This is a genomic window from Mycobacterium sp. RTGN4 (assembly GCF_033804635.1).
Taxonomy (GTDB): domain Bacteria; phylum Actinomycetota; class Actinomycetes; order Mycobacteriales; family Mycobacteriaceae; genus Mycobacterium.
On record NZ_JAPZLB010000004.1, the window covers coordinates 398,992 to 456,662 of the forward strand.

The 57,671-nt window shown below is 64.9% G+C and carries 49 protein-coding genes and 1 pseudogene (2 of these 50 only partly in view); 25 read left to right on the forward strand and 25 right to left on the reverse strand.

Going from position 1 to position 57,671, the window contains the following annotated elements; all coding sequences use genetic code 11:
* Nucleotides 1-175, reverse strand: partial view of a hypothetical protein gene (locus SLQ30_RS11760; RefSeq protein WP_319446438.1) — the 5' end (the start) only. 1,583 nt of this gene lie to the left of the window's left edge; 175 of the gene's 1,758 nt are visible here — the first part of the coding sequence; the start codon lies at nt 173-175; the stop codon falls past the left edge of the window.
* A gap of 300 nt (nt 176-475) precedes the next feature.
* Between SLQ30_RS11760 and SLQ30_RS11765 the strand changes: the two genes are divergently transcribed.
* The 8 genes from SLQ30_RS11765 (at nt 476) to SLQ30_RS11800 (ending at nt 11,803) form a co-directional block, all read left to right on the forward strand.
* On the forward strand, nt 476-967 hold the full coding sequence (locus SLQ30_RS11765) for a hypothetical protein (RefSeq protein ID WP_413468012.1): 492 nt from the start codon (nt 476-478) through the stop codon (nt 965-967).
* Nucleotides 968-1,064: 97 nt separating this feature from the next.
* Nucleotides 1,065-2,588, forward strand: coding sequence for an ABC transporter substrate-binding protein (locus SLQ30_RS11770; RefSeq protein ID WP_319446440.1), 1,524 nt, complete (start codon nt 1,065-1,067; stop codon nt 2,586-2,588).
* A 2-nt stretch (nt 2,589-2,590) separates the two neighbouring features.
* Complete coding sequence (locus SLQ30_RS11775) at nt 2,591-3,559, forward strand: ABC transporter permease (RefSeq protein ID WP_319446519.1); 969 nt, start codon at nt 2,591-2,593, stop codon at nt 3,557-3,559.
* Complete coding sequence (locus SLQ30_RS11780) at nt 3,556-4,428, forward strand: ABC transporter permease (RefSeq protein WP_319446441.1); 873 nt, start codon at nt 3,556-3,558, stop codon at nt 4,426-4,428. The genes SLQ30_RS11775 and SLQ30_RS11780 overlap by 4 nt, the downstream gene beginning before the upstream one ends.
* Nucleotides 4,425-6,044 (forward strand): ABC transporter ATP-binding protein, encoded by a 1,620-nt coding sequence (locus SLQ30_RS11785; RefSeq protein WP_319446442.1) that lies wholly within the window; start codon nt 4,425-4,427, stop codon nt 6,042-6,044. The genes SLQ30_RS11780 and SLQ30_RS11785 overlap by 4 nt, the downstream gene beginning before the upstream one ends.
* 177 nt (nt 6,045-6,221) lie before the next feature.
* Nucleotides 6,222-6,950 carry a PAQR family membrane homeostasis protein TrhA gene (gene trhA / locus SLQ30_RS11790; RefSeq protein ID WP_319446443.1) on the forward strand — a complete coding sequence of 243 codons (729 nt, stop codon included), beginning with the start codon at nt 6,222-6,224 and terminating at the stop codon, nt 6,948-6,950.
* A gap of 69 nt (nt 6,951-7,019) precedes the next feature.
* Nucleotides 7,020-8,771: a DUF885 domain-containing protein gene (locus tag SLQ30_RS11795; protein WP_319446444.1), complete on the forward strand. Its 1,752-nt coding sequence runs from the start codon at nt 7,020-7,022 to the stop codon at nt 8,769-8,771.
* 122 nt (nt 8,772-8,893) lie between these two features.
* On the forward strand, nt 8,894-11,803 hold the full coding sequence (locus SLQ30_RS11800) for an RND family transporter (RefSeq protein ID WP_413467999.1): 2,910 nt from the start codon (nt 8,894-8,896) through the stop codon (nt 11,801-11,803).
* 67 nt (nt 11,804-11,870) lie between these two features.
* Here the strand turns inward: SLQ30_RS11800 and SLQ30_RS11805 are convergent, their stop codons facing one another.
* From SLQ30_RS11805 to SLQ30_RS11815, 3 genes are read right to left on the reverse strand one after another with little or no spacing between them, the layout of a single operon-like run.
* On the reverse strand, nt 11,871-13,412 hold the full coding sequence (locus tag SLQ30_RS11805) for an FAD-binding protein (RefSeq protein ID WP_319446445.1): 1,542 nt from the start codon (nt 13,410-13,412) through the stop codon (nt 11,871-11,873).
* Nucleotides 13,409-14,269, reverse strand: a complete 861-nt coding sequence (locus SLQ30_RS11810; protein WP_319446446.1) for an SDR family oxidoreductase — start codon at nt 14,267-14,269, stop codon at nt 13,409-13,411. The genes SLQ30_RS11805 and SLQ30_RS11810 overlap by 4 nt, the downstream gene beginning before the upstream one ends.
* A 29-nt stretch (nt 14,270-14,298) precedes the next feature.
* On the reverse strand, nt 14,299-14,505 hold the full coding sequence (locus tag SLQ30_RS11815) for a hypothetical protein (RefSeq protein ID WP_319446447.1): 207 nt from the start codon (nt 14,503-14,505) through the stop codon (nt 14,299-14,301).
* A gap of 90 nt (nt 14,506-14,595) precedes the next feature.
* Between SLQ30_RS11815 and SLQ30_RS11820 the strand changes: the two genes are divergently transcribed.
* The gene (locus SLQ30_RS11820; protein ID WP_319446448.1) at nt 14,596-15,246 is read left to right on the forward strand and encodes a hypothetical protein; all 651 of its coding nucleotides are present in this window, start codon (nt 14,596-14,598) and stop codon (nt 15,244-15,246) included.
* 3 nt (nt 15,247-15,249) lie between these two features.
* Here SLQ30_RS11820 and SLQ30_RS11825 read toward each other — a convergent pair whose 3' ends face one another.
* Both SLQ30_RS11825 and SLQ30_RS11830 read right to left on the reverse strand, forming a co-directional pair.
* Complete coding sequence (locus SLQ30_RS11825) at nt 15,250-15,519, reverse strand: hypothetical protein (RefSeq protein ID WP_319446449.1); 270 nt, start codon at nt 15,517-15,519, stop codon at nt 15,250-15,252.
* Between the two features lie 57 nt (nt 15,520-15,576).
* The gene (locus tag SLQ30_RS11830) at nt 15,577-16,197 is read right to left on the reverse strand and encodes an FMN-binding negative transcriptional regulator (protein ID WP_319446450.1); all 621 of its coding nucleotides are present in this window, start codon (nt 16,195-16,197) and stop codon (nt 15,577-15,579) included.
* A 180-nt stretch (nt 16,198-16,377) separates the two neighbouring features.
* On the opposite strand from SLQ30_RS11830, the gene SLQ30_RS11835 reads away from it, so the two are divergent.
* Entirely contained in the window at nt 16,378-16,548 is a 171-nt protein-coding gene (locus SLQ30_RS11835) for a hypothetical protein (protein ID WP_319446451.1), read from the forward strand.
* A gap of 58 nt (nt 16,549-16,606) precedes the next feature.
* Here the strand turns inward: SLQ30_RS11835 and SLQ30_RS11840 are convergent, their stop codons facing one another.
* The 4 genes and pseudogenes from SLQ30_RS11840 to SLQ30_RS11855 all read right to left on the reverse strand — a co-directional run bounded on the left by SLQ30_RS11840 (nt 16,607) and on the right by SLQ30_RS11855 (nt 21,578).
* Nucleotides 16,607-17,434, reverse strand: coding sequence for an SAM-dependent methyltransferase (locus SLQ30_RS11840; RefSeq protein ID WP_319446452.1), 828 nt, complete (start codon nt 17,432-17,434; stop codon nt 16,607-16,609).
* A gap of 43 nt (nt 17,435-17,477) precedes the next feature.
* Entirely contained in the window at nt 17,478-18,290 is an 813-nt protein-coding gene (locus tag SLQ30_RS11845) for a helix-turn-helix transcriptional regulator (protein WP_319446453.1), read from the reverse strand.
* Nucleotides 18,291-18,299: 9 nt separating this feature from the next.
* Nucleotides 18,300-19,769 (reverse strand): annotated as a pseudogene (locus SLQ30_RS11850) (APC family permease).
* A gap of 183 nt (nt 19,770-19,952) precedes the next feature.
* The gene (locus SLQ30_RS11855) at nt 19,953-21,578 is read right to left on the reverse strand and encodes a serine/threonine-protein kinase (protein ID WP_413468013.1); all 1,626 of its coding nucleotides are present in this window, start codon (nt 21,576-21,578) and stop codon (nt 19,953-19,955) included.
* Between the two features lie 140 nt (nt 21,579-21,718).
* On the opposite strand from SLQ30_RS11855, the gene SLQ30_RS11860 reads away from it, so the two are divergent.
* Nucleotides 21,719-22,681, forward strand: a complete 963-nt coding sequence (locus tag SLQ30_RS11860) for a transglycosylase SLT domain-containing protein (RefSeq protein WP_319446455.1) — start codon at nt 21,719-21,721, stop codon at nt 22,679-22,681.
* Nucleotides 22,682-22,776: 95 nt separating this feature from the next.
* Nucleotides 22,777-23,046, forward strand: a complete 270-nt coding sequence (locus tag SLQ30_RS11865; protein ID WP_319446456.1) for a hypothetical protein — start codon at nt 22,777-22,779, stop codon at nt 23,044-23,046.
* Nucleotides 23,047-23,055: 9 nt separating this feature from the next.
* Here SLQ30_RS11865 and SLQ30_RS11870 read toward each other — a convergent pair whose 3' ends face one another.
* Together SLQ30_RS11870 and SLQ30_RS11875 are read right to left on the reverse strand one after the other, a co-directional pair.
* The gene (locus SLQ30_RS11870; protein ID WP_319446457.1) at nt 23,056-24,351 is read right to left on the reverse strand and encodes a PE-PPE domain-containing protein; all 1,296 of its coding nucleotides are present in this window, start codon (nt 24,349-24,351) and stop codon (nt 23,056-23,058) included.
* A 398-nt stretch (nt 24,352-24,749) separates the two neighbouring features.
* A complete protein-coding gene (locus SLQ30_RS11875; RefSeq protein WP_319446458.1) occupies nt 24,750-25,463 on the reverse strand; it encodes a cysteine hydrolase in 714 nt (237 codons plus the stop codon).
* Between the two features lie 106 nt (nt 25,464-25,569).
* Between SLQ30_RS11875 and SLQ30_RS11880 the strand changes: the two genes are divergently transcribed.
* The 7 genes from SLQ30_RS11880 to SLQ30_RS11910 all read left to right on the forward strand — a co-directional run bounded on the left by SLQ30_RS11880 (nt 25,570) and on the right by SLQ30_RS11910 (nt 35,137).
* Nucleotides 25,570-26,007 (forward strand): MarR family winged helix-turn-helix transcriptional regulator, encoded by a 438-nt coding sequence (locus SLQ30_RS11880; protein WP_319446459.1) that lies wholly within the window; start codon nt 25,570-25,572, stop codon nt 26,005-26,007.
* On the forward strand, nt 26,007-27,509 hold the full coding sequence (locus SLQ30_RS11885) for an MFS transporter (protein WP_319446460.1): 1,503 nt from the start codon (nt 26,007-26,009) through the stop codon (nt 27,507-27,509). The genes SLQ30_RS11880 and SLQ30_RS11885 overlap by 1 nt, the downstream gene beginning before the upstream one ends.
* Before the next feature lie 272 nt (nt 27,510-27,781).
* Nucleotides 27,782-29,197 (forward strand): APC family permease, encoded by a 1,416-nt coding sequence (locus tag SLQ30_RS11890; RefSeq protein ID WP_319446461.1) that lies wholly within the window; start codon nt 27,782-27,784, stop codon nt 29,195-29,197.
* Complete coding sequence (locus tag SLQ30_RS11895; protein WP_319446462.1) at nt 29,194-30,042, forward strand: universal stress protein; 849 nt, start codon at nt 29,194-29,196, stop codon at nt 30,040-30,042. Before SLQ30_RS11890 ends, SLQ30_RS11895 begins: the two co-directional genes overlap by 4 nt.
* Before the next feature lie 250 nt (nt 30,043-30,292).
* Nucleotides 30,293-32,314 (forward strand): hypothetical protein, encoded by a 2,022-nt coding sequence (locus SLQ30_RS11900; protein ID WP_319446463.1) that lies wholly within the window; start codon nt 30,293-30,295, stop codon nt 32,312-32,314.
* A gap of 159 nt (nt 32,315-32,473) precedes the next feature.
* On the forward strand, nt 32,474-33,811 hold the full coding sequence (locus SLQ30_RS11905; protein WP_319446464.1) for a cytochrome P450: 1,338 nt from the start codon (nt 32,474-32,476) through the stop codon (nt 33,809-33,811).
* Nucleotides 33,812-33,817: 6 nt separating this feature from the next.
* Nucleotides 33,818-35,137, forward strand: coding sequence for an acyltransferase (locus SLQ30_RS11910; RefSeq protein WP_319446465.1), 1,320 nt, complete (start codon nt 33,818-33,820; stop codon nt 35,135-35,137).
* Here the strand turns inward: SLQ30_RS11910 and SLQ30_RS11915 are convergent.
* The 6 genes from SLQ30_RS11915 to SLQ30_RS11940 all read right to left on the reverse strand — a co-directional run bounded on the left by SLQ30_RS11915 (nt 35,134) and on the right by SLQ30_RS11940 (nt 41,419).
* Nucleotides 35,134-37,692: an ABC transporter permease gene (locus SLQ30_RS11915; protein ID WP_319446466.1), complete on the reverse strand. Its 2,559-nt coding sequence runs from the start codon at nt 37,690-37,692 to the stop codon at nt 35,134-35,136. The genes SLQ30_RS11910 and SLQ30_RS11915 overlap by 4 nt on opposite strands.
* Nucleotides 37,692-38,513: an ABC transporter ATP-binding protein gene (locus SLQ30_RS11920; RefSeq protein ID WP_319446467.1), complete on the reverse strand. Its 822-nt coding sequence runs from the start codon at nt 38,511-38,513 to the stop codon at nt 37,692-37,694. The genes SLQ30_RS11915 and SLQ30_RS11920 overlap by 1 nt, the downstream gene beginning before the upstream one ends.
* A gap of 97 nt (nt 38,514-38,610) precedes the next feature.
* On the reverse strand, nt 38,611-39,411 hold the full coding sequence (locus SLQ30_RS11925) for a mycofactocin-coupled SDR family oxidoreductase (RefSeq protein ID WP_319446468.1): 801 nt from the start codon (nt 39,409-39,411) through the stop codon (nt 38,611-38,613).
* A gap of 4 nt (nt 39,412-39,415) precedes the next feature.
* Nucleotides 39,416-40,222, reverse strand: a complete 807-nt coding sequence (locus tag SLQ30_RS11930) for a crotonase/enoyl-CoA hydratase family protein (RefSeq protein ID WP_319446469.1) — start codon at nt 40,220-40,222, stop codon at nt 39,416-39,418.
* A 125-nt stretch (nt 40,223-40,347) separates the two neighbouring features.
* Entirely contained in the window at nt 40,348-40,779 is a 432-nt protein-coding gene (locus SLQ30_RS11935) for a nuclear transport factor 2 family protein (RefSeq protein ID WP_319446470.1), read from the reverse strand.
* Complete coding sequence (locus SLQ30_RS11940) at nt 40,772-41,419, reverse strand: DsbA family protein (protein ID WP_319446521.1); 648 nt, start codon at nt 41,417-41,419, stop codon at nt 40,772-40,774. Before SLQ30_RS11940 ends, SLQ30_RS11935 begins: the two co-directional genes overlap by 8 nt.
* A 79-nt stretch (nt 41,420-41,498) precedes the next feature.
* On the opposite strand from SLQ30_RS11940, the gene SLQ30_RS11945 reads away from it, so the two are divergent.
* The gene (locus SLQ30_RS11945) at nt 41,499-41,957 is read left to right on the forward strand and encodes a cupin domain-containing protein (RefSeq protein ID WP_319446471.1); all 459 of its coding nucleotides are present in this window, start codon (nt 41,499-41,501) and stop codon (nt 41,955-41,957) included.
* Nucleotides 41,958-41,964: 7 nt separating this feature from the next.
* Here SLQ30_RS11945 and SLQ30_RS11950 read toward each other — a convergent pair whose 3' ends face one another.
* From SLQ30_RS11950 to SLQ30_RS11965, 4 genes are all read right to left on the reverse strand, one after another.
* Nucleotides 41,965-43,389: a short-chain fatty acid transporter gene (locus tag SLQ30_RS11950; protein WP_319446472.1), complete on the reverse strand. Its 1,425-nt coding sequence runs from the start codon at nt 43,387-43,389 to the stop codon at nt 41,965-41,967.
* A gap of 155 nt (nt 43,390-43,544) precedes the next feature.
* On the reverse strand, nt 43,545-43,880 hold the full coding sequence (locus SLQ30_RS11955) for a DUF6054 family protein (protein ID WP_319446473.1): 336 nt from the start codon (nt 43,878-43,880) through the stop codon (nt 43,545-43,547).
* A 338-nt stretch (nt 43,881-44,218) separates the two neighbouring features.
* Nucleotides 44,219-45,238: a zinc-dependent alcohol dehydrogenase family protein gene (locus SLQ30_RS11960; RefSeq protein ID WP_319446474.1), complete on the reverse strand. Its 1,020-nt coding sequence runs from the start codon at nt 45,236-45,238 to the stop codon at nt 44,219-44,221.
* Between the two features lie 261 nt (nt 45,239-45,499).
* Nucleotides 45,500-45,964, reverse strand: a complete 465-nt coding sequence (locus SLQ30_RS11965; RefSeq protein ID WP_319446475.1) for a hypothetical protein — start codon at nt 45,962-45,964, stop codon at nt 45,500-45,502.
* A gap of 178 nt (nt 45,965-46,142) precedes the next feature.
* On the opposite strand from SLQ30_RS11965, the gene SLQ30_RS11970 reads away from it, so the two are divergent.
* Together SLQ30_RS11970 and SLQ30_RS11975 are read left to right on the forward strand one after the other, a co-directional pair.
* The gene (locus SLQ30_RS11970) at nt 46,143-46,979 is read left to right on the forward strand and encodes a helix-turn-helix transcriptional regulator (RefSeq protein ID WP_319446476.1); all 837 of its coding nucleotides are present in this window, start codon (nt 46,143-46,145) and stop codon (nt 46,977-46,979) included.
* 247 nt (nt 46,980-47,226) lie between these two features.
* Nucleotides 47,227-48,195 (forward strand): zinc-dependent alcohol dehydrogenase family protein, encoded by a 969-nt coding sequence (locus tag SLQ30_RS11975; protein ID WP_319446477.1) that lies wholly within the window; start codon nt 47,227-47,229, stop codon nt 48,193-48,195.
* A gap of 192 nt (nt 48,196-48,387) precedes the next feature.
* On the opposite strand, the gene SLQ30_RS11980 is transcribed toward SLQ30_RS11975, so the two are convergent.
* From SLQ30_RS11980 to SLQ30_RS11990, 3 genes are all read right to left on the reverse strand, one after another.
* Entirely contained in the window at nt 48,388-49,794 is a 1,407-nt protein-coding gene (locus SLQ30_RS11980; protein WP_319446478.1) for an FAD-binding oxidoreductase, read from the reverse strand.
* Nucleotides 49,791-51,263, reverse strand: a complete 1,473-nt coding sequence (locus SLQ30_RS11985) for an APC family permease (RefSeq protein WP_319446479.1) — start codon at nt 51,261-51,263, stop codon at nt 49,791-49,793. Before SLQ30_RS11985 ends, SLQ30_RS11980 begins: the two co-directional genes overlap by 4 nt.
* Nucleotides 51,264-51,628: 365 nt before the next feature.
* Nucleotides 51,629-52,690 (reverse strand): lipoprotein signal peptide, encoded by a 1,062-nt coding sequence (locus tag SLQ30_RS11990; protein ID WP_319446480.1) that lies wholly within the window; start codon nt 52,688-52,690, stop codon nt 51,629-51,631.
* 531 nt (nt 52,691-53,221) lie between these two features.
* Between SLQ30_RS11990 and pknB the strand changes: the two genes are divergently transcribed.
* From pknB to SLQ30_RS12005, 3 genes are all read left to right on the forward strand, one after another.
* Nucleotides 53,222-55,054: a Stk1 family PASTA domain-containing Ser/Thr kinase gene (pknB, locus tag SLQ30_RS11995; protein WP_319446481.1), complete on the forward strand. Its 1,833-nt coding sequence runs from the start codon at nt 53,222-53,224 to the stop codon at nt 55,052-55,054.
* Nucleotides 55,055-55,869: 815 nt separating this feature from the next.
* Nucleotides 55,870-56,400 (forward strand): hypothetical protein, encoded by a 531-nt coding sequence (locus SLQ30_RS12000; RefSeq protein WP_319446482.1) that lies wholly within the window; start codon nt 55,870-55,872, stop codon nt 56,398-56,400.
* 419 nt (nt 56,401-56,819) lie between these two features.
* Nucleotides 56,820-57,671, forward strand: the 5' portion of a protein-coding gene (locus SLQ30_RS12005) for an autoinducer 2 ABC transporter substrate-binding protein (RefSeq protein WP_319446483.1). The gene runs 156 nt beyond the window's last position; only the first 852 of its 1,008 coding nucleotides appear in the window; the start codon lies at nt 56,820-56,822; its stop codon lies beyond the right edge, outside the window.

Consider the following 57,671-nt stretch of genomic DNA (forward strand, 5'->3'; position numbering starts at 1 on the left):
CCTCTGCCGGTGCCGCGGGGGCCACCACCACAGGCGTCGGAGGCACCACCGGATCGGCCGGTTTGGCGCCGGCAGGAGCCAGTCCGACCGTGAGCGCGGTCAGCGAGCTCACGACCCCCGCTGCCACCACGGCCGCGGCCGCTCTCCGGGGGTTGTTCTTACGCGGTGCACCCATCGTGCATCGACTCCTTCGATCTCTAGGAGCGTGGCGTGTGCTGCCACTGCTGCCGAGCGGAGTCCGCTCCCCCGACGCTGATCCGGGACCAGCTAGTAGTACTTCGCCTTGGTTCGTTTGCTTCTGTACCTTCATCGTCGGCCCACGAAAAGCGTTACAGCGCCCGAAAACATTGACGCGGCCGTCAGCCGAATGGTCACCGGTACACCGAATTCGACAGAGGCGCGCTTAGACTTCACCCGCCAGTTCGATTGGATACGGGTCGAGGAGGGGCGAGTGTCGCGTCACCTTCCGGCCGTCATGATCCTGCTCCTCGTGCTCGCGGGCTGCGGCCAGCAGGCGGCTCCCGAAGCCTCGCCGTCGGCCAGTTCCACGTCGACGGAATCGGCCACCCCAACCCCAAATCCGCCTTCACCCGTCGCCGCACCCCCAACGCAGGGTCCCCGTACCGAGAAGTGGGTGGATCTGCAGGTCGGCGATTGCGTCGCCGAGGTGCCTGCGGTCGACCTCGGCGCGGTGACGGTCGACCTGGTGGACTGCGCCATGCCGCACCGGGCGGAGGTCTATCTGCTCGCGCCGATTGCCGTGAACGCGGCGGTCACCGACGTCGCCAACCACGTGTGCACCGCCGGGGTGGCGGCCTATACGGGACAACCCGCAAGCGCCTTCGCCGTGACGTACCTCATCGATTCGCGGCAGGACCGAACCTCCGACAATCCGCTCCCGAGCACCGTCATCTGCCTGATCCAAGGGGTCGACGAGCGACCCGTGACCGGGTCCGCGCACAAGTAGCCGACGAATGCCAGGTGTGCGGACGGCACACAGGGGGTATGCGACGGCGACGCTGACGCGGGGTCAGTGCGTGCCGCCGACAACGGAGTGATGCAACATGCGACGAGCAGCGGCCGCCATCGCCGCCGTGGTCGCACTGCTGACGGCTATGTCGTGCGCGCCGGCGCATCGGGTGGACCTCGGCGGTTCTGCGGGCAACCTCGTCGCGGCGATCGCAGGCGAACCGGACCAGCTCGATCCCCAGAAGACCAGCGCGTACTTTTCGTTCGAGGTGTTGGAGAACGTCTTCGACACGCTGGTCGAGCCCGACGAGAACTTGGAAATGCGTCCAGCACTCGCCGAGTCGTGGCAGGTATCCCCGGATCAACTCGAGTGGACGTTCCACCTCCGCCGCGGGGTGACATTCCACGACGGATCACCCTTCACCGCTTCCGACGTCGTGTACTCCTATCGCCGCATCATCGACGAGAAGCTCACCAACGCAGACAAATTCAGCGCCATCACCGACATCCGGGCACCCGACCCGGACACCGTCGTCATCCGGGTCAAGCAGCCGACCCCCAATCTGCTGACCAACCTCGGCGGCTTCAAGGGCATGGCAATCGTCCAGCGCGGCAACGTCGAAAGCGGCCAGATCTCCACGCATCCCGTTGGCACGGGTCCATTCTCGTTCGTATCCCAGCGCAGCGGCGACTCGATCACGCTCAAGGCCAACCCCGCGTACTGGGGTGGCGCCCCGAAGGTGCCGGGAGTGACGTTCCAGTTCATCGCCGAACCGTCGACCGCGCTGTCGGCGTTGCAGGCCGGTGAAATCGACTGGACCGACTCCATTCCCCCGCAACGCGTCGCGCAGCTGAAGAACGACGATTCCATTCACCTGGCCGTGACACCGAGCAACGACTACTGGTACCTCGCGCTCAACGAGGCCAAGCCCCCGTGGAATGACGTGCGGGTGCGCCAAGCCATCGCGTACGCCATCGACCGCGACGCCATCGTCCAGGCCACCAGCTACGGCACCGCCGTCGCCAACCAACTCGCCATCCCGACCGGGAACCCCTGGTACACCCGTTACGACGCCTACCGCTACGACATCGACACGGCCAAACGCCGACTCGCCGAGGCTGGGGCCAGGCCCACCACCATGGACATGCTGGTCACCAGCGAGTACCCCGAGACGGTCACCGCGGCTCAGGTGATCGCCGACAACCTTGCGCCCCTTGGCATCACGGTCAAGATTCGCACCGTCGACATGGCCACCTGGCTCGACGAGCAGAACAGCGGCCACTTCGACATGCTCATGATGGGCTGGCTCGGCAACATCGACCCCGATGACTTCTACTACGCCCAGCACCACACCGGAGGCTCGAGCAACGCGCAGAAGTACTCCAACCCCGAGGTCGACCACCTGCTGGAGGCCGGAAGGGTCGAAACCGACCAGCGCGCACGTCACGACGACTACGCCAAGGCGGCCACGCTGATCGCCGATCAGGTCAGCTACCTCTTCCTCTACAACCCCTCGGTAGTCCAGGGGTGGACCCCTGCACTCACCGGCTACCAGGCCCGCCGCGACGGCGCGATCAGGTTCCGCACTGCCAGCCTGGGCGGAGCGGAACGCCAATGAGCATGCCCGCGTTCATGACTCATCCGCTGACCCGCTTCCTGGCCCGGCGGGTCGGCTATTCGCTGGTCGTACTGATCGGGGTGCTGGTTGCGGTGTTCGCGCTGGTACATCTGGTGCCCGGCGATCCGGTCCGCATCGCGCTGGGCACCCGATACAACCCCCAGGCCTACGACGCGCTGCGGTCCGCGAGTGGCCTCGACCGGCCGATCGTCGCGCAGTTCTTCGGCTACGTCGCATCGGCAGCGCGCGGCGATCTCGGCGTCAGCTTCCGCAACGGTGATCCCGTCGCTCAGATTCTGATCGAACGGCTGCCCGCGACGGCGTCCCTGGCCCTGGTGGGCATCGCGATCGCCCTGCTGATAGCGCTGCCCGCGGGAATCTGGTCGGCGCTGCGCGAAGGTCGGATCAGCGACGTAATCGTCCGCGTGACAAGCCAGTTCGGGGTGGCGATACCCGACTTCTGGATGGGCATCCTGCTCATCGCGTTGTTCGCCACGACATTGGGCTGGCTGCCCACCTCGGGCTACCGGCCGTTGCTCTCCGATCCCGCGGGCTGGCTCTCGCACATCGTGCTGCCCGGACTCACCGTCGGGTTGGTGGCGGGCGCCATCCTCACCCGCTATGTTCGTTCGGCGGTACTCGACGTCGCCGCAATGGGTTACGTGCGCACCGCACGATCGAAGGGGCTCTCGCCCGCCGTCGTCACCTTCCGCCACACCGTCCGCAACGCGCTGGTCCCGATCCTGACCATCACGGGAATCCAACTCGCCACCATTCTCGGCGGCGTGATCGTCGTCGAAGTGGTGTTCGCGTGGCCCGGCCTTGGCCGCCTGGTCTACAACGCGGTGGCTGCCAGGGACTACCCGGTCATCCAGGGCGCGGTGCTGCTGATTGCGGTGCTGTTCCTGCTGATCAACCTGATCGTGGACCTGCTGTACGCGGTGATCGATCCGAGGATCCGGCTGTCATGACCACCAGCGAAACGCGGGTCCGCTCTTGGCGATTGCTGCTCGGCAATCCGGTCACGGCGATCAGCGCCGCGGTGCTGGCCGCGGTCGCCGTCATTGCGGTGGCAGCGAATTGGCTGGTGCCCGATGGCATCAATGACGTCGACGTGCCGAGCGCGTTGCAGGGTCCCAGCGGCGCGCACTGGTTCGGCACCGATGAACTCGGCCGCGACGTGCTGTCTCGGGTGTTGGTCGCCGTGCAGGCGTCGTTGGAAGTTGCCGTCGTCAGCGTGGCCTTCGCCCTGGTGGTCGGTGTGACGATCGGTGTCGTCGCCGGATACCGCGGTGGCTGGGTCGACACGGTGTTCATGCGCGTCGTCGACGTCATGTTCGCGTTCCCCGTGCTGCTGCTCGCGTTGGCGATCGTGGCGATCCTCGGGCCGGGCGTGACCACCACCATGCTCGCCATCGGCGTGGTCTACACGCCGATATTCGCGCGCGTGGCGCGGGCCAGCACGCTGTCGGTCCGCGTGGAGCCCTACGTCGCGGTGTCCCGCACGATGGGCACGGGGCACGGGTACATCCTGGCCCGTCACGTGCTGCCCAACATCGCCGGGCCGTTGATCGTGCAGACCTCACTGTCGCTGGCCTTCGCCCTGCTGTCCGAAGCGGCACTGTCGTTCCTGGGCTTGGGAATTCAGCCTCCGCGACCGTCGCTCGGCCGGATGATCTTCGATGCTCAGGGGTTCGTCACGCTCGCCTGGTGGATGGCGGTGTTTCCCGGCGCGGCGATCTTCGTGATCGTGCTGGCGTTCAACCTCTTCGGCGACGGGTTGCGGGACGTGCTTGACCCCAAGCAGCGCACCATGGCCGAAGCCAGGAGGACGCAGTGACGGATCCCGTACTCGCCGTCTCCGACCTTGGCGTCCGGATCGGATCACGCGACATCGTGCGCGGGGTTTCCCTGAGCGTCGAGCGCGAGCAGACCCTCGGCATCGTCGGCGAATCCGGATCCGGCAAGTCGATGACGGTGCTCGGCGCCACCGGACTGCTCGACGCGCCCGGTGCCGTCGTCACCGGTTCCAGCACCCTTGCCGGAGCGGGAGCTGCTGGCCCGACGGAACTCGTCGGCGCAACCCCGCGCACCCTTCGCGGTGTGCACGGTGGCCGCATCGGCTTCGTGTTCCAGGATCCGGGCACGTCGCTCAATCCGCTGCTGACGCTGGAGCGGCAGCTCACTGAATCCCTTGAGGCGCACCGCCGGCTCACGCGTCGCGACGCCCGGGGGCGGGCGCTGGACCTCCTCGATGCCGTTGGCCTGTCGGACCCCGAAACTCGGCTCCGCTCCTACCCCCATCAACTCTCGGGTGGCCAGCGCCAGCGGGTGATGGTGGCGATCGCGCTGGCCTGCGACCCCGAATTGCTGGTCGCCGACGAGCCGACCACGTCCCTAGACGTCACCACGCAGGCCCAGATCATCGACCTCGTGCGTACCCTGCAGCGCGACTTCGGCACCGCGGTGATCTGGATCAGCCACGACCTCGGCGTCATCGGCCAGGTCGCGGACGACGTCACCGTGCTGCGCGAGGGAACCGTGGTCGAGCAGGCCCCGATCCTCGACGTATTCGACCATCCGCGAGCGGATTACACCCGGGAGCTGCTGGCCGCGCGGCCGCTCGTCGGGGTCGCGGGGCCGCCTGCTCCTCCCGAGGATGCGCCCGTGCTGCTGACCGTCGACGGCCTCGACGTCAGTTTCCCGGTCGTCGCACCGAGTGGCCGGACCGTCGTCCACGCCGTCAAGGAGGTGTCCTTCCGCATCCGCCGCGGCACCACCCTGGGCTTGGTCGGCGAGTCCGGCTCTGGCAAGTCGACGGTGGCGGCCGCACTGACCGGGTTGGTCACGCCGGATGCGGGCCGGGTGACGCTCGACGGCACCGACGTCCTTGGGGTCCGAGGCCGGGCCGCGAAGGCGTTGCGGCGCCGCATCGGCCTGGTGTTCCAGGATCCGTTCTCGTCCCTGGACCCCCGCATCCCGGCGGGATCGGCAATCGGCGAACCGCTGATCGTGCATCGGTTGGCCGGGGGCAGGGCGGGGCGCCGGGCACGCATCGCCGAACTGCTGCAATTGGTCGGACTTTCGGACGACTTCGCATCGCGCTACCCACACGAACTGTCCGGCGGCCAACGACAGCGGGTGGCCATCGCGCGGGCGTTGGCGATCGAACCCGAATTGCTGATCCTCGACGAGTCCACTGCGTCGCTCGACGTATCCGTGCAGGCGCGGGTGCTCGACCTGCTGGCGGACTTGCAGCGCGACCTCGGACTGACCTACCTCTTCATTGGTCACGACCTGGCGGTCATACAACGGATGAGCCATGACGTGCTGGTCGTGAAGTCGGGCGAGGCAGTCGAATACCGTCCGGCTGCCGAGCTGTTCGCATCACCTCGGGACGAGTACACCAGGACGCTGCTCGCCGCGGTGCCACCTGCGCAACCACGCGTTCACTGAAGCTGTGACCGGGCCGAAGAACCGCAGGCCAAGGTCACGATTACGCCGCGGTAGCGGTTTTCTGGCATGTCGACGGGCGTCGCGTTCGGCGCGGGAGCGCTAGGGTGCGGTATCCGCATGCCCACGGTTGAGCCTCCAGACCGGCCGCGCGATCGCTCCCTCAGCGATAAGCGCCCCATGGCCGACGCCAAGACAGATGTCTGGTTGCCCGACGCTAGCTTCGACGACGACCTCCCTCAGGTGCTGGTCGACACCGTCACGGAGTTCCTGGGGGCACCTCGGGCACGCGGCTGGATTCACGTCTGTCTGACGGCACTGTTCGTCTTTGCCGGCGCCGCCCTCGTGCCCGTCGCGTGGATCGCCACGTCGCCGAAGGCCGGCTGGGCGACACTGATCTACTCCGCCACCATCGTCGCGATGTTCAGCGTCAGCGCCGTCTATCACCGCGTGCAGTGGCGTTCCCGTACGACCGAGCAATGGATGAAGCGGGCCGACCACTCGATGATCTTCGTGTTCATCGCAGGCAGCTACACCCCGTTCGCGCTCTTGGCGATGCCGGACTCCACCGGTCGGTTGGTGCTCCTGATCGTCTATGCCGGAGCGGCGGCGGGGGTCGCGCTCAAGATGCTGTGGCCGTCGGCCCCGAGGGCGGTCGGCGTGCCGCTGTATCTCCTGCTCGGATATGTGGCGATAGGGTTTGCCCCCACACTGCTCAACGGAGCGGGCGTCGCGGCCGTCGCCATGCTCATCGCCGGTGCGGTGCTGTACAACGTCGGCGCAATCCTCTACGGGTTCCGCTGGCCGAATCCCTGGCCGCGGACGTTCGGCTATCACGAGTTCTTCCATGCCTTTACCGCCGCCGCAGCGATCTGCCACTACATCGCGATCTGGCTGGTCATCGCGTAACCGCGCTGTTGTTTCGCCGCACTGCGTGATTCGCCGCACCCTGTCGCGGCGTTGATCTACGTTGGCCAGATGAAGCGCACGGCCCTAGCTTTGGCGACCGCGATGACGTTGCTTGCGACGCTCATCGGAGGTTGTAGTCGGCCAAGCGCGCCGACAGCCTCTGAACCCGGTGCCGGTGACGCGGCGTTCCGGCAACTCGCAGGGGAGATTCTCGGCGAGTACTACCAACGAAACCCGACCACGGCGACCGACCTCGGCATCCACACCTACGACGACAAGCTCGAGGACTACTCGGCCGCCGCGGTGCAAGCGAACGTCGCGGCCGCCAAGGGCTTCCGCACCCGACTCGACGCAATCGACCCGGCACGACTCACCCCCGATGCGAAGCTCGACCGCGAGTTCCTCCAGCACATCATGGACGGCTCCGTGTTGCGTGACGACGTCGTACGCGGATGGACCAAGGACCCGGATCTCTACAGCAGCGGAATCACCAATACCGCCTACGTGATGATCAAGCGCAACTTCGCGCCGCCAGAGCAACGGCTCAAGTCGCTTGTCGCGCGCCTGAAGTCGATGCCGAACGTCTTGGCCGATGCGCGCAGGAACCTCGTCGACCCACCCAAGGTCTACACCGAGATCGCCATCGAGCAGGTCGACGGCAACCGCGATTTCTTCACCACATCGGTTGCCGAGGCGTTCCGCGAAGTGACCGACGCCGCCCTTCTCGCCGACTTCCGAACGGCCAACGCGGCAGTCGTCGCGGCCCTCGACGAGTACAAGCGGTGGCTGCAGAACGACCTGCTTCCGAAGTCGAACGGCTCGTTCGCGTACGGCGCGGACACCTACCAAAAGGTGCTTGCCGCCGACGAATTGGTGACCACCCCGCTTCCGGAACTGTTGGCGATCGCCCAAGCGGACCTCGAGCGCAATCGGCGGGCGTTCGTCGAGACCGCGCGCAAGGTCGACCCGTCGAAATCGCCGGAGCAGGTGATGGCCGACATGGCGAAGGATCATCCGCCAGCCGATCAACTCCTGTCCAAGACGCAGGGCGAGCTCGATGCGCTGGCGGTGTTCATCAAGGACCGGCGAATCGTCACCGTTCCGCCGGCTCCACCTGCTCGGGTAAAGGAGACCCCACCGTTCTTGGCGGCGACGACATCGGCGTCGATGGACATCCCAGGTCCCTTCGAAAAGGTGGCTACCGAGGCGTACTTCAACATGACGCTGCCCGACCCGAGTTGGCCGAAGGAGGAGCAGGACGACTTCATGACCCAGTGGTACTTTCCCGCCATCTCCAACGTGTCGGTGCATGAAGTGTGGCCGGGCCACTACCTACAGTTCCTGTACGCCAAGGACTATCCATCCGACGTGCGCAAGGTCTTCGGCGCCGCAAGCAATTCCGAAGGCTGGGCACACTATTCCGAACAGATGATGATCGACGAGGGCTTTCACTCCGATGATCCGCGCTATCGGTTGGCGCAACTCCAGGACGCCCTGCTCCGCGACGTCCGTTTCGTCGTCGGCATCAAGATGCATACGCAAGGCATGACGGTGGCGCAGGCCAAGGACATGTTCGCGCACGACAGCTACCAGCCCGACGCCGTTGCGGAGTCGGAGGCCAAGCGCGGGACGGCCGACGCCACCTACGGCTACTACACGATGGGCAAGCTGATGATCTTGAAGCTGCGGGATGACTACAGAAGCAAGGTCGGCGACGCGTACACGCTGGAGGGCTTCCACGACGCGTTCGTCAAGATGGGGCCACTGCCGCTTCCGCTCATCCGCAAGGCCATGCTCGGAGCCACCGGCAACCTTTTCTAGGTGCCCGAGCGGGCGCTGACGGCGCGAGGGACGGGCCCGTTCAGCGGTACGCTCTGGTAAGAATATGAGCCGGACTAAGAATTGAGCCGGACACAGCGACGCAGGGAGGAGCTCGGTCGAAGGTGCCCGACCCGCACGTTGCTCCGACCACTGACCCCGAGGCCGCCGCCAGCCCGGCCAAGCACACCGGCTTGGCCAAGTGGATACGTCGGTTGGCGATCCCGATCATTCTCGGCTGGCTCGCCGTCGTCGTCGTCCTGAACGTCACGGTGCCGCAACTGCAGGTCGTCGGCCAGATGCGTTCGGTATCGATGAGCCCCGACGAGGCGCCTTCGGTGATCGCGATGAAGCGCGTCGGCACGGACTTCCAAGAGTTCAAGTCCGACAGCGCGGTGATGATCGTGCTGGAGGGCGAGCAGCGCCTCGGCCCAGATGCGCACCGCTACTACAACGAACTGATCGCCAAACTCGAAGCCGACACCAAGTACGTCGAGCACGTGCAGGACTTCTGGGGCGACCCGCTCACCGAGGCCGGTGCGCAGAGCGACGACGGCAAGGCCGCATACGTTCAGGTCTACCTCGCGGGCAATCAGGGTGAGGCCCTGGCCAACGAATCGGTCGAGGCGGTGCAAAAGGTCGTCAAGGGCCTCAGTCCGCCGCCTCGCATCAAGGTCTTCGTGACCGGAGGTTCCGCGCTGGCCGCCGATCAGCAACAGGCCGGCGACCGAAGCGTGCAGATCATCGAGTTCGCCACGATGGCCGTGATCATCTCCATGCTGCTGTTCGTCTATCGCTCCATCATCACGGTGCTGCTCACGCTGTTCATGGTCGTCATCGGGCTGTCGGCTGCCCGCGGCGTGGTGGCGTTCCTCGGATACCACGAACTGATCGGCCTTTCGACGTTCGCCACCCAGTTGTTGGTGACGCTCGGGATAGCGGCCGCCACCGACTATGCGATCTTCCTCATCGGGCGCTACCAGGAGGCACGCACGCTCGGCGAGGACCGGGAGACGGCCTACTACACGATGTTTCGCGGCACCGCGCACGTGGTGCTCGGCTCGGGCATGACGATCGCGGGCGCGACGTTCTGCCTGTCCTTCGCCCGGCTCCCCTATTTCCAGACGCTCGGGGTGCCGCTCTCGGTCGGCATGGCCGTGACGGTGTTCGTCGCGCTGACCCTGGGGCCCGCGCTGATCACCGTCGTCACCCGTTTCGGCAAGATTTTGGAACCCAGGCGCGCCATGCGCATTCGCGGGTGGCGCAAGATCGGCGCCGGGATCGTGCGGTGGCCCGGTCCGGTGCTGTTGGCGACCATTGCCGTCGCGCTGATCGGGCTGCTGACGCTGCCGGGCTACAAGCCCAACTACAACGACCGCAACTACCTGCCACAGGACCTACCCGCCCAACAGGGCTTCGCGGCGGCCGAACGGCACTTCTCAGCGGCACGGCTCAACCCCGAACTGCTGCTCATCGAAAGCGACCACGACCTACGCAATTCGGCCGACTTCTTGGTGATCGACAAGATCGCCAAGGCCGTCTTCGCGGTGCCCGGCATCGGAAGCGTTCAGGCGATCACCCGCCCGAACGGCAAGCCGATCAAGTTCAGCACCATCCCCGCTCAGATGAGCCTCGGCAACACCAGCCAGGACCTGAACCGCAAGTACAACGAAAACATGATGGCCGACATGCTCAAGCAGGCCGACGACATGCAGACCACCATCGACACGATGACGAAGATGTCGGCGTTGATGGGCCAGATGACGGCCACCACCCACTCGATGGTTGCCAAGTTCAAGGACACCGTCGTCGACATCGCCGTATTACGGGACAACATCGCCGATTTCGACGACTTCCTCCGGCCGTTGCGTAACTACCTGTACTGGGAGCCGCACTGCTACGACATTCCGGTGTGTTGGTCGATCCGTTCGGTGTTCGACACGCTCGACGGTGTCGACACCACCACTGACGACGTTCAAGAGCTGCTCCCGGACCTGCTGCAACTCGATGCCTTGCTTCCGCAGTTGCAGGAGCTACTGCCGCCGCAGATCGAGACGATGAAGTCGATGAAGCAGATGATGCTCACGCAGTACGCCACGCAGAAGGGGCAGCAGGATCAGCAGGCCGCGGCGTCGGAGAACTCCAGCGCCATGGGTGACGCGTTCAACGACTCCATGAACGGCGACACGTTCTACCTGCCGCCCGAGATCTTCGAGAATGCCGACTTCAAACGTGGCATGAAGAGCTTCATCTCACCGGACGGTCATGCGGTCCGGTTCATCATCAGCCATGAGGGCGATCCGCTCTCCGCAGACGGCATCAACCGTATCGACGCCATCAAGCAGGCCGCCGCCCAAGCCGTAAAGGGCACGCCCCTAGAGGGATCCACGATCTACGTCGGCGGAACCGCGTCCGTCTACAAAGACATGGAGGACGGCAACAACTACGACCTGATCATCGCCGGCATCTCCGCGCTGACGCTCATCTTCATCATCATGCTGCTGATCACCCGCAGCGTCGTCGCGGCAGCCGTCATCGTGGGCACCGTCGTGTTGTCACTCGGCGCGTCCTTCGGGCTGTCGGTGCTGGTGTGGCAACACATCCTCGGCATCCCCGTTCACTTCATGGTGATGGCCATGGCCGTCATCATCCTGTTGGCCGTCGGCGCGGACTACAACCTGCTGTTGGTGGCACGTCTCAAGGAGGAGCTTCCGGCGGGCGTCAACACCGCCATCATCCGGGCGATGGGCGGCACCGGGTCGGTGGTGACCGCCGCAGGTCTGGTGTTCGCGTTCACGATGATGGCGATGGTGGTCAGCGAGATGACCGTGGTCGCTCAGATCGGCAGCACCATCGGGCTCGGACTGCTGTTCGACACGTTGGTCATTCGCGCTTTCATGACGCCATCGATCGCGGCGTTGCTGGGCCGTTGGTTCTGGTGGCCGCAGGTGGTCCGCACCCGCCCGGTGCCCGTTCCGTGGCCGGCCGCTGCTCCTCACGCTCCTGCTGAGCGATCGACTAGCGCCCCTTCCTAGTTCGCGAGTCCTACACCAGAGCTGTGAAGCGAGCCGCCAAGCGACCATGGTGTAGATCTCGCGAAGCTCAGCGGACCGATCGCGCCATGTGCAGGGCGGCCGCGTGGCTGAACAGCAACGAGGCCCCGATCGGATTCCCGCCGCCTGGATAGGTCGTGCCGGACACGGCCGCCATGGTGTTACCCGCGGCGTAGAGCCCGGGGATCGGCGTCGCGGCAGCGTCGAGCACGCGACCGTCGACGTCGGTGCGCAGGCCGCCCTTGGTGCCGAGGTCCGAAACCCCAAAGGCCGCTGCGCGATACGGCGGGGTGTCGATCGGCACCAGCGGCGAGGCTCCGCCTGCGAATGCGCGGTCGAAGGGCTCGGCCCCGCGACCGAAGTCCTCGTCCCGGCCCCGCTCGGCAAGCTCGTTGAATCGGCGCACGGTGTCCTCGAGGTTGTCGGCGGGCACGCCGATCCGTTGTGCGAGGTCGGCCAACGTTTCGGCCTCCTGCCACAATTCGGCGGCCCGATACTCGCTGGTCGGTGAGAACGAGACGTTGGTCGCCATGACGGGTGGCTGCTCACCGGCCCTACTGTCGTAGACCATCCAGAACGGCGACCCGACCGTCCCTTCGTCCATGGCGCGAAGGATGTCGCGGCCCGCCCTGTCGTAGGCGGCCGATTCGTTGACGAACCGCTGGCCGTTCCGGTCCACGAAGATGCCGCCGGTGAAGCACAGCGCGAAGGCGGCCCGGCCATCGGGATGGATCAGTCCCGGCGACCACCAGGCCTGGTCCATCAGATCGGTGCTCGCTCCCGCCGCCATACCCGCGCGATGTGCAAGCCCCATACTGCCTGGTGCCCCCATGGTGTCGGATGCCGTTCCAGGAACACCGTATTCGGCTCTCATCTCGACATTCTGTTCGAAGCCACCCGCGGCCAGTAGGACTCCGTGCCGCGCCCGAATCACCCGCCGCTCACCGTCGTGTTCCACCACGCCGCCGATGACGCGGCCGTCGGCGACGATCAATTCGACGAGCCTGGTGTTCAGGTAAGCCGCGACGGCGGGATTGTCGGCCATCGCGGCGAGGAACCGGCCGACGAGCGCCCGTCCGCCGGTGAGCAAGTCCGGCTTCGGCGCGCCGAGCCGTTCGTGGTCCAGCGGTCCGCGAATCAAGCCCTGAAATCGTCCGAGTCGACTGTCCGGCAATGCCTTCGAGACGATGTGGCGCATGCCGTCGGATCGTGCGCCTGGGGCCGCGCCGTAGTAGTCCGGCCACGGCAGAATCTTGAAGGCAAAGCGCTCGTCACGTTCCACGTATTCGATGAACGCCGCGCCGCCGCGCACGTACGCCTCTTGGAGCTCGACCGGGGTGCGGTCGCCCACCACGGCGTGGAAGTACTCCCACGCCGTCTCGATGGTGTCGTCGCAACCTGCACGGACGAGTACCGGGTTGCACGGGAACCACATTCCGCCACCACCGGAGTATGCGGTGGTGCCGCCGAACTGGTCGGTGGCCTCCACCAGCGCAACCGAAAGTCCTTCGCGCGCAGCGGTGTAAGCGCCCGCCACTCCCCCGCCCGACCCGACGACCAGGACGTCGACCGTCTCGTCGAGCGACTTCACAGGTGCCTCGAGCGGTTGACGAACCGCTCCTCGCGCGGCGAGAAGAGCCACCCGCCACCGGCTTTCGTACCACCGTCGACCGGGATGTTGTGGCCCGTGACGAACGCGGACTGGTCGGAGGCGAGGAACAGCGCGACCCGCGCTTGGTCCTCGGGCCAGCCGACTCGCCCCACCGGCGCCCAGGACGCCCACAAGTCGGCGACGTCCTCATAGCCGGTCAGGTAGTCGACCTGCGGGGTCTGAGCCAGGTCGGTGCCGATGCCGTTGACGCGGATCCCGTGGCGGCCAAGGTCAACGGCGAGGCACGTGGTGAAGTGCGCGGCGGCCGCCTTCATGGCGCCGTACACCGGATCCTTCGGATATCCACGCATACCCTCCACCGAGTGCACGGTGACGATGTTGCCACGCCCCGCATCGATCATCGACGGCACGAACGCTCTGGTGACCGCGAAGACGTGCCGAAGGTTGACGTCGTACATCTGCTGCCACGAATCCGGCGTGGACTGATCGAACGGCACCAGCGGCCGGTAGTCGCCGACGTTGTTCACCAGCACGTCGACCCGGCCGTGTTCGCTGAGCACCACATCGGCAAGTCGGGCCACGTCGTCGTCGACGGTGACGTCGACGACGTGACTGCGGATGGCTCCGCCCGCGTCGGTCACCTCGTCGCGGATTCGATTCGCACGATCCGGATCGACCTCGGCGACCTCGACGAGCGCTCCGTGCCTGGCGAATAGCCGCGCGATGCCTGCGCCGATGCCGTCGCCACCCCCGGTGACGACTGCCACCCTGCCGTCGAGTAGCCGATTCCAGTCGTCGATGCGTGGGACTGACGGTCCGGCTACGTCACCAGTCATAGCGTCGGACCCTACGCGCTCGGCGAGGCTCAACGCGTGAGTTCGGCGACGATGGTTGCCGACCAACCGTCCACGCCCGACATCTGCGATCCGAACCGGTCTCGGCCCCACGTCGAGCCGATTGCGTTGAGCTCCAAACGGTTCCAGTCGGTGTCGCGGGCGCGCTCACGGGCCGCTTGAGGTACGCACCACAAGCGTTGCCAACTCTTTCCGGCGAACTCGCCGACCCTGCCCATGTGTGAATTGAATTCCTCCGACCTCGATCACCGCAACCGATTTTCGGTCGGGATGCGGACATGTCGGTGCCCGTCCCTAACCTCGTGCGCATGAGAAGCAGCGATGAGGTGCCGACCGCAAACATCGTTCCCACCTCCGCGGCACTCACCCAGATGCTGAACGAAAAACCGGCCTGCTGGCGGTTTGCGGCCTTCGCGTCGGTGTTGTTTCAACGGTGGGCCGCCGTCGAGGAGCGTCGGGTCAGAGTGGTGCTCGGATGCCGTGCGGACCCGAGCCAGCGGCTTGGCACCCACCGCCAGGTCGCACTGGTCGTCCTCGAATACCTTCGGGCAGGCGATAACCTCGTCAAGGAAGTCGACGTCTTCATGCGAGCTCCGACGTTCATGGGAGTCTTCGGCGACCCATCCGACGAGAGCACCGCCGACGCCGACGGCATCGTGCGCGTAGCACATCGGCTCATGGACTTCTACGAGCGGCTGCTCGAACTCGCCGAGCAGTGCCGAGACTGTTCCGTCCCGACCCGATACGCCGAACTGCTTCGCGAATGCGCACAGCTAATGAACGTGCCGCTCCGGGATTTCGGCGACTTCATCGACGGCGTGTTGGTGCGCTTCGAGGAACTCCGAGCCAACGTGGCCCGTGGCCTCGACGACGTTTGGCTGGAACCCGTACCGCTCCGCACCACCACCGACGATCACCTGATCTGGTCGATATTGGACCGACTGAACGAAATCGACTGACCGTCAGATACAGGGCGGGTCAACCCCGAGCCCGTGACCGCCGATCGGCGGACAAACCTCGACCCCCGGCGTCCAGGCGGGTACCCCGTAGTCGCGGGACACCCCGGGAGGCGGCTCGGGCAGCGGCGCGTGCGGATCGACGACACAACCGTAATACGTGGTCTCAGAGCATGGTTCGGCGGAGGCGGTGCTGCCGTAGGCCATGGCGCTCACGGCCAATCCGGCGGCCAGCACCCCCAGGACGAACACGTTGCCGCGCAACAGCACACTCACCCACGTCCTCCTTCGACGAACTCCGGCGAGTGTAGGCCTACGCGCTGGGTGTTCGAGCTATCGCCGCTCGGGCCGATGAGCCTCCACGGCAGCCGCGCCACGTTCGTCGCCGTCGGATCGCAACCCCGCGATGACGCCGTCGATGTCAGCCTCGGGTCGGTTCTGGCTGAGTTTGAACTTGGCGTCGATTCGCCGTATCGCCAGCTCGACGCCAACGATCGCACGCAGCTGTCCCGCGATGAAGCGCTCAGGGGCATCGTCGACCGACCAAGGAACCGGCCGGCGCCGCTCGTGGTGATCGGTCAGCCGCCGGACCAGGTCGGCAAGCCAGTCGGTGTCGTCGTGGATCGTCACGGTGCCGTGAACGTGCACGACCGCGTAGTTCCAGGTCGGAACCACTCGCCCGTGCTCCGCCTTGGAGGCGTACCACGTCGGCGTGATGTAAGAGTCCGGGCCACGCGCGATCACCAGGGCCTCCGCGCCCTGGATGTGACGCCAATGATCGTTGTTGCGCGCGAAATGGCCTTGCAGCACGCCGCGGTCGCGGTCGTACAGGAAGGGCAGCATCGTGGCCTGCAGACCGTCCGGACCTGCGGTGATCAGATCCGCGGCGCCGTGCTGAGCCAGCATTTCGTGCACGGCCTCGTCGTCGGGCGCAAAGTGGGTGGGGATGTACATCAAAACAATCGTCCTTCCCTGCGCTGAGTCGCATTCCACCGCCGTCGCGCCGTGGTGACACAGCACACCCAGGTGCGCGTTCGGGTTTGTCCCTCCATGAAACTGTGCCATTGTTTTGGATTCGTCGCGTTTGAGCTCCAGACCTTGGCTCTGCCTGACCAAGCCGAAGGAGGCCCAACCATGGGTGGACGACATCGCCGACCAGACGAGCCCGACAAGCCCGACTGGGAACAGGCCGCCGCCGCGCACCTGCAGCACCCCCGGGCAGTCGGCGTCTGCAGTTGCCACTGCAACCCCTGCGGTGGCGGCGAGCACTGCCACCACGGCGACACGGGCTGCAACGTCGGGTAGCCGCTACTCGTCTCAACGGCCGGCGGTAGCGGAGGCGGGCGGTTGCGTGAACCGGAAGCTAGCCCTTGATCCCCTCGACGAAGTATCCGCGGGCAACGTCGGGGACCTCGAGCGGCACGGCCGGACCGGGCCAGCGGCCCCATCGATTGCCGACTTCTGCGACGTCGGTCACCGACGCGGACCAACCCAGCCGCTCTACGAGTTCGGCAGGCCGGTCGGTTCCGAAGGTCCACGGTGCGCCGAGGTCGGCCATGTAGGTCAGCACGGGGCTCAGGTAGCTCGCACCGAGCAGCAGCCTTCCGACTACGTCGTAGCACACCGTCGAACCCGATGACGACAGCGCATCGATGCGCTCGAACAACAGGTTCACGGCCTCGGCGTCGAGGTACTGAAGCAACCCCTCGATCAGCCATACGGTTCGCGAGTCAGCCGAAAAGCCTTCGGCAAGAAGATGTGTCGGCCAGTCGTCGGCCAGGTCTACGCCGATCGGAACTCGTCTGCAGGACGTGGCCCGTCCTGCGAGCACGTGCTCCTTCGCTGCGATCACGTTCGTTTGGTCGACTTCGTACACCGTGGTACCCGGCCGCCAGGAAAGGCGATGGGCGCGCGCGTCCCGCCCGGCCGCCACGATGACGAACTGCGTCGCCGGGGTGGCTTGTGCTCGCATCAGGGCGTCGTCCCAGAACCTCGTGCGGATCTCGATGATGTCCGGAGCGGCCGAACCCGTTGCCGTGAGGTAATCGCCAAGGAGGCGTTGCCCTTCCGGACCCGCGAGTTCGTCGGCGAACGGATCGGTGAAGAGCGCGTCCTCCCGGCGAGTCTCGGCGGCTCGCATCGCCGCCACCAAGAGCCCTGTCGACGCTACTGCGTGTTTCGTGGTGTTCATGGACTCAGCATGCCGAGCGCGGCAGGGCCGGGATTGGATATTTTTACCCGGCGATCGGAACATGGCTGGGCAACCGGATTCGCCGTTGCGCGTACTGCGACGGCGTCATCGCGGTGAACGACCGGAATTCGCGGACGAAGTGGGCCTGGTCGAAATAGCCAACATCTGCCGCGATTTCAGCGCCGCGAGCATCGCCGGCCCGCAGGCGACGCAACGCAGCCTGAAATCGCCGGACCCGCGCATAGGCCTTCGGCGTCAACCCGACCTCGGTGCGGAAGCGCGCGATCAGTCGTTTCGGTGACAGGCCGGTGAGCGCACCGACATCGGCGATCCTGAGTTCCGGTGAGCGCTCGACCGCGTCCAACGCCGTCGCGACGTCGGCGTACCGCGCCGACGGTCGCGCACGTGCCACCAGGAACTGCTCGAGCAGCGCGAATCGCCCTGCCGCACCTGGCGTCTCGATCAATTGCTCGTGAAGCCGCCGCCCGTCGGCTCCCCATACCTCGTCGACACCGAGGAAGTCACTTTCCAAGTCCTGCAACGGCATCGGCAAAAATGGTGCGGCGCCGCCTGGCAGGAAATGGATGGCAAGCGTGGTTGCGTGCGGGTCGACGTCGCATACGTAGGAGCTGACGTGAGGGCCCATGACGACTGCCGGAGGCACGGGAAGCGGGGTGTGACCATCAGCGGCGTAGACCTCGAGACGCTGCCGTGGGCTGAGGTCGAAGATCACGGTCGCGGCCCCTCGCGGCAGGGCGCGGTCTCGCAGCGGCCGGCCTGGTCCGTCCGAATGCCCGAAGTACTCGACGTGCGCAGCCAGCGGCCGGCCTGGACGGTGGAGTCGAGGAACGACCATGTGTGCAGCTTAGCCGTGTGAAGGCGGTGCCTGCGCGGGCTCGGTGTCCAGAACCGAACGGTCGAAGATCCACATCTTCGCGAAGTACACGCCGCCTGCGAGGACCAGGCCGACGACGATCAGGTTGGGCACCAACGCATCGCCAGGCGTCACGAGGACGAACAGCGCGAACGCAATCCATATCAGCGCGGCGATCGCCACCGGCAGTTCGAATCGTCCGAGGCTGAATCCACCCTCCTTGTGTTCCAGTCGTTTCCGCACGGCGAGGTACAGGATCACGGTCGAGCCATAGATGATGGCGGGCAGAATCGTCGATCCGATGATGAGCTGCAGCAGGGCCGCTCCTGGCAGCGCCAGCATCAGTACGGCGCCTACCACCAGGATCAAAATCGTTGCGGGCACTGGTGTCTGGGTGCGTGGGTTGACTCGCCGCATCAGTGCGTGCGCGGGGAAACGTGAATCGCGCGCCATCGCGAAGACCTGACGCGAGCACGCAGTCATCACGACCATCCCTGCGCCGAACATTGCGAAGGAGATGCCGGTGAGCAGCAGCCGCTCCGGCACCGGACCCAGCTGATCGCGGATGATCGATGCGACCGGCGAGCCGCTGGCGGTGATGCCGGGAATGTCCCTGATCGCAACGGTGAGCGTAATCAGGAAGATCAGCCCAAGCACTCCGGCTGCCACGACCGAGGACACGATCGCGCGCGGCACGCTGCGGAATGGATCCTTGGCCTCCTCAGCAAGATTCGCCGCGGAGTCGAATCCGACGAGCGTGGTCAGGCCCATCACCATCCCGGCCATCAACCCACCGCCGATGGCAAGGTAACTGGGATCGCCTGCGGTGACTCCGCGCGAAGTCAGATTCCCGACGGTTCCACTGTCCCTAACCATCAAGGCGATCACTAGCGCGATCACCAGCACGACGACGATCACGAGTTCGATCCCGACCGCAGCCGACGTCATCCACCCGAGCAGGCGCGTCGAGGCGATCACGAGCACCGCCTGAACGAGCAACACGACTACCGTGATCAGCCGCGCTGAGTGCTCGCTTTCCTGCATGCCAAGCAACGGCATGAGCGCTTGGCTCGCCAACGCGTTGTCGAGTGCCACCAAGCCGATCGCCAGGTATCAGAAGGTCAGCCACCCGAACAGCCAGCCGATCTTTGGACTGGCCAACAGCGAGGCCCACTGGTAGGACGACCCGCTCAGCGCGATCCGGGCAGCAAACTGCGCTACCACCAGCGCCACCAAGGTCTGCCCTATCGCTGCGAGCACCCACAGCCAAACCCCCACGGGCCCCGCACTCAGCAGGAGTTCGTCGTACGTGGCGAAGATGCCGACCGCCACTGAGATGAACGCGAACGAGACCGCGAACACCTGAAAGGAGCCGAGCGTTCGTTTCAGCTCCGGCTCGTGGCCAGCGACCCGAGCGTCCTCATCCGCGGGCTGTGCGGGCACCATGCTGTCTGCTGCCATGTGCAGCCCTTTCGTTGCGAGGTGTGCGAACCATAGACCCCACCCACGACAGCCGAGCAGCAAATCATCGAATCCGACAATAATCGTCGCGCCGTTCGCAGCTTGTCGAAGGTCAGCGCGGAATTTGACCCTGCTCCGAATGCCGGGGCATCCGCGACCAGCCAACCGTCAGCACGATCGCCTCTACGGCGGATGAATCTGCTTGACGCTGCCATCCGCGTTGACTTCCATGAAGCCGGTACCGGGCGCGGTGGAATGAATCGCCAATTCGAGGCCGCCGCCCTCTGCCCCTTCGATGATCATGTAGGCCGACGTGCCTTCAGGCGCACCCATCGGTTGGGCCGAACCCGCCAGGGTCGCCGTCACGGCGGCCACGTTGATGGCGCTGAGATCGGCGAGAATGTCGAACGGAGTGGTCGACAGCGCGGGGGCCCAAGACTTCCAGTCGCCGTCGCGGTACATGTAGCTCTGCTTGACGTGACTGTTCTTGGCGTCGGCACGATCGGTGATCGCGTAATCGGGGTAGACGACCAGCCGGTAGCCCATCGTGTCCCCGAACTTGGTTCGCATGCTGTCCAGCAGGCCGGTCAGCCCGTCGGAGGTCTGAATTTGGGTCGGCCCCTGCGGGGCGGAGGCCGTCGGAGCCGTGGCGGACGAACTGCCCGGCGCAGACGAAATGGTCACCGACGCACGCGAACTCGAGCTCGGTGCGGACGGGCGGCCTTGGGGGCTAGTGGTCGCGGTGTCGCCTTGCCTACCTAGCACGACGACCGCGGCGATGACGACGACAACGACGACGGCCAGTAGCGCGGCCGGGATCAAGATGGCCGGACCCTGCCACCACGGGCGCCCGGGCTGCGGTGGTTGGGCGTCCATCATCGGCATCGGGATCGGAGGCCACGGCGCGAGTTCGTCAGCCCCGCGGCCTTGCGTGGCAATGCGGGTCGACGGCGCATTCGGAGACGTACCCGGATACGAGAACGGCGGGTGCGCAGGCCAATTCGGCGCAGAGGGTGCCCAGTTCATTGGTGGAGGGGGCTGGTCGTGTGGGCTCGGCGCGCCGAGCGCGGCGCGGGCCGCAGCTGCCAGCTCCTTGGTCGAGGCGTAGCGGTCAGCGGGGCTCTTGGCCATGCCGGTCGCGACGACCTGGTCCATCTGTGGCGACACCCCGGGCACCATGGTCGATGGACGCGGTGGCGGCAAGGTGAGATGCCCGGTGATCTGGCGTTCGGCACTGTCGCCGGGGAATGGCTGGGTCCCCGTCAGACACTCGCACAAGACGCACGTCAGGGCGTAAACGTCAGCGCGAGTGCCGACCTGGTCGGTGGTGAATCGCTCGGGCGCCATGTACGCCAACGTGCCGATCGTCGTACCCGTGCTTGTCAGCTTGGTAGCGTCGGCCGCTCGCGCAATGCCGAAGTCGATGAGGTAGGCGAAGTCGTCCTCGGTGACCAGGATGTTGGACGGCTTGACGTCGCGGTGCACCAACCCAACGCGGTGGGCTGCATTGAGGGCAGCGGCGATCTGTTCGGTGATCACGACGGCCCGTGAAGGCGCGAGCGGGCCGTTGACGAGCAGCTCGTCGATTGTCTTGCCGTCGATCAGCCGCATCGTCACGTAGAGCCGGCCGTCGATCTCGCCGAAGTCGTGGATCGGGACGACGTGAGGCTCGTCCAGCCCGGCGGCCATCTGTGCCTCGCGCCGGAACCGCACCTGGTACTGCTCGTCGTCGGCGAGGTTTGCGGGTAGCACCTTCAACGCGACCACCCGGTTCATGGAGGTGTCGTAGGCCTTCCACACTTCGCCCATGCCGCCGCGGCCCAGCAGCGATACCAGCCGATACCGGCCGAACGGTGTCCCCTCCACCGGCTAACCATAAGAGGCACTCGCGTTGCCTGCCAGCAGATTGGGTCTGCGCCACACGGGACGTCGACGCATAGGCTCTGATAATGCGCCGCAACCGGATAGTCGCCGTTCGGCGAACCGATCTGCTGTTGCTCACCGCGTGCGTCTTCGCACTCGTCGGTTGTTCGGAGTCACCGCCTCCGCGAATCACTCCCCCGGCGGCCGCCCCCGGGCCGTCCCACGTGACTGTGTTGGACGATCCGACGGTCGCCGCCCCAGGGAATGCTCCCACCGGTGCGCAGCCCCAGCTGGCATCGGACCCAGCACAATTGGCCGACGACCTCGTCGCCGACGAGCACGCTGTGCGCGACCCCTCGACGGCGGGGCCGGCGTTGGTGACGGCAGCGCGCCGGCAGCAGGCCGCCTACCGTTCTATCGGGCACCACCCCGAGTGGGATGCGATCACCCGACCTCGCATCCCGCAAGACCTTCTCGAGGCCTACGACCGCAATGTCGACGCCCGTCGGCAGCTCACCGCGATGGCACACCGCAAGGACACGTTGCCCGCTTGGCGCATCGACGCTCCGGCCCCGGCCGAGGAACTGCTGGGTTACTACCGCGAGGCCGAGTCGGCGACCGGGGTCGGATGGAACTACCTGGCCGCGATCAACCTGATCGAGACTCGCTTCGGGAGCGTCAACGGGGTGAGCACCGCGGGAGCGCAAGGCCCCATGCAGTTCCTGCCGTCGACGTTCGCCGGCTACGCCGAGGGTGGCGACATCCACTCGCCGCACGACAGCATCATGGCCGCCGGCCGCTACCTGGCCGCGAACGGCTTCGTCGACGATCATGACCACGCGATCTACCGGTACAACAACGCCAACGAATACGTGCAAGCGGTCAACGACTACGCGGCGATACTCGCGGCCGATCCCGCCGCGTTCGCCGGCTATTACCGGTGGGATGTCTACTACTACACGACCGCCGGTGACGTCCTGCTGCCGATCGGTTACGTCGCGGCGTCGCCGATACCCGTCGCCGACTATTTGGCTTCTCACCCTCAGTAGCTACCGTGGTCGATGTGTCACGGATGCGCCCCGTCGCAATACTCGCTTGCGTGGTCTGTGGGTGCGCCGCGTTTGGGCTGGCTTTCGTGACTTGGATGGACTTGTCCATGAACGGCTTTCCCGACGGGCACGTCACCGACTACGGGAAAGCGATCGACACGCCGCTCACAATTCTCGCGTGGGTGGAGACAGGTTTCGGGTTCCTGTTTCTGGTGCTCGCGTTCCTGCAGAACGGCACGCGAGCGCGCACTTTCGGAACGCTCGTCGCCGTGCTTACGTTCGTCCTCATCGCAATCGGCGCGAAGTTCGGCGTCCCTTGGTATTTCGGGACGCATCTCGGTCTCGACAACGGATTCGGCGGATAGCCGTCGCTGTCAGGACTCGCCCGATGAGTCCTTGTCCGCCTTCGCGGGTTTGGCCTTGGGCGCCAGGTTCTTCGCAATGGACTTCAGCGCCGACTGGATCGACTTGACCGGATTGCCGTTGCCGGCCTTCGTGTTCGGCTTGGTCACGCTGTTCGAAACCGTTGAGACGGTATTCCGCGGCTTCGGCGGATTCAGCTTCGGCAACTCAAGTTTCGGCACGTCGAGCTTGGGCAGGTCCAACTTTGGCGCCTTGAGCTTCGGCGTGTTGAGTTCGGCTGGGGTTGAAATCGGCGCCCGGCGGGCGTCGGCGATTGTCGGGGTGCTCTGACCCAAGCCGGCTTGGACGCCCTGCCCGGTCGCCTCGGCAAACCCGGTCGCGACCGTCACCGGATTGAGGTTTGGCACCAGGCCGGCCGGGGTTGGAGTGCTGTAATCGGCTCTGTCATAACCGAGTTCGACGAGGTAGCGCAGTGGAGGGTCGAGCGCGTCCAGCACGGGCTTGGGCACGATACCGTTGAACGGCATCAGGATTGGCAGCTGATCGGTTTTGATCAGGTAGTACGTGGTGTCGCCGTGCACCTGGTAGTACATGGTGTTGCCGTGAGTGGTGTCGACACCGTCGAGCGCATCGGAGCCAAGGTCCTGGGTGCTGCCGTGCAGATAGTAGATACCCGCAATCGCGTTGGCGTCGGCCAGCACATTGAGCGGATAGGCCGGAAAGTCCGACCACCCGTCGTACTGGCGGGAGATGTCGACCGTCTTACCGCTGGTATCCGTCGGGTTGGGGTTGACGGGCGTCGCGCCGTTGAACGAAATATCGAGGATCGGCACGTTCAGCCCGTTGAAGCGTTCGAGCAAACCGCCGTTGGGCCGATTGGGATTCTCGACGAGCACGTAGTCGACGCCGCTGTCCGGATGAGCGCGCTTGTACTCCGTCGCAACGACGGCACCCTGCGAGTACCCGATGATGGTGTCCCCTGAGCCTGGCTGATCGGCCGTCAGTGCCGCCAAGCCCGCGGCCACTGAGTCGTTCCACTTCGGGTCACTCAGGCCACCAGTGGAGAACGGCCAGATGGAGGCCGGATAAGGCACCTCCTGGTACTCCCCTTCGGTGTGGGGTTGACCTGCCGCTGTGGAAATTGCTAGCGCAAAGTCTTCGGACTGCGCGGGAGTGCGGACGGTGCCGATCTTCGTGCCGGGTAGGTAGTACACCTCCGCCATTAGCTGCGGGCTGGCCGCGATCGTCGGTGTCAGACCCACGACTGCCGCGCCCGCCGCAGCGACCACCCCCACCGCACCGGCCATTGGCGCTGCCTTCTTGACCTGTACAGCACGATGCCTGCCACCGGATTTCCCCACCGATACTCCCCTTCAGGATTTGCACGTCCCGATCCGCGGCGAATACTACGGCACGAGTTTGCTATCTGCGTGGTGGTTCGTTCATCGCGCCCGCTCGCCGGGCCGACGTACGGGAATGCCCTTTGCTTAGCCTGTCGCGGCCGGCCCGCCAACCAAGCAGGTGTACGGGCCGACCGTTGAGTTGGCGCGCCGCGGCTAGCACTCGCCATCGAGGGCTTCGAGCACCCCTCCGGTGCACCCGGTCCCCTTTCTCTGGTCGCAGCCCGGGGCGGGCCACGGATACAGGTAAGGGCCCGCACCACGCGCATCGGGGACAGTTTTTTGCGGACTTTTTTCGTCGGGTGCTAATGGGCGAGCGCGGCCACATACCTGTCGGAGTCGGTCACATCAGCCTGGGGTGGGAACACCTTCTCCAGCAACAGCCGATTGATCTCGGGGTCCGGGTCGGTCACGCAGTCCGATAGCACGATGACTCGGTAGTCGAGATCAGCGGCGACCCGCACCGTCGACAACACCACGCCGCTGGTCGCGATGCCGGCCAACACCAGTGTGTTGATATTTCTCGCGCGCAGCACCTGTTCGAGTGAGTCCGTGCTGAACGCGCCGATCCTGTGCTTGACGATCACGTGTTCGGTCCCGACCGGCGCGATGCGTGGATCGAGTTGGGTGTCGGGGTCACCTCGGATCATCTTTCCGCTTCCCACCGCTGGGGCGAATTCCTTGTTGTTTGGCGACACATCGGGGTAGCCGGGCGCGAACTCCGTCATCACGAAGCCGACCATGACCCCTGCGTTGCGGCTGGCCCGCTCCGCTGCCGCGATCCGCGCCGCCAACGCGTTCCCCGCAGAGCCGGTCTGCGACGTCAAGCCTCGTTGCATGTCCATCACCAACAGCGCGGTATGAGCCGGATCGACCGCCTGGAGCCGGGACGGACCGGTGGTGTTCGTGACCGTAGCAGCCGGATTCGGGGCGGGCGCCGTGCGAGCGCATGCGGCAACAGTCAGAACAATCAGCAGATTGATCAGGACCAGTCGCGACGCAGTCTTCGCCGATGCCATGGTGATCACCTCATTCTCTCCGTCACCGACGGTCTCGGGTGCATCGCGACAGCCGTCACCACCGCGGTGATTGACAATCTAGATTGCGCAATCTAGATTGTCAATCATGAGTGGTGAGCCGGATATCGATGCGTTGGCTGCGGTTGTGTACCAGGCGTTCTCGCTTATTTCGCGGCGCGCCAAGCAAATGCAGACTTCAGGTGAATTGACTTTGCCGGAACGGGTAGCGCTGGCAAGGTTGGACCGAGGTGGTCCGTCCTCAGCGGCGGACATGTCGCGGGTCGAGCAGATCAGCCCGCAGGCGATGAGGGTCACGCTCGGGTCCCTGGAGTCGCAGGGCTTGGTGCAGCGGGAGCTCGATCCGACAGACGGCAGGCGGCAGGTGATGTCGTTGACCCCCGCAGGCGTCGAGCACGTGCGGCACGACCGCGACGCGCGTGCCCGACGATTCGCCACGGTCCTCGCCGAGGAGTTCAGCACCGCCGAGTTGCGGACCCTGACTCAGGCGGCGCCGCTGATCGAACGGTTGGGTGCGCGTTTCTGATGCGAGCCACTGAAACGCGTCGCGGCGCCGAACCGGCCACCGCCTTCGGCTGGCGGTTCAGTGCGCCGCTGTTCGTGAGCGCGACCCTAAACCCCATCAACAGCTCGCTCATGGCGACCGCAATCGTGCCGATCGCTGCCGCGGTTGGTGTTTCGGTCGGGCGTACCGCAGTGCTCATCTCGGCGCTCTACCTGGCGACGGCGATTGCCCAACCGACTGCGGGCAAGTTGGCCGAAGTCTTCGGGGCGCGTCGGATCCTCCTGACGGGGATTGCGGGCGTGGTCCTCGGCGGTCTCATCGGCGGCGTCGGTACTAGCCTGGCCGTGCTCGTGGTCGCGCGGGTGCTGATCGGTGTCGGAACCTCGTGCGCCTATCCCTCGGCAATGCTGCTCATCCGCCGTCGCGCCACCGAGGCTGGTCTGGAAGCGCCACCTGGACGCATCCTGGGCGGTTTGGTGATCGCCGGGACGGTGACCGCGGCGGCGGGGTTGCCCATCGGTGGTGCACTCGTCGACGCGTGGGGTTGGCGGACCACCTTCTTGATCAACATTCCGGTCGCCGTGGTGGCCCTGGTCTTGACGCTGGCGTGGGTACCCGCCGACCCAAAGGCGGTAGAAAACAGGATGTTTCGGCGCACGCTATCCGAACTCGACGTGGTCGGCATCGTCGGTTTCGGCGGCGCACTGGCCGCCCTGCTGGTGTTCTTGCTGTCATTGCCGCACCCGGCGTGGATCGTGTTGGTCCTCGCGGTCGGGCTTGGGGTCGGCCTGATGTGGTGGGAATTGCACGCCCGCACTCCCTTCATCGATGTGCGCATGCTGATCACCCATGCCGCGCTGATCCGCACCTACGTGCGCTTCGCCGTGACAACGATGTGCATGTACACCGTGCTCTATGGCGTGACTCAATGGTTGCAGGCCGGACAGGGCCTTTCCGCCAGGACCGCGGGTTTGCTCCTGCTGCCGATGACCGGGTTGGCCGCACTCATCGCGCAACCCGTTGCCACCCGCAACCTGGTGCGCGCGCCGCTGATCGCCGCTGGAGTCTCGTGCCTGGTCGGATCGATCGGGGTGCTGCTGATTCACTCCGGCACCCCGGTTGTCTGGATCGTGGGCGTCACCCTCGTCTTCGGGATCACGCTCGGCACCACGGCGACGGCGAACCAGACCGCGCTGTACAACCAAGTTCCGGCCGAGCAGATCGCCACGGCGTCGGGCCTACTGAGATCGTGCGGCTACCTCGGGTCGATCGCGTCATCGGCGGTGATCTCGCTGGTGTTCCACACCTCGGTCGACGATCACGGCCTGCACGTGATCGGTTGGATCCTGGTCGGCGTCAGCGCAATCGGTGTGATCGCTCTGGCTCTCGACCCGATCGTCGCGCCGCAGCGCCTACTGCGGCGCCGCAGGACTTCGCGTGCTGGGCACACCGCACCTACGCACGACATCGCCGAACCCCAGGATCCGTGTGCCAGTACTGAAACGATGAGGAGACAGAGTTAATCATCGACGTATTCACTGAGCCATACAGCGATCCCGCGGCCTTCATGGAGCGGTATACCGAGATGGGCGTCGATGTGGTCAATCTCGGCGTGTTCCCCGGCATCGCGGATCCAGTCGGATAGGTTGCCCTGCCCGGCGATGCGATCATGTGACCACGCTCGTCAATTTGCCACGGCGGCCGTCGTCCGACGGATAACGTAAGCGTCCGGGTCACGACGCCGCATGCTGTGCACCCAGTGACTCGAACGAATGGTCGGCTGAAAGGCACTCGCGTGCAACAGACCTCAACATCCACCACGCCACATCTCGGGCGTTCGCTAGGACTGTGGGCGATCGTCGGCCTCGGCCTCGGCTACATGACCCCGATGACCGTGTTCGACACGTTCGGCATCGTGTCGGACGAGACGGACGCCGTCGTCCCGCTCGCCTACATCGTGGCCTTGGTCGCCATGGTGTTCACCGCGATCAGCTACGGCCGGATGACGCGCGTCTTTCCCTCTGCAGGATCGGCGTACACCTACGCCTCGGAGGTCATCCACCCCAACATCGGATTCCTCGTCGGCTGGTCGTCGCTGCTCGACTATCTGCTACTACCGATGGTCAACGCCGTCATCGGCCGGATCTACTTCGAGTCGTTCTTCCCCGACGCCCCGTCGTGGATATTCGTCCTCATCTACGTCGCCATCGTCACCGCACTCAACGCCTGGAGCATCAAGGGCACGTCGAACATCAACGGCGTACTCGTCGTCTTCCAGGTTGTGCTCATCGGCGTGTTCATCGTGCTCGCCTACAACTCGATACGCAACGGCCTGGGCCAGGGCACCATATTCACGCTCGAACCGCTGTATCACGCGGGCGTCGACATGGGCGCCGTCATCGCCGGTGCCACGGTGGTGTGCTTCTCGTTCATCGGCTTCGACGCGATCACGATGTACAGCGAGGAGGCGAAGACGCCGAGCACGGTGCCGAAGGCCATCGTCCTCGCGTTGCTGATCGGCGGCGCCATCTTCTTCCTCGGCGCATGGTTCGCCCAGGCCGCCTTCCCCACACTCGACGGCTTCGAGGTCACCGACGACACACTGCCCGAACTCGCGCTGAAGGTGGGCGGCGAGTTCTTCAAGATTCTGTTCGTGTCAGCCGCCCTCGCCGCCATGTTCGCGTCGAGCCTGTCCTCGCACGCGAGCGTCTCTCGCATGATCTACGTCATGGCCCGCAATGGCACGGGCCGGATTCCGCGGTACTTGTCCTACATCCACCCGAAGTTCCTGACGCCGCTGCACGCCGTGCTCATCGTCGGCGCGGTGTCCCTGCTCGCCTTCAAGTTCACGCTCGAATTCGTCTCGGCGATGATCAACTTCGGCGCCCTCATCGCGTTCACCGTCGTCAACCTGACCGTGCTTCTCTACTACGCCGTCCGCTTGAAGAAGCGAAAGACGCCCAAGGAGATCCTCACCAACATCGTGCTGCCGGTAATCGGCATGATTCTGACGGCGATCTTGTGGATCAACCTGCACTTCGACGCCCTGCTCTACGGCGCGATCTGGTTCGTCGTCGGGCTGATACTGCTCGTCTATGTCACGCGCGGGTTGCGCAAGCCGCTGACGATGAAGATCGAAGAGGAGACCCTCGCCGAGGAGGGCACGCCCATCCCCCACGTCGAGCACGGCAAGGCAGGTGAGTCCAAGTGAAGCTGGTCGTCGGCTATCTCGCCACGCCGGGTGGTTCGGACGCCGTTGCACTCGGCGTTCGGCTCGCCAGAACTCTCGGCGCGGAGCTGGAACTGCGGTTGGTCCTTGCCCCAGATGACGTGACCACCCCTCGGGTGACGTCCGGCAAGTTTCACGATGTGCTCGCCGAGCAGGGTTCGGAGTGGCTCGACGAGGCGATGCGCCTGGTGCCCGACGACGTCACCGCTCAAGGGGGGGTCCTCGTCGACGATTCGGTCGCCGGCGCACTCAGTGCGGAAGCACTTCGGCTCGAGGCCGAGGCCATCGTGGTCGGTGGGTCAGGCGGCGGGCTCATCGGAAGCTTGTCGCTCGGCTCGCTCGTCGACGACCTGCTGCATTTCGCGCCGGTTCCGGTCGCAGTTGCTCCGCGAGGCACCCGAGATTCCGACGTGGAACGCGTCCGAACCGTCACGTGCGCCATCGGTGACCGCCCGGGCGCGGCCCGGCTGCTCGACACCGCGGTGCGGGCGAGCAAGGCGACTGGGGCGCCACTCCGGTTGGTTTCGCTCGTCGCGCTCGACAAGCACGGTGAACAGGGTGTCGCGGCGGCCCGCGAACATGCCTACGCCACACTCGAATCCGTGAAGGCGGCACTTCCCGAAGGTTCTGAAGTCACGGCCGTCGTCGCCGACGGCGCCACGGTTGAAGAAGCCGTGGAAGGGCTCGACTGGGAGGACGGCGATCTCCTGATGCTCGGCTCCAGCCGACTCGCGCCGCCCCGCCGCCTCTTCATCGGCTCTACTGCCGCCAGGATCCTCCGATTCCTGGAAATCCCGATCGTCGTGACTCCGGGCGAGGAGGAGTAGTCGCACGTCCGGCGACTCTGGTCGCGGCCCTGACGGACGCTTCCTGTGCGTCCTTTTGCAAGGGCTGTGAGTTGATGAGAATTCCGCCGGGAATGTGGCGCCCATGGCGGATCTGCGTAGAGTTTAGTTGTGCTTATTAGTCGTGGTAGGCGTGCAGATCGGCTGGCACCAACAGGCACCAAAACATCCGAAATCGCGGAGTCCGGGGCGATGCGACCACGGCCATCCGGCCGTCGTTGAGGAGGTCGGCATGACGACGCTCAGCCCCCCGCCCGTCCACGAGAATGTTCTGCAGTCGGCCGAGCCCACGTCGCGGTGGCGCAGGCTCGTGCCTCGGACGCGCAAGGGCAAGACGGCCGTTGCCGGCGGATTGGTCGTGTTACTCGTCGCGGGCTTAGTTGGCGCAACGTACGAGACCTCACCCGGAGGCACCCTGTGGGGTGTCGAGAAGGCAGTGTTTCCCGAGCACGCGCAAGACGTTGCCCTGACCGCCGTCGTCAACGATCTGAAGAACGCACAGGATGTCCTCGGCAGCGGACAGCAGCCCACACCCGATCAGCTGACCGACGCCCGCACGTCGCTCAATCAGGCCAAACAGGACTTGGACTACCTGTCACCATCAACTGAGCGGACAAGTCTGCAAAACCTCTATTTGCAACTGACACAACAACTTCTGCAGTACACGCCCGATTCGGTGCAACAACTGCCCGCCCTGCCCGCACCACAGGCCGCCGATCCGGGCAACCGGCCGCAGCCGCCCGACGACGTCGCAGACACTAGCGCGACTGCGCCAACCTGGGGATACGCGGATCCGTCCGACGACGTCGGCTCACCGCCGCCCGATGTTCCGGCCGACCCTGCGGCCGACTGGCCGCAGCCCTACGATCCTCCGCTCACACCGAACCTCGACGACCTGGGTTACTACGACCCGTCGTGGGGACAGCTCTACGGCTACGACCCAACCGACTGGTACAACTACGATCTCAGCGGCTACAACCAGTACGGATTCGACTTCCTGGGATTCAATCGGTGGGGGTACGACCGCTGGGGCTACGACCGGTGGGGCTATGACCACTGGGGTTACAACTGGGCGGGTTGCAACTGGGCGGGCTACGACCGCAACGGCTGGGACCGCGACGGCCGCAACGACTGGGGCCAACGCCGCGACCACCCCGGTGACCCACGCAATCAGGACTGGTATAACCGCCACCACCCATACGAGCAGTACTACCAGTGGAAGTTCCAGAACAACGACCCGGTGTACCACCGCACGCAGTGGGACCAGACCCACGGATTCCACCCGAACCTGTACCAAAACTGGAACATGAACCGGGATTGGCACAATCCGCGCAACCGCGACTGGGCACCGCTGGCCGGCACCCAGTCAGTCACCACCGTCAACCTCCACGCCTCGTCGCCGGTGGTAAGCCTGAATGCCTCACTGGCGCAGTTCATCTCCAACGACAACACGACAAGCGCCTCCGGGCCACTGATCAAGGACCTCGCGCACAAATCCGCCCGTGACTTCACCAAGGAGCTCGCCCCGCGGACCAGCGCCCCCGTCTGGTCGCCGCTGCCACCGTCGGCGCTTGGGCCGCGACCCGCCAACACGCGCACAGACAACCACCAAAAGTCTTTTGCGCCACCGGCATTGACGGCACCCGCACCGACTACGCCGCCGTCGAAGGTGTCACCCGGGTTTACCGCACCCAAGCTTTCACCGGTGCCCGCCTACACACCGCCCACGGTCGCCCACTCGCGGGGAAAGCCGGAGCAGATTCCGGGCAACAATGCGCCGGGAAGTGGTCCCAATCCTTCGTCGGGGCAGATTGCGGTCCCGCCGAGGGCCGGCTCGCCGGACCCTGCGGTGGCGCCGCCAGCCGCACCGAAGCCAGTGACCCCACCCAACCCTGAGGCGGCTCCTCCGCGCGACGACTCCGCGCCTCACCAAGACAATCCCGTCCCTCAGGCGCCGGCATCGGAACCGCGAACGCGCCCAGCACCGCCGATTCAGCAAGAGCCACCGCAGCAGCGGCCCGCACCTGAAGCACCGGCGGAGCGCGCTCCCGATCCGAAGCCCCAGGCTCCCGCTCCTGAGGCCCCGGTTCGGCAGGCGCCCGCCCGGCATGCGCCGCCTGCCCAGGCACCCGCGCGGCAGGCGCCCGTCCGACAGGCACCGCCCGCACACCAGGCTCCAGCGCCACGACCTGCTCCAGCGCCACGTCAGGCGCCCGCACCAAGGGCACCTAAGTGCCCACTACCGATGTGTTGAACTCCGGCGTAAGGGCCCATCTCGTGGGATCGGCGCGCCCCGCCACGCCTAAGTAACTCCGCGCCGAAACGCTCCAGATTGCAGTAGCGCGCTACCGAGCTCGTCCCATCGCCCGCGAGCGACGATTCCGGAAGCACGTCACTGATGATTGGGGACCGCATGACCGATTCGGCCACGGCCAATCCGTGCGAAATGTCGATCCCGATCACGTTGTCTCCGCCCTCGGTGCGCTCCCCCAAGCTTGTGCAGGGCATTCGATTCGCCTTCTTCCGTCGCAAGGCGATGCTGAATTGGATCAGTCGGCACGGACACGTCTTCGAGATCGATGTCCCCTTCTTTGGCCGATCCGTGGTGGTCTCCGACCCGGCGCTGGTGAAGACGGTGTGTACCGCGACTGCCGAGCAGCTGGTCAACGTGCAGCCTAACCTCAGCAATTGGTTCGGGCCTGGATCGATGTTCGGGCTCGATGACAGTCGACATCGCGATCGGCGCCGGCTACTCGCGCCGCCATTTCACGGGCAGAGCCTCAAGAACTACGAGCAGACCATCGTCGACGAGACACTGCGTGAAAGTGCGAGTTGGCCTGAGCACGAGGAGTTCCGGATCCTCGAACCGATGAGTCGGATCACCTTGAACGTGATGCTGCAGGTCCTCTTCGGCCCCAACGGGGCCGAGCTTGAGGAACTACGCGCGCTCATCCCGCCCTACATGAAACTCGGGCAGGTCTTGGCATTCGTACCTTCGCCACCATTCCGAACCGGACGCCACAGCCCGTGGGGCAGGCTTGACGAATTGCGCCAGGCGTTCGACCGCGTCGTGCGTACGTTGATCGAAAAGGCCTATGCCGAACCAAATCTCGATGAGCGGACCGACGTCTTGGCCTGCATGCTGCGCAGCAGGCGCGCCGACGGAACCGGCATGCTGCGCCAGGACATCCATGACGAACTGTTGACACTCACCTGCGCGGGCCACGAAACCACAGCGACCGCACTGGCTTGGGCGTTTGAGCGGCTGCGACGCCACCCGGACGTGCTAGCCGAACTGGTCCGAGAGGTCGACGAGGGCGGCGGCGACTTCCGTCGGGCCACGATCTTCGAGGTGCTTCGAGTACGCACCGTCATCGACGTGATCGGCCGCCGGGTCAGGGCGCCCCATTTCGATCTCGACGAATGGCGGATTCCGCAGCATCGCACGGTGCTCGTACGCGTTACCGATCTGCACGAGAATCCGGAAATATTAGCTCACCCCGAACGATTCGATCCGAATCGCTTCCGGGGCACCGGACCGGCAGCACCGGCATGGCTGGCGTTCGGTGGCGGAACGCGGCGTTGCCTCGGCGGCGACTTCGCGATCGCCGAAATGGACATCGTGCTGCGGACGGTGCTGCAGAACTTCCGGATCCAGACCGATGCCACCGCCGACGAAAAGTCGCATTTCCGAGGAGTCGCCCACACCCCGAAACTCGGCGGCCGCGTAGTGCTGAATCGCCGAACGTAGCCTGCCATGTCGACCCAGATGATCAGTCCGTCGCATGCACGAAAGCTCGAAATCCGGTGCAACGTCGGCGACGCCATGGTGGCGAACTTGGCGGTCCACATCGTCTTCTTCTTCGAGCGGAAGCTCGACACGAGCGCGCTCGCCCGTGCACTCGCGGACGCGCTCACCACTTTTCCGATATTCGCGGGGCGAGCGGTCCTCGCCGGCGGCTCGATGCGAATCCGTTGCGAGGGAGGGGGTGTGCCCTTCACGTCGGTGTCGTCGGATCGCACGCTCGACGATGCGATCCTTTCGGCGTCGGACGACACTGGGCTGTGGCTCATCGACGCGGTGAACGGCGCCACGGCCCGATGGGGATGGGGGCCGCTGTGCAAGGTACGGCTCACGCATCTTGCCGACGACGCAACCGCAATCGGCTTCTCTTGGCACCACGTGATCGGCGACATGCAGACGGCGATGCACTTCATGAACGCATGGGCCGCCGCCGCTGCGGACAAGCCAGTCGCTGAGCCATTGATCGTCGAAGACCGCGCTGCCTACCTCGACGAGCACCTCCCTGCCGACGGCGCTCGGGAACCCGGGGTGCGCTGCCTCGGAATCGCCGAACTTGCCCGCAGCGCGCTGTACCTGGCAAAGGATGCGCGGAGGCAGCGCACCCTCAGCCTGTACTTCGGTGACGACGAAATCGCCCGGATGCGCGAGTCCTTCGGTAGTCCGATGCGCTTGTCGGCGAATGACGTTGTGTGCGCTCATGTTTCCGAAGCACTCATGAACGCGGACCCCTCGGGTGATCGTCGCACGCTGGCGATCGCCGTGAACGCGCGCAACCGTTGTGGCCTCGATCCCATGATTGTCGGCAATGTCATCACCACGCTGAACCTCGAGCTCAGAAGGGGAGCGTCGGCCCGTGCGATTGCCGAATGCATCCGTCACCACGTGGACCACTTCAGCGACGAACACTGCGACATGCGCGTCAACCAACAGTTCCTGGACGCTGGCGGCGCATGGCGGGCCGCTCGCTGCGTATCCACTGCCTTCAATCCTGTCCGGTGGAACGCGCTCGTCTCGAACTGGAGCGGGTTCGGCGTCTATCGCATCCACTTCGAAGGCACCTACCCGTGCTACGTCACGCCATTGATGAAATTGCCCGTTGCTGGACTCGGCGCCCTGATGGACGGAGCGGACGGCCGCGGACTGGTCTTTCTGATGTCATTGCCGCCCAGGGAGTTCGAGGTGATGTCCGGCTCCGCGATCAAGGCACACGTGCACCGGTTCCGGTGTCCGGACGACGACATTCCGCGAGTGCACCGCGAGGTTCACGGCTAGTTGGTTCGCAGCACCTCGACGGTCTCCAGCCGCCGCGCATGAATCACCGGATACACCGCCGCCGCAAGGACGAAGACGAACACGGCTGCCACTCCGGCTCGCAGCGACTCCTGCAACACACCCCACTGGATCTTGATGCCGTAGTACACCGGTGAGCCCAGCGACCAGAGATACGTGAGGCCCATACCCCCGAGCACGGCGACGCTGGCGACGAGCACGCCGAGCAGGACGGCATTGGCGATGATCACGGCCTGTTCTTGCCCGGCAGTTACCCCGATCGCCCGCAATGCGGCTCGCTCACGCTTGCGCTGCATGAGTCCCAGCACGAACACGTTCAACACGCTGATGCCGGCGGCGGCCATCACGATGTACCCCGCGATCGTGAATGGTTCCAGGAATCGCGTGATCCCACTTGTCGCCTCCACACGCCACTGTTCGTTGTCGTACACCGCCAGCCCGGCCCCAAGATTCACGAAGTCGTCACGGTGGGCAGCGGCATCTGTGGGCGAGGAAAAGTCCACGGCGACCTGGTCGCGTACGGCCGCCCAATCGTTGCGTGCCAACCGCTCCGAGACAAGGACGACGTCGCCGACGGCGGTGTCATCGATCATCCGTGGACGAAAGATTCCCGCCACTCGGTAATGCTTGGGGCCTTCGACGGTAGGCAACTCGACGGTGTCGCCGGGTCCGACGCCGAGCCGGCTAGCGGCAATCTCGCTCAGGCCGAGCTCCCCTTCCCCCAAGCCCTTCCAGAAGCTGTCGTGCGCGCCGGTCGGTTCATAGAGGCCTTGGCTGTACCAGTCGCCCGGCGTCACGCCGACGACTAGTCGTGACAAGGTGCCCGACGAGATCGTCGATCGCCACCGCGACGACACGTTCCGCCCGTCAGCGGTACCCGCGACCAAGTCGAACGCGGAGTCGGAAATCCGGCCGTCCCGCTGATCGAGCACCGACTGAGCGGCGATCAGCAAGGCGTCGGGCAGTCGCTCGGCCTTCTGCGCGGCAACCTGGTCGGTGCCGAGCAGTTGCATGCTTTGCGAGCCGATCGCGAAGCTGGTGCCCTCGGCGAGTAGCGCGGCAGAAATGGCGAATAGCAGTGTGTAGCGCCGGAAATCGGCGCCCAGCAGACGCCCGACGGCGGGACGCGCGATCGTCATCAGTTTGATCAACAACGCGGCGCCACGCGGGGCGATCCACACCGTCACCAACACCACCCCACACAACCCCACGGTCATTCCGTTGATGCCCATGCTCAGCGGCAGCGACCCGCGCTCGAAGATCTTCAACAACACGAGAGCGGCGGCCAACAGGACCGTCCCCACGACCAGCGGCCACATCGGAATCCTTCTGGCCCGCTGCATTCCGCCGACACTGGCCATTGACGCCAAGGGCCCTTCGCGAAACAACCTGACGGCAGGTCCGACCATCGCGAGGATTCCGCAGACGATTCCCGCGGCGGCTCCGATCACGATCAAGTCCGGTGTGAAGTGCGCTGCGATGGTGCCGCCGGATCCGGCGAGCATGGATTGCCCGAATCGGTTCACGAGATAGGTCCCAAGTAGGAATCCGCCTGGCACCCCGAGCAGTCCGCCGAACACACCGACAATGGCTCCCTCGCAGAGCATTCCGCCCAACAGCCCGATGGGTTTGGCGCCGATCGCTCCGATGGTCCCCATCACGGCCCGCCGGTCCTCGACGGCCAGCAGGATGGTGTTCACGGCGATGAGGAGCCCGATCAGAACACCCGCCAACGCGGTCAGGTCGAAGCTTTGGGTGGCGTTCTCGAACACGGCCGGCTGGTGTGGCCTGGGCGGGCCCGCTGTTGCGACCCCGGCGATGACGCGGTCGATGTCGGCCTGGATCTTGGCGCCCGGTCTCGGCACGACGAAGGCGGCCGTGGCGTAACTGGGCGAGGAGAGCATGCCTGCGGCGACGTCTACCGAAGGCGCCAACAGCACGTAGCCGCCGTTGATGCCCGCGACGCGGTCGAAATCGGGGAACGTCCAACCCAGGTGTGCCGCACCCGGAGGCAGGCCGGGGATGCCCAACTCGTCGCCGAGATGGAGACCGAGCCGATCGGCGATGGCTACCGGAACCTGCAGTGGCACACCGGGACCGGCTGCAGGCTTCTCGTCGCGGGCACGCTGCTCACAGTTGAACGAGCCGACCAGCAATTCGATCTGGCACGACCCGCCGAGCAGGAAGAAGCCGTGCCTACTACCGGCGACGTCCACCGGCGTCAAGCTGGCGACGATCGGGATGACGGCCGCCGCGCCTGTCACGTCGGAGCGCAGCCGGTCGACCGTTTCGATCGGCAACCGGTCGCTGACGTTCGGGGTGACCTCGACAACCCCTGTGTGGGCAGCATGGGTGAGCGACGGGCCGAATGAGTCAAAGGGGCGGGCGAGCTCCGTCTTGAGGATCAAGGTCCCAAGGACCACCGTCACTCCCAGCGCGACGCCGATCACGCTGAGCAGTGTGCGGCGCCAGTCGGCGATCAACGCCGCGAGGTGGATGCGTCGAAATGACAGCAATCCGGCCCGCAACCCTCGCATCAATGCCCCGCAACGGGCGCGAACGCGTGGCTCGCGGACGCACGACCGTCAACGAGGTGCAACTTGCGGGAGCCGTACTCCGCCGCGGCCTGGTCGTGGGTGACCATGACGACCGCCGCGCCGTCTTCGTCCGACAGCGAACGTAGGAGATCCAGGACCTCGATGGACGAATGACTGTCCAGGTTTCCGGTCGGCTCGTCGGCGAGGACGAGGGACGGCCGGGCCACCAGCGCGCGCGCCACCGCCACCCTTTGCATCTGTCCGCCCGAGAGTTCCGCTGGGCGGTATCGGACCCGATCGCCAAGCCCGACCCGTTGAAGTAGCTCCTCAGCGCGGGCGTCGGCCAATCGGGCAGGGACACCGTCGAGCACCAGCGGGAGCGACACGTTCTCCACTGCGGTCAACATCGGCACCAAGTTGAAGAACTGGAACACGAATCCGAGGTTGCGCCGCCGGAACGCGGCACGCGCACCGACACTCATCGTCCACACGTCCTGCCCATCCACGGCAACGGTGCCACTGTCGGGTGCGTCCAGGCCGCCGGCGATGTGCAGGAGGGTTGACTTGCCGGCTCCCGACGGGCCGGTCACGACGACGAATTCGCCTGCTTCTAAGGTGAAGTCGAAATCGACGAGGACCTGCACCTGCTCGTCTCCCCGCAGGTATGCCTTCCCGACGCCCTTGATCTGCAATGTCGGCTTGACGCTCGAATCGCCCCCCAGGAGTCCCAATTGGTGCCGGTCGCGACGCCTTCCACGACCTGCAGGCCGACTTGTTTTGCCGGCCACCGAAGCGACCGTCGACGTCCGGTTCGAAGTCATCGATCAATCGTCACCCGCGTGGGTTGCGACGGACCCAGTAGCGCACTACTGCCATCTGGCCCGATATTGGTGCGCTACTACTTAAGCCCGTACCTCGTCAATGAATTCGGGCGCTGCCACCCAGGGCGATCTCGAGCACGCTGCCGGTGACGACGCCTGGGTCTGTGACGAGATAGAGCAGCCCGCGGCTGACGTCCTCGGGCTCGATCCACGGCTGCGGAATCGGATTCGCCCTCATCATCCGTTGGACCAGTTCGTCGGGAACGTCGTCGCCGCCCTCGGGCTGCACCATCGGCGTGTGCACCGTGGTCGGGCAGATGACGTTGACGGTGATGCCCTCCTTGGCGACCTCCAGGGCCAACGACTTCGCGAGCCCGATGACTGCCCACTTGGTGGCGTTGTAGGCGCCCAACTCCGGGATGCCCATGCGGCCGCCCATCGACGAGGTGACGACGATCCGGCCGAAACGCTGCCGTCGCATCACCGGTATGACGGCACGCAGAGTGTGAAACGCGCCCGTCAGGTTGGTGTCCACCAGCTGGTGCCAAATCTCGTCGGTCACGTCTTCCAGCGGTCCGGTACTCACCACCCCAGCGTTGGCCACCAAAATATCGAGACTTCCCAAGCTGCTTACAGTTTCGTCGACGGCGGCACTGACCGCGGCGGCGTCCCGCACGTCCATCACGATCGGAAGGCAGCGGCCGCCGAGCTCCTCGACCTCCTTGGCCGTGCGCAGCAGATCGTCCTCGGTGCCCAGTGGATACGTCAGGTTCATCGGACGGGGCGCGTCGGCGATGACGACGTTTGCACCTTCGCCAGCCAAGGCCAAGGCATGCGCGCGTCCTTGCCCGCGTGCTCCTCCGGTGATGAACGCGACCCGGCCATCCAGCGCCCCCATGCCGTCAGCGCTCCGGCTCGACGAAGACTGGCTGCTCCCCCGACATTCCGGCCACCACCGCCGCAATCTGATTGGGCTTGCCGATCAACCCGATTTGCAGCTCGGATTCGCGTTTCAGCGCGGCGGCGGCGTCGTCACTGACCCAGGTCTCGTCGTAGAGACGCTTGGCAGCCCGGACGGCATCAGGAGACTTCTGCGCGATCTGCTCTGCCAGCGCCAGCGCCGAAGCGAGCGGATCGTCACTATTTCGCGTGACCAACCCGAGCGCCAACGCCTCGCTCCCAGAAACGATGCGGCCGCTGAATGTCAACTCCTTCGCAACGTCGATGGGCACTAGGCGCGGGAGCGTCTGCGTGATGCCCATGTCGGGAACGAGGCCCCACTTGATCTCCATGATGGACAGCTTTGCGTCCGGCGTTGCGATCCGGATATCGGCACCCAACGCGATCTGTAGACCGCCGCCGAAGCAATTCCCGTGAATCGCGGCGATCACCGGCGCAGGCACCAAAGACCAGTCGTAGGTCACGCGCTGAGCGAAGTTGGCCAGCCGGTCGTCGTCGCGGTCCAACAGCACGCCGGTGCCACCCTCACCGGACATGAAGCTGGCAATGTCCAGGCCCGAGCAGAAGCTCTTCCCCTCCCCGTGCAGCACTACCGCGCGAACCGAGGTGTCGTCTGCCAGTCGCGCTGCAGCATTCATCAAGCCCTCGAACATGGCTTGATCAAGGGCGTTGTGCTTGTCGGCGCGCACCATCGTCACCGTTGCCACGCCGCCAGCACCGATCTGCACCTGAACTCTGTCTTCGCTCACGTTGGGAACTTACCGCGCCGCCAAACTTGGCTGTCGCGACCACCAGCGAAGGGGAATCGAGCCTCGTCGACACATGCCGCTCACGGGCTGAACATCGATCCGAAGTCCGTTCGGAGACCACGGATTTAGGTTGCCGGATACGGAGACAGATGCTCGTGCACGCAGGTCCATTGATTGTCCACACGCACCAAGACGATCGTTTCGCGCTCCAAGACGACGTCCTCGACGCCGTCGAGCGAGCGCGTCGTGCGGACGTCGTGAGTGAATATGGCGGTGCCGTTGGGGTACGACTGCATGCGCTGGTTGGTGGACTTGCAGTCGAGCACCCTGAAGGCAGCATCTCGTTCCCAGCGTGACCACATGTCCTCGTAGTCCTTGCGCGACTCGATGCGATGTGGAGTGTCGTAGAAGAGAAACGTCGCGTCGGGGTGGAAATGGGCAAAGTACCGGGCGGAGTCGCTGGCGGTGAACGCATTCAGAAGTGACTGCGTGAACGCCATGGGGTCGTGCTCAGTGTCGTCGTGACTTCGGTCGACGGAACGAGTGGATTCAGACATGGGCAAGCCAGTCCGATGCTCCGTCGACCGGCTGGCCGTTGATCACGACGAGTGGGACTCCTGGCTCAGGGTATCGATGCAGCGCAGCAAAATTGTTGGCTGCGATGGCGTGAGGGTCGAAGCCGATCGCCAGGCCGGTTCTGATGAGATCTTGAGCTGACTGGGGCGCGCCGACGCCATTGGCCAAGTCGGCCAGCTGATCGTTGCTCAGGTCCGTGGGCCCCTTCTCCTTGGGCTGCTGGTCTGCCGAGTAGATCGCCTGAACGAATCGCCATGTGATGTCACTGGACCGCGCTTGGTCGGCCACCACGTAGGACGCGGCGATCGCGCGGTCGTCGTATGTGCCGCTGGCGGAGTACTTGTCGAGGAAGTCTACGAACCGCAGATTGACGCGGAGGTTCCCGGCTTCGATGCGCTTGCCGATTTCGCCGCCTTTATCCCGCACCATCTTGCCGCTGTACGGGCACAGCGGATCCACGTAGAGCTCGATCTGCCCGAGCGCATCGGGGTCGCCTATCGAGATGGCATCGCCGGCAGGTGCCGCGACCGACGCATGCGCCAGGCCGGCGGTCGGTCCACACATCAGCAGCCCGACCGTCACCGCTAGGACCGCGCCGAGGGCACGTAGCGGCAGGTTCATCGATCTCGCGTTCATGGCTCCATCATGCCGTGCCATCGGAGGACGATGACCAACCTGCACCGGGGCTACGGTGGAATGCATGGCTGGCCCCGACGGCTTTCATCCGGACTTCTCCTCCGATGCCTCGACGAGTGCGCCTCGCAATCGTGTGCGCCACGTCAAGTCATCCGACCTCGATGCGAACACGGCTCAGTCCGATGGGATGCAGCGGTTCGCCGCGCTGAGCGGAGCCACCGTGGGCAGCGAGAAGTTGTGGATGGGAGAGACATTGGCCGCACCGGGAAGCGTTTCGGCCAACCATCACCATGGTGACTCGGAGACCGCGATCTACATCCGCAGCGGGCACCCTGAGTTCGTATTCTTCGACGGAGTAAGCGAGGTCCGCATCCGGACCGGGCCCGGTGACTACATCTTCGTCCCGCCGCATCTGCCGCACAGGGAGGAAAACCCCGACCCGAACACGCCGGCGGAACTGGTGATTGCGCGAAGCAGCCAGGAAGCGATCGTCGTCAACCTACCGGCGTTGTACGCGCTGTAGATCGGGGTTAGGTTGCCGGTGGCACGAAGTCGAACGTCATTCCGAGCAGCCACACCAGCGCCAGGACCACTGGCAGGTGAAAGATGAACTGCAAGAACGTGAATCCGACCAGATCGCGCGCCCTGAGCCCGAGCACCGCCAGCAAGGGCAGCATGAAAAAGGGATTGACCAGGTTCGGCAGTGCTTCGGCCACATTATAGATCTGCACCGTCCAGCCCAGGTTCATCTGGACATCTGTGGCCGATTGCATGACGTATGGGGCCTCGACCAACCACTTTCCGCCGCCGGAAGGGATGAAGATACCGAGCACCACGGTATAGAGCGCGATGACGATGGCGAAGGCCCCGCCGCCGGCGTGCGTGAGCAATGCCGCCAGCTGATCCGAAACAGTCTGGCCACCACTGCCTTTCGCCTTGGTGAGGATCGCCGCCATAGCGGCGTACAGCGGAAACTGGACGAGGATGCCACCTGTGGCCGGTACGGCTTTGGTGACGGCTTGTAGGAATCTGCGTGGCGTCCCGTGCAGCACGAGTCCCAATATGAGGAAGACCAGCAGATAACCGTTGAGGCTGCTGACGACGGACAGCACCGGCTTGCTGAACAATTGGGAAACCAGCCAGCCCAACGTCATCAGGCCCGCTAGCACGGGCAGGATGCGGCTGTACTCGAGCCACTCTCCAGGCCGTGAGCGCGGCGGCACCTCTTCGTGCTGGTCGTCGAGGTCCACGTCCAGATCCTCGGCGGTCACGATGGCCGCGCCCCTCGGTGCGGAGAAGTGAGCGATCACCACAGTCAGCGCGATGAGGATGGCGCACATCAGCAGGGACTGCCACGTGAAGATCGTGGTGCCGAAGTCGAGCACCCCGGTGATCTTCAGTAGCTCCGGAGGCAGCGACTTGGCGGTTGCCTGCAGTTGTGCGGCCGAGGAGGACATGCCGAGCGCCCACACCGCGCCCAGTCCCATGAAGGCCGCGGCGCCGAGGGCGCGATAGTCCACCCGCAGATCGGTCCGACGTGCGATCGCCCGGGCCAGCAGGCCACCGAATATCAGGCTGAGCCCCCAATTCAGGAAGGAGACCGACATGGACAGGAACGCAACGAAACTCACCGCGCTCCTCGCCGTCTGGGGCATGGTGGCGAGGCGATCAATCAGCTTGGCTACTGGCGGAGATGTGGCGACGACGTACCCGGTCAGCACCACCATGGCCATCTGCAGGGTGAAGGCCGTTAGATCCCAGAAGCCGTCGCCAAAGGCATTCACGACCGTCTGTGGAGAGGACCCGTTGGCCAGCGCGGCGACGGTGACGAGGACGACGCCTGCGAGGGCAACGACATACGCGTCCGGAAACCACTTCTCCGTCCAACTGGCCAGCGACTGGGCGACCCGCGCCAGCCCCTTCTCGGAGCGAAACTCTTCGGTGGCGGACGTCATTCGGCCGTTCCTCTCTGCCTGGTGCACCCTGCCTGCTGGGCAAGACATCGGGGTCGGGCGATATGGCATCGCAGGCGTTGGCAGTCACTCAGTATTGCGGCTGTGGAGGCATCGACAATCGAGAACGGCCCGAACTAATTCTGTGCAACGAACGCCTAGGAGAAGGACTCGAGCGCCTCGACCGCCTTGGCGAGGAACGCCTCCTCGCCGAAGGTGTTGACTTTCCAGAACATCGCCTGACTGCCACCGGCGGTCATCGCAGAGATCGCAAGCTCGGTACCGACCGCGAGGACCGCCACGTTCAGACTCAACCGGTTGCCGCCCAACGCGCTGTACCGCTCGTAGGTCCGCACCAACATCCGGGCATCGCCGATTCGTTGATCGGAACGCTCCTCCAGGTTCGCGGTTACGCTGCCGCGGATGACCTGCGCGTCTAGGTGCGCCACCAGCGCGTCGGCATCACCCCGGATCTTGCACTCATGCTGTGCCATGACAGCACCCTAAGCCTCCGCCTCATAGGCGACCGCGGCCCTCGTTGCGCCGACGAACGGCGCCATGAGATCTATAGGTGGTTCGGGCCACGCGGGCGCACCGGGCGGGAAATCAACTACTGAGCCCACGGCGGTCTGCTTCTTGGTCACAGCGTTACCGACGACAGCAGTTCCACTTTGGTTGAGGCAGTTCCTCCTCGTCTCAAACGCGCAGGTCAGGGCTGGTGAGTATCGCGAGGTGTCGCAGCCGATCGGCTGGATCTCAACTGCGTTTCGTTCACAAATCCGTTCCCACACATGCGACGACGTGGCCCGGGGTTCGTCCGACGTATTTGTTTCTACGGGTCGAATACGAGCAGCGGTTTGTTCCCGTGTGCGGGAGCTTCGGCCAAAGAGACGGCTTCGCTGAACTTTTCGACGGGGATGGGCTGGCCTTCGGGCACTCGCAGCGCGCCGCTGTCGACGAGTCGCAGTGTCCGGTCGATCGTTGCGGTCATCCGATCCTTCGGGGTCTCGGTGAACCAGCGGAACAGCCAGAACCCCCGAACCGTCTTGGTTTCGTAGATCAGTGAGCGGGCAAAGATGGGGATGGTGAGTTTGTCGGGCTCGGTCTGGCGGTGCGTGGACAACGCGCCGTAGACGACCATCTCACCGCCCGGTGCCAACGCACGCGATACATCCGCACCTACCTGACCGCTGACGCAGTCGATCGCCTTGGCCACACCGTCGTGGCCGGCAATCTCGGCCAACCGTTCACCCAAGTCCTCGTCCTCCGTGCAGATCACCGCGGTGCCCCCCAACGCCAGGATGTCCTCCACAGCAGAGCGACGGCGCACCACGTTGAGGGTCTTGAAGCCGACGTGCGCCCCGATCTGGATGACCGACTGGCCCACGATCGAACCGGCCGCGGTCTGCAAAAGCCATTCACCGGGTCGAACATCGAGTTCATCACCGGTCAAGATCACGGCGGTGAGCGGATTGCTGAGCAGCTGGGCGGCCGTGGAATCGCTCATGCCAGCAGGAACAGCCAGGACGTGCCCGACATCGGCAACGACATACTCCTGCCACGTACCCCTGACACCGACCGTGATGACGCGTTGCCCGACACTCAGACCGTCTGCGCCGCTGCCTAATTCGTCGATCACACCGACGGATTCGATTCCGGGCACGGTGGGGAACTCCGGCGTGAATCCGTATCTACCGCGGACGGTATGCAGATCGCTGGCCTCGATCGGTGCAGCTGTCACCCGGATCCGGACCTCGCCGGGACCCGGCTCCGGAATCGGACGGTTCTGCAGGTGCAGCACCTCAGCCGGCTCGCCTACCGTGTCGGCGACGATGGACCGCATAGTTCTCATCTTCCTCACGCTCCTTCGGTCGGAACATCCAGATCTCACGACTGTTCGTGTACATAGCGTCGCGTTCGACGGCGACGAGCCGAATCAGCGCCTCCAAGTCCAGCGATAACAGCGTTAAATGCTGCCACCGCGGCAGGGTTGTTGGGTGTAAACGCTTGGCGCGGATCCCCTACACCGTGCGTCATCGATGACCGCTCGGGCGGAGCGGATCCGCCAAATATCTTGCACAGCGCGGCTATCGAGCCGGCTCCGGTCTGGTGACTACGACAGCGTCGCGCCGCTGGTCTTGCTGCGGGTCTCAATGGCCTTGAGACTGGCGGCGAACGCCTTGATCAACGAGCGCCTTCCGACGGTGCCGAGAAATCCCGCGACGATCCGGCCCTTGAAGTTCTTGCCTTGTCGGACCAGCACGGCGTCAATGTCCGTGGTTCCGTCTGGCCGCGGCGTCAACGTATACGTGTGCCCCGAGGCGCGGCCGAACAGGTTGGAGTCCGTCGTCATCAGCTTCACGTGGTGGGGGTCCGTCCAGTCGTAGTGCAGGCGTTCCCACACGCCGCCTGAGCCCTCGGTGACATCGGCGTCGTGGGCGCCCACGCTGTGCACGACGAGGCTCGCATCGGCACTGTTCTGAAACAGCTTCGACCGGCCAGGGCCGAAGTCGGTGAGCCCGGCGATGAACTGCTGGGGTGTTGCAGTGGTCGTCTCGTGAAGGCGGATGGTGGCCATGGGAAGGTTCCTTTCGGTGGATGCTGCTTGACTTATCCGGCCGTCCGGTTGAAGAGCCGCTCGACCGGTGCTTGCGCTGAACATCAGCGCACGGCACTTATCGCGAATTCCGCCGCACCGCTCGTTATCCGGACCCCAATGGGGGTGGGATTGGCAGTCCCAGCCGTAGCATCAGTTGGTGGCGCCAAGATCGAATGCGCTGGGTGAGTATCTCCGCGCGCGACGCGAGCAGTTGCGTCCGGAAGACGTCGGGCTCGTTGCCGGGACCCGGCGCCGGGTGCCGGGGTTGCGGCGCGAGGAAGTTGCCACGTTGGCAGGCGTGAGCCCCGCCTACTACCTACGGTTGGAGCAAGGTCGGGACACGAACCCGTCCCCGCAAATCGTCGAGGCGCTAGCACGAGCATTACGCCTCGACGACAAAGGAATCGACTACTTGTATCGGCTGGCAACAGCAACCGCCAAGCCTCGAGTTCAGTCCACTAACAGCGGCGTGGCTGGGCTGAGCCAACTGATCGACCAAATCCCGCTACCGGCCGTCGTCTTGAACAGGTACGCGGAGGTCCTGGCGTCCAACGGGGTCGCACGTGCGCTGTCACCTGGATTCGTCCCGGGACGAAACTTCCTGCGCTGGCTCCTGTTGGATCCGGCGGCCCGAGAGTCATACGTCGATTGGGACACGGTCACCGCGATAGCGGTGAGCGAGACACGCGAAGTCGCCGGCGGTGACCTATGTGACCTGGAGTTGCGGGCTCTCATCGACGATCTGACGGCAGCAAGTGAACGCTTCCGCCAACTGTGGGCGCGCGCAGATGTCGGCTACCACACCGGCGCCATCGCCATGCGCCACCCGCAGCTGGCCGAGCTCGATCTGTACCGGAGCAGCCTCACGGTGCCTCACTCAGATGCGCTGCACCTCTTGATCTATCACGCCAAACCGGGCAGCAAATCCGCAACCGCATTGGACGAGCTCCGGTCACACTCACTCACAAAACCACAGGGCGGCACCGTCAACTGAGGAACCCTCGCCCGTCTGGCATGAGGAGAAATCGGGTGGCTGACGTATTCGACGTTCCGGAGACGTACACGGTCGAGCGTGACTTCCTCTGGTAGACAGCAGAAGTCGCGGCTGAATCAATCCGTCGGTAGCCATCGATTCTCATCGATTCCGACTTATCATCTACAAAGAAAGGTCTACTTTGGCGCACGACGGTTGTGAGCAGCCGCTCGCACATTGGCGCCACCCTCGATGGAGAGGAATTGACATGCGCACCATCCAGATTGAACAGTTCGGCGATCCTGCGCAGGTGCTCCGCGTCGTCGACATCGAAGAGCCGCCGCCACCGGGTCCGCATGAGGTTCTGGTGAGCGTTGAGGTCTCGCCGTTGAACAAACACGACCTACTGGTTGTCGCCGGCATGCTGGCGCGACCACCCCTGCCCCACATACCAGGCGCAGAGGGGGTCGCCCGCGTGCTTGCCACCGGCGCCGAGGTCGATGGACTTCACGTCGGCGATCTGGTCGTGCTACCCCTGTACGCCGGTGCTTGGCGTGAGCGGCTCGTCGTGCCCGCCGACGGCCTGTTCGCACTCCCCGCCGGCGACAACATCGAGCAGTACTCGATGCTGGGCAGCAACCCCCCGACCGCAGGATTGATGCTCAGTGAATGCACCCCCCTGCAGCCCGGTGACTGGGTGGTTCAGAACGCCGCCAACTCCGGGGTGGGACGGTCATTGATCGCGCTAGCCAAACGTCGCGGACTGAAGACGATCAACCTGGCCCGTGACGACGCAACGTTCGCCGAACTCACAGCAGCCGGGGCCGACGTGGTCCACGTTGACAACCCCGATGCGGTCAGCGATGTTCGAGCAGTGATCGGCGACGCGCGAGTCGCGCTGGCAGTGGAAGCCGTCGGTGGCCCGGGGGTGGCGCGGCTGCTCGAATTGCTTTCCGACGGTGGATGGTTGGTCAGCTATTCCTGGGCCAGGGACGAACCCATGTGGGTCGACACCTCGACACTGGTCGGCAAGCACCTCACCGTCCGCGGATTCTTTGTCGGCGACTTCGACTACCGCGAGAAGGTGCTGCCCGTCGTTCGTGAGGCGGCACCGCTGGTGGCCGACGGCGCCCTCGTTGTCCCCGTGGCGGGCGTGTACCCCCTTGAGCATATCCAGGACGCGGTGCAACATCTCCTCCGTGGCGGCAAGATCCTGCTGAAAGTGGCGGGGCGATGAAGGTGCGCCGACGAACGCGGGGCAAACACAGATCGGTCCCGAAGCAACAGCCGCGCCGTGACACCGACGTGACACCGGGCCGAGGCTGGTCGAGGTCTCACGGTCCGAGGCGACGGAGCAACTCGATGATTAAGCGATTCCGGTAGAACGCGCGTCTTGACGCCTTCGGTCCAGCCCGCGAGAAGCCGCTTCTCAGGTACCTCGACGGCCGTCCGGAGGCCGAATGCTCTGTTCGAAGGTGAAGACGTTGCCCGGGTCGTACTTCCCCTTGATCGTGCGCAGCCGCCCGACATTCGTTCCCCAATAGGCGGTTTCCCAGTCCGCCAGGCCCGCGTGAGGCACGTTGACGTAGGCGCCGTTCGCGTACGGAGCCAACGCCTCGCTGAACTCGGCGATCCAGGCCAGACACTTTGGAGTCAGCGGATCAGCCGCGCTCCCTGACCCAGTCGGGCGCTCGCCACGATGAGGGCCCCAGCCGGCACCCGGCTCGGCGTAGAACAGCGCATTGCGGTGGGCGAACGCCGATCCGCCGGAAGGCTCACTGTCTGTGACCGCTCCGCCGAATGCGTTGGTGAAGTAGTTGCAGCCCGGCGCCGGGGCCCGCGACATGAACGAGCACACGATGCCGATCGCGGCGGTGGGAAATGGATCAGAGATGAACTGCGAGGTGAACTTCCAGTTCTCCGGCTCTTCATGTGTGGGTATCTGAAACCCGGCGTAGTTGTCGGCCCAGTCGGCGTTCTTCACCAAGACTTCGGGGGTTCCGACCGACAGGATCGGCGCGAGCAGTTTCATCGCCTCGGCCTCCGATCCGGACGCGAGTGCACCGACCAACTGCACCTCGTCGCGGCGGATCTCGAGTTGGCTGGTGAGTCGGTCGTCGACATGGGGTGCCGAACGCTGCCACGCCTCGAACACTGAGGGCAGGTCACCAAGGCCGGGCCAGGTTGCGGTCAGGTAGATGGTCTGTGTCAGCGGGTGAACCCGGTAGGTCAATGCGGTGACGATCCCGAAGTTGCCGTTACCGGCCCCGCGTAACGCCCAGAGCAGGTCCGCGTTGTCGTACTCGTCGGCGACGATCGCCTCGGCGCCGTCGGCCCCTGAGGCGACGACCACCTCTGCCGAGATCAGATTGTCCGACGCCATCCCGAAGGCGCGGGTAAGCAGTCCGAATCCGCCGCCGAGAGTCGCTCCGACGAGCCCTACGGTTCCCTCGGTGCCCGTCGGTGCGGCCAATCCGGCCCTGCCGAGCGCGGTTACGGCCTCCAACTGATTGAGTCCGGCGCCCACGGTCGCGGTGTTGGAGGCCGGCTCAATCGTCACCGACTTCATCTCGCTGACGTCGATCACGATGCCGTCATCGACACTGGACCAACCCTCGAGACAGTGGCCGCCGCTGCGCACGCGAAGCGGGACACCGTTCTGTCGCGCCCAGGCCAACGCGTTGACCACGTCCCGGGTCTCTTGGGCGAATACGATCACCGCTGGGTCGTGGGTGAACAGCAGGTTCCAGGAGGCGCTTGCCGCCGGGTAGTCACTGCCGCCCGGACGGACGATTCGTCCCGTCAGCTCGGTCAGGCCGGGACTGGTGGAAGTCATTCGGTCGCCGCAAGCGTTGGGGCGACCGGGGTTTCGTCCCCTGGTTCGGCGTCAAGGACCTCGCGGTGGAAGATCATCATGTAGGCGAAGTACACGCCGCCGGCCAGGATCAGGCCGAGGACGACCAGCGTCGGGATGGTGGCATCGCCAGGCGTGACGAGGAAGACCAGTGCGGCGCCCACCCAGATGAGCGCGGCGATCGCGACCGGAATCTCGAAACGGCCCAGACTGAACCCGCCCTCCTTGTGCTCCAACCGTTTCCGCACCACGAGGTAGAGGATCACGATGGCTCCGTAGATCAGTGCAGGCAGGATCGTGCCCCCGAGGATGAGCTGCAGCAGTGCCTGGCCGGGCAGCGCGACCATCAAGACGACACCGATGGCCACGATCAGGATGGTCGCCGGAACCGGCGTCTGCGTCTTGGGGTTGACCCTCCTCATCAGCGCGTGCGCAGGAAAGCGTCGATCGCGGGCCATCGCGAACACCTGCCGTGCACAGGCGGCCATCACCACCATCCCGGCACCAAACATCGCAAACACCAGACCCGCCAGCAGGATTCGCTCGGCTATCGGTCCGAGCTGACCGCGGATGATCGCGGCCACCGGTGACTCGCTGGCGCTCACTGCCGGGATGTCCTTGATGGCCACGGTGAGTGCGATCAGAAACGCCAACCCCAACACTGCGGCCGCGACGACCGAGGACACGATCGCACGTGGGACGGTGCGAAACGGATCCTTGGCCTCCTCAGCGAGGTTCGCCGCGGAGTCGAAGCCGATGAGCGTGAGCAAGCCCATGAGCATCCCTGCCATCAACCCGCCGCCGAGGCCGAAGTAGTCGGGCGCATTGGCGGTGATACCACGGGAGGTGAGGTTCTCGATGTGGCCGCTACCGGTGAACAGCATGACACCCACCAGGGCGATCACCAGCACCACGACGATGGTCAACTCGAGTCCCACTGCGGCAGAACTGATCAGGCCGAGCAGTCGGGTCGAGGCAATCACCAGCACGGCCTGAATGACCAAGATCGCCAGCGTGATCATTCGCGCGGTGTCTTCACTTTCCGCCATACCGGCCAACGGCATGAACGCCTGACTGGCCAGTGCGTTGTCCATCGCCACCACGCCCGTGGCCAGGTACCAGAAGGTCAGCCACCCGAACAGCCAGCCGATCTTCGGGTTGGCCAGGCGGGATGCCCACTGGTAGGAGGACCCGCTCAGCGCGATGCGCGCCGCGAACTGAGCCACCACGAGGGCTACCAGCGTCTGCCCGACTGAGGCGATGACCCACAGCCAGATTCCGACCGGTCCCGCGGTCCCGAGCAGGTCGTCATACGACGCGAAGATGCCAACCGCCACCGAGATGAACGCAAACGAGATCGCGAACACCTGGAACTGGCCGAGAGTTCGCTTCAGTTCCGGACTGGAATCGTCGTCCGCTGTGGCGGGGACCGCCACATTCTCAATCGTCATCGACTTGTCCGATCGTCTGTGGTGGCTAGTGCAGGAATAGTAGATGAGGGAAGGCAGCAACAATTTACTATTGCGTTAAATTAGTTGCGGTGAATAATTGAACACCTGGTGCGAATGCCCTTGCCATTCGCTGACGAGTGGGCACCGGGCCTCATGAGGAAATTCGTAATGGGGTCTTCGGCAAACGCAGCGCATCATGATGGGCGCTGACAGCCAACCGCTGAGCCTGCCGTAATGGGTTGCGCCCCAACGTTCCGAGCTAGCTGAGCTCGATCTGGATCGTGACTTCCCCTGTTGGACAGTAGAAGTCCGAATAATCGGAGACCACGCGGAGGAGCGCGGAACTCTGCCTCGTTCCAGGTCGACTACCCGCCGAGATGAACGTTGAAGAACTGTAGTGCGGCCTCGCCGATTGCACGGTGTTCGGCCGCGCGGTCCACTCCGGGTGCGTCGATGCAGGCCTCGGGGAACTCGTCGCGACCGTCCTGGTTGCATTCGTTGACGAAGATCTCGTGATCGACGTTGCCGGGGAGCACGTCGAGCACGGCGCCGGGAATGTTGTTGGCCGCGAATTCGGCGTTCTGAGCGGGTGGGGTTTGGGTGTCGCGTGCGCCGACGGTGATGTAGGTGGGCACGGTTAGCTGTCGAAGTCCCGTTTCATCCATGCCGAAGGACTTGATGATCCCGGGCGCCATGGCAAAGACCGCCTTGATCCGCCCGTCAGCGACGTCGTCTGCCGGCCCGGCGTCGAGCGGGAGTTGGTTGCGCAGGTAGGCGGGCAGGGTGGGGTTATTCTTCCAGCCGCGTTGGAAGGCCACATACAGGTCGGGATTGACCCGGGCACCCCCGAGCCACAACGCGGTGAATCCGCCTTGGGAGTGCCCGGCCACCCCGATGCGGGCCGGGTCGATCAGTGGACCCCACCGCGGGTCGGCCAGCAGGACGTTGGCGGACAGGGTGATGTCGCGAGGGCGTTGCCACAACTTGTTGGCGAGATACATGATGGAGGACTCGTAGGTATTGGCGTGGTAGTGGTCCAGCGCCGCCACGATGTAGCCGTGGCTGGCGAGGGTCTGCGCGAACCACGCGTACTGCAGGCCGTTGCTCCCGCGGCCGTGGGAGAACAGGATCAAGGGATGTCGTCGCCCGTTCGTCAGTGGCGCGAGGTCGTTGAAGACATTGAGATCGGTGGCGAACGGCAAGCTCAGGAGTGTCGCATCAGGCGCCGGAGGTTGTGCCGGATAGAAGACGTTCATCGATAGGTGGCGTTGGCCCTCGTCCGGGGTTTGATCGACGAACTCCATCTGCGCCACGCCGACGCTGAACAGGGGCAGCCCGGGCTCCGAGGGCGACTGTGGCGCGGGTGGGTGCGTCGTGCATCCGGCGACGAGGACCGCGGCGCTGAGACAAGCGATGATGCGACGCAAGCTGATCCGCCCTTCGAGTCGACAGGACCGGGCCGGCCCGTCACTACGCCCGCACGGATTAACGCGGAACCGGCGGGACGCAGCCCCAGCATGCACCTCACGGCGCCCTGGCGCGCCGCTCGGAAGGCCAGCGGCGGCCGCCGGATCCAAGCACGCCTCGGCGTCAGCGGAGCCCGCGTGGCGCGGGCGCTCCTAACCGGCCAACCTGCCGCCCCATATTGCCGGCGCCTGGCGTGGCTGCTGGGGCACAATTACTTTGTGCCCCAACTCGACGGACCTCGGCGACGAGGCGCGCTACGGCATACTTCCAACAACTCCCGCCACTAATACCCCACGGCGTGATGTGGGGCGACGGACGGTCTACGTCATCGACGCCGTTGGTCCGCGTCCATGCCGCAACCCGACGACTACTCGAACAAGTTCGCGGCTGCTGAGCAAACGAACTTGCTTGGGACTGATTCCTAGGGATCGGCCATCGTAGGATTCGATCGCCAGGCATCCGTTCTGGCGGCCCACCGAGCAGATAGTCCAATGGCAACCCCTCAGCGATTGTCCGACCGCTACGAACTCGGAGAGATCCTTGGTTTTGGCGGCATGTCGGAGGTTCATCTCGGCCGTGACGTGCGGCTGCACCGCGACGTCGCGGTCAAGGTGCTGCGCGCGGACCTCGCTCGTGACCCAAGCTTCTACCTTCGGTTTCGTCGAGAGGCACAGAACGCAGCCGCGCTGAACCATCCCGCGATCGTGGCGGTACATGACAGCGGCGAGGCCGAGACTCCCGACGGTCGGGTGCCGTACATCGTCATGGAGTACGTCGACGGCGTCACGCTGCGCGACATCGTGGACGACAGCGGCCCCATCGAACCGCAGCGGGCCATCGAGATCGTCGCCGACGCCTGCCAGGCCCTGAACTACAGCCATCAGCACCGAATCATTCACCGCGACGTCAAACCCGCCAACATCATGATCAACACCGCCGGCGCGGTGAAGGTCATGGACTTCGGCATCGCCCGCGCGCTGCACGACGACGGCGTCAAGCTCACCCAAACGTCAGCCGTCATTGGCACCGCTCAGTACCTATCACCGGAACAGGCCAACGGGGACCCGGTCGATGCCCGCTCCGACGTCTACTCGTTGGGTTGCGTCCTCTACGAACTCCTCACCGGGGAACCGCCTTTCGTCGGCGAGTCACCAGTGTCGTTGGCCTACCAACATGTCCGAAAAGTCCCAATGCCACCATCGCGACGGAACGCTGATCTGTCGCCCGAACTGGACGCCGTGGTACTCAAGGCGCTTGCGAAGAACCCCGACAACCGGTACCAGAGCGCCGCCGAAATGCGCACCGACCTGATACGGGTTCGCGTAGGTGAAGCACCGGATGCGCCAAAGGTATTCACCGACGCCGACCGCACCAATGTATTGTCGTCGTCACTCATTCACCGCACGGTCGGCCGCATTGACGGTGGGCCCACAAGGCGTTGGCTGATGGCGGCAGCGTTACTGGCCGTGCTGGCGGTCGCTGTTACCGTCGCAGTCAACGTGGCGATCGGCAATCGCCAACGCGTGCCAAACGTGCGCGGCCAAGCGCAGGCGGATGCCCAGGTGTCGCTGCAGAACCTCGGCTTCAAGACGGTCATCAATGCGGAGCCGAATTCGACGGTGCGACGCGGTCTCGTCATCAGTACTGATCCCGACGCCGACACAACGGCCCGTTTGGACGACACCGTGACGATCAACGTGTCGAGCGGTTCCGAACAGCGCAAGGTCCCCGATGTCTCCAATCTGAGTCCATCGGACGCAACGGAGAGACTCAAGGCAGCCGGATTCCGCGAGGTCGACCAGACCGAAGTGGCTTCCCCCACCATGCCCAAAGGGGTGGTGATCGGCACCAGTCCCCCGGCAGACACTTCGTCGACGGTCACGGACAGGATCACCATCGCGGTCAGCTCAGGTCCAGGGACACGCCTTGTGCCCGACGTGATCACGCAGACAGTCGATTTGGCCAAAACAAACCTCACCATTGTGGGCTTCACGACGATTCTCACCGCGCCGATGGACAGCACCCTGCCCACCGGTCAGGTGGCCGCCACCGACCCACCGGCCGGGACCGACCTCCCCATCGACGGTGCAATCACTCTGAAGGTGTCCACCGGCAACCAGTTTTCGATGCCCGACCTCAGCGGATTCTTCTACACCGATCTTGAGCCGCTACTGCGCCAGAACTACGGCTTCACCGGGCAAATCCTGAAAGGCGCCGACATCCAAGCCGGCGATCAGAACCGCAACAAAGTCGTCCACCAAACCCCGGCGCCCAACACCGGCGTGAACCGCGACGGCACAGTCACAGTTAGCTACGGATCGTAGGCTCTGTTACAACCCTTCACTTCGTCGCCCAAGACTCGGGTCCTGCCCCTCCGCCCTCATGATCGCGACGTGGCGTCGATGCACACTTGCCGCACTGCGAGTTTTTGTCGGGAGGTGTGCGGCGGGCGTTACCGTCAGATGCTGGCGATTTTGTTGCTGCACAGACCTTTCGGGGCGATTGCGCTGGAGGCCGTCAGTGCCAAAGTACCTTCACGACTACGGGGGTCGACAGGGCGACGGCGCAGCCCATTGTCTTGTGACCTGGTGTCGCGGCATCTCCAGCGCGTCCTACATTGAGGTGGCGGAGCTCCTGGATCGCTCCATAAACGTCGAATCGACCAGGCTGATCGTGAAAAACAGCCTCTAACGTAGGGCGGGTGGGGCTCGAACCCACGACCAACGGATTCGAATTTTGGCGTTCTCAACACATGTCCGAATGATCGTGAATCATTCTGCTATACAACTGAATTCGCGTCTCAGCGGTACCTAGTCGCTACGGTGGATTCTCATCGATTCCGGCTCATCTTCGATGAATAAAAGATGACTCGAGACCATGATCGAACCCACTAAGGCTGAAACCAAAGTGGCGTTAGTGATGTAGGGAAGCCCAAACGTCATGTGTGGCACGGATGGCGGCCATAGCGACGTATCAGAACAGCTTCGATCAAGGGCTTCGTCATCCGCCCGCGAGCGAGTTTCGGGCTCAACACGATCAACGCACTGGTCGACCGGCCCGATGGCAGAAGCCCGTTGGCCAAGTGATGTCTCGGGAAGTTGTCTCTGCATGTGTTACGGGCAGCCCTTATGGTGGGGTCGTGCTCACCAGAATCCTGATCGGCGTTGTCACCGCCTGCGCAGCCGTCGTCGGCGTGCCTGGCTTCGCGGCTGCCGATCCGGAGCCGGCGCCTGGGTCCCCGCCGATCATGAGTTTCGCCTCGGTCAATCCGTTGGAGTACACCGTCCTGGACGGCACGACATACGCGTTCAGCGTGAACGGCGACATCGACTGCATCATTAGCCGCAACAGCGCGAGGTACGGCTGCAGCGGCAACCTCCCTGCCGCACCGGGCAACATCGTCACAGGCTCTCAGACTGGTCAGGTGGGGTTCGCGACCAACGATGCACCGATCGTGCGCGGGGTCGACGTATTCAAGCCATTGCCACCGGATTCGAAGATCGCCTTCAAGAACGTCACCTGTGGATACGACGGAACGACGATGGCGTGCACGAACACCTTCGATCAATCGGGATTTGTGCTTAGCCCGGCGGGGAGCTTCGTCATCAATGACACCAACCCGCAGTTCGATCGGCCGCTGGGGCCGAACACGCACGTCGGCATCGGCTAGAACCCCGAGCCATGCACCCCGCGGCCGGGCCTCTCGGCGGCGAGGCCGCGGTATAGACGTCCTGCCGTTCTACCTGAGACCGAGGCCGAGTGGCAGGCGCAACTCGCCCGGCAGACCCGCATACGTGCTCAGTCCGGGAAGCGCTGGACGTTGTCCGGCATAGCGATGCACAGGAAGTAGTCGCGGCTCTGTCACCTCTACCGCGCCGCGCGCAAACACCTTTGCAGGCCGGTCACCTGCGAGCCGCTGGGCAGATGCTGCCGCCAATCTGACCGCAACCCAACCGATATCGAAGATGGCAATTCCCCTCTCAGAGGGACCAAATAGGCGAGTGTGAATTCCTCAGCCCCGCGGGGCCCACGAAGGAGTAGCGAATGCGACGCAGGCGAAATGCTCTTCTCGGCACGGTAGGCGTGACCATGACGCTGATCGCCGGGTCCACCGGCGTCGCTAACGCGTCCCCGGATCCCAAGGACATGACAATGGTCAACGTCGTCAAGGTCAAGGGCAACCCCTGGTTCGATCGGATGGCCGTGGGCGACCAGAACTTTGCGAAACGCACCGGCGTCCACACGACTCAGGAGGGCGGAGACGACACCAGCCCGCAGAAGCAGGTTCAGCTCGTCGCGGACCTGATCCCGCGTCACCCGACTGCCATCACCGTGGTGCCCAATTCGCCTGATGCGCTGGAGGACGTCCTCGGCCAAGCCCGCGCCCAGGGCATCAAAGTCGTCTCACACGAGGCCAACGGAATTCAGAACGTCGACGTCGACATCGAGGCGTTCGACAACGCCGACTTCGGAAGGCGGATCATCCAGAGCCTCGCCCAGTGCATGGGCGGCCAGGGCGGCTACGTCCAGTTCGTCGGCAGCTTGACCGCGCAGACGCACATGCAATGGGTGGACGCCGCACATGACATGCAGGTCGCCGAGTTTCCCGGCATGACCCGCGTCGAAGGCCCGATCGAGACCGCCGACGACGAGCAGACCGCGTACGAGAAGGCCAAGGAGGTTCTCGCGAACTACCCTGACCTCAAGGGTTTCCAGGGCGCGGCCAGCACCGATCTACCGGGCATCGCACGTGCCGTGCGAGAGGCGGGCTTGCAGAACCAGACATGCGTGATGGGCACGGCGGTTCCCTCCGTGGCATCCAAGTACCTCGCCGATGGTTCGATCGACAAGATCTTCTTCTGGGATCCGGCGATGGCCGGGGAAGCACAGCTGCAGATCGCGTTGATGCTCGCGCAGGGGAAGACGATCGAGGCAGGCACC

Bases quoted from the DNA above. Each gene is read 5' to 3' on its own strand.
- SLQ30_RS11765 (WP_413468012.1), top strand. From the start codon at position 476: ATGATCCTGCTCCTCGTGCTCGCGGGCTGCGGCCAGCAGGCGGCTCCC.
- SLQ30_RS11770 (WP_319446440.1), top strand. From the start codon at position 1,065: ATGCGACGAGCAGCGGCCGCCATCGCCGCCGTGGTCGCACTGCTGACG.
- SLQ30_RS11775 (WP_319446519.1), top strand. From the start codon at position 2,591: ATGCCCGCGTTCATGACTCATCCGCTGACCCGCTTCCTGGCCCGGCGG.
- SLQ30_RS11780 (WP_319446441.1), top strand. From the start codon at position 3,556: ATGACCACCAGCGAAACGCGGGTCCGCTCTTGGCGATTGCTGCTCGGC.
- trhA (WP_319446443.1), top strand. From the start codon at position 6,222: ATGGCCGACGCCAAGACAGATGTCTGGTTGCCCGACGCTAGCTTCGAC.
- SLQ30_RS11795 (WP_319446444.1), top strand. From the start codon at position 7,020: ATGAAGCGCACGGCCCTAGCTTTGGCGACCGCGATGACGTTGCTTGCG.
- SLQ30_RS11810 (WP_319446446.1), bottom strand. From the start codon at position 14,269: ATGACTGGTGACGTAGCCGGACCGTCAGTCCCACGCATCGACGACTGG.
- SLQ30_RS11815 (WP_319446447.1), bottom strand. From the start codon at position 14,505: ATGGGCAGGGTCGGCGAGTTCGCCGGAAAGAGTTGGCAACGCTTGTGG.
- SLQ30_RS11820 (WP_319446448.1), top strand. From the start codon at position 14,596: ATGAGAAGCAGCGATGAGGTGCCGACCGCAAACATCGTTCCCACCTCC.
- SLQ30_RS11830 (WP_319446450.1), bottom strand. From the start codon at position 16,197: ATGTACATCCCCACCCACTTTGCGCCCGACGACGAGGCCGTGCACGAA.
- SLQ30_RS11835 (WP_319446451.1), top strand. From the start codon at position 16,378: ATGGGTGGACGACATCGCCGACCAGACGAGCCCGACAAGCCCGACTGG.
- SLQ30_RS11840 (WP_319446452.1), bottom strand. From the start codon at position 17,434: ATGAACACCACGAAACACGCAGTAGCGTCGACAGGGCTCTTGGTGGCG.
- SLQ30_RS11845 (WP_319446453.1), bottom strand. From the start codon at position 18,290: ATGGTCGTTCCTCGACTCCACCGTCCAGGCCGGCCGCTGGCTGCGCAC.
- SLQ30_RS11855 (WP_413468013.1), bottom strand. From the start codon at position 21,578: ATGGGCGAAGTGTGGAAGGCCTACGACACCTCCATGAACCGGGTGGTC.
- SLQ30_RS11860 (WP_319446455.1), top strand. From the start codon at position 21,719: ATGCGCCGCAACCGGATAGTCGCCGTTCGGCGAACCGATCTGCTGTTG.
- SLQ30_RS11865 (WP_319446456.1), top strand. From the start codon at position 22,777: ATGGACTTGTCCATGAACGGCTTTCCCGACGGGCACGTCACCGACTAC.
- SLQ30_RS11870 (WP_319446457.1), bottom strand. From the start codon at position 24,351: ATGGCCGGTGCGGTGGGGGTGGTCGCTGCGGCGGGCGCGGCAGTCGTG.
- SLQ30_RS11875 (WP_319446458.1), bottom strand. From the start codon at position 25,463: ATGGCATCGGCGAAGACTGCGTCGCGACTGGTCCTGATCAATCTGCTG.
- SLQ30_RS11880 (WP_319446459.1), top strand. From the start codon at position 25,570: ATGAGTGGTGAGCCGGATATCGATGCGTTGGCTGCGGTTGTGTACCAG.
- SLQ30_RS11885 (WP_319446460.1), top strand. From the start codon at position 26,007: ATGCGAGCCACTGAAACGCGTCGCGGCGCCGAACCGGCCACCGCCTTC.
- SLQ30_RS11900 (WP_319446463.1), top strand. From the start codon at position 30,293: ATGACGACGCTCAGCCCCCCGCCCGTCCACGAGAATGTTCTGCAGTCG.
- SLQ30_RS11905 (WP_319446464.1), top strand. From the start codon at position 32,474: ATGACCGATTCGGCCACGGCCAATCCGTGCGAAATGTCGATCCCGATC.
- SLQ30_RS11910 (WP_319446465.1), top strand. From the start codon at position 33,818: ATGTCGACCCAGATGATCAGTCCGTCGCATGCACGAAAGCTCGAAATC.
- SLQ30_RS11915 (WP_319446466.1), bottom strand. From the start codon at position 37,692: ATGCGAGGGTTGCGGGCCGGATTGCTGTCATTTCGACGCATCCACCTC.
- SLQ30_RS11920 (WP_319446467.1), bottom strand. From the start codon at position 38,513: ATGACTTCGAACCGGACGTCGACGGTCGCTTCGGTGGCCGGCAAAACA.
- SLQ30_RS11925 (WP_319446468.1), bottom strand. From the start codon at position 39,411: ATGGGGGCGCTGGATGGCCGGGTCGCGTTCATCACCGGAGGAGCACGC.
- SLQ30_RS11935 (WP_319446470.1), bottom strand. From the start codon at position 40,779: ATGTCTGAATCCACTCGTTCCGTCGACCGAAGTCACGACGACACTGAG.
- SLQ30_RS11940 (WP_319446521.1), bottom strand. From the start codon at position 41,419: ATGAACCTGCCGCTACGTGCCCTCGGCGCGGTCCTAGCGGTGACGGTC.
- SLQ30_RS11945 (WP_319446471.1), top strand. From the start codon at position 41,499: ATGGCTGGCCCCGACGGCTTTCATCCGGACTTCTCCTCCGATGCCTCG.
- SLQ30_RS11950 (WP_319446472.1), bottom strand. From the start codon at position 43,389: ATGACGTCCGCCACCGAAGAGTTTCGCTCCGAGAAGGGGCTGGCGCGG.
- SLQ30_RS11955 (WP_319446473.1), bottom strand. From the start codon at position 43,880: ATGGCACAGCATGAGTGCAAGATCCGGGGTGATGCCGACGCGCTGGTG.
- SLQ30_RS11960 (WP_319446474.1), bottom strand. From the start codon at position 45,238: ATGAGAACTATGCGGTCCATCGTCGCCGACACGGTAGGCGAGCCGGCT.
- SLQ30_RS11965 (WP_319446475.1), bottom strand. From the start codon at position 45,964: ATGGCCACCATCCGCCTTCACGAGACGACCACTGCAACACCCCAGCAG.
- SLQ30_RS11975 (WP_319446477.1), top strand. From the start codon at position 47,227: ATGCGCACCATCCAGATTGAACAGTTCGGCGATCCTGCGCAGGTGCTC.
- SLQ30_RS11980 (WP_319446478.1), bottom strand. From the start codon at position 49,794: ATGACTTCCACCAGTCCCGGCCTGACCGAGCTGACGGGACGAATCGTC.
- SLQ30_RS11985 (WP_319446479.1), bottom strand. From the start codon at position 51,263: ATGACGATTGAGAATGTGGCGGTCCCCGCCACAGCGGACGACGATTCC.
- pknB (WP_319446481.1), top strand. From the start codon at position 53,222: ATGGCAACCCCTCAGCGATTGTCCGACCGCTACGAACTCGGAGAGATC.